56 protein-coding genes, 1 tRNA gene and 1 riboswitch (2 of these 58 only partly in view) are annotated in these 56,518 nt (G+C 74.1%); of the genes, 40 read left to right on the forward strand and 17 right to left on the reverse strand.

Features of this window, described 5'->3' with window-relative positions; genetic code table 11:
* From dacB to O2W20_RS13100, 10 genes are all read left to right on the forward strand, one after another.
* Positions 1-208: the 3' portion of a D-alanyl-D-alanine carboxypeptidase/D-alanyl-D-alanine endopeptidase gene (dacB, locus tag O2W20_RS13055; protein WP_269172196.1), read on the forward strand. Its footprint begins 2,195 nt before the window's first position; only the last 208 of its 2,403 coding nucleotides appear in the window; its start codon lies beyond the left edge, outside the window; the stop codon is at positions 206-208.
* Between the two features lie 40 nt (positions 209-248).
* On the forward strand, positions 249-1,343 hold the full coding sequence (locus O2W20_RS13060) for a zinc-dependent metalloprotease (protein WP_269172195.1): 1,095 nt from the start codon (positions 249-251) through the stop codon (positions 1,341-1,343).
* A 20-nt stretch (positions 1,344-1,363) separates the two neighbouring features.
* Positions 1,364-2,389 (forward strand): tRNA lysidine(34) synthetase TilS, encoded by a 1,026-nt coding sequence (gene tilS, locus O2W20_RS13065; RefSeq protein ID WP_269172194.1) that lies wholly within the window; start codon positions 1,364-1,366, stop codon positions 2,387-2,389.
* Positions 2,390-2,394: 5 nt separating this feature from the next.
* Positions 2,395-2,985, forward strand: a complete 591-nt coding sequence (hpt, locus tag O2W20_RS13070) for a hypoxanthine phosphoribosyltransferase (RefSeq protein ID WP_331253759.1) — start codon at positions 2,395-2,397, stop codon at positions 2,983-2,985.
* A gap of 220 nt (positions 2,986-3,205) precedes the next feature.
* Positions 3,206-5,206: an ATP-dependent zinc metalloprotease FtsH gene (gene ftsH / locus O2W20_RS13075; protein WP_269172193.1), complete on the forward strand. Its 2,001-nt coding sequence runs from the start codon at positions 3,206-3,208 to the stop codon at positions 5,204-5,206.
* Positions 5,207-5,271: 65 nt separating this feature from the next.
* Complete coding sequence (folE, locus tag O2W20_RS13080) at positions 5,272-5,943, forward strand: GTP cyclohydrolase I FolE (RefSeq protein ID WP_269172192.1); 672 nt, start codon at positions 5,272-5,274, stop codon at positions 5,941-5,943.
* A gap of 16 nt (positions 5,944-5,959) precedes the next feature.
* On the forward strand, positions 5,960-6,811 hold the full coding sequence (folP, locus tag O2W20_RS13085; RefSeq protein ID WP_269172191.1) for a dihydropteroate synthase: 852 nt from the start codon (positions 5,960-5,962) through the stop codon (positions 6,809-6,811).
* Positions 6,804-7,175, forward strand: coding sequence for a dihydroneopterin aldolase (gene folB, locus O2W20_RS13090; protein WP_269172190.1), 372 nt, complete (start codon positions 6,804-6,806; stop codon positions 7,173-7,175). Before folP ends, folB begins: the two co-directional genes overlap by 8 nt.
* Positions 7,175-7,678: a 2-amino-4-hydroxy-6-hydroxymethyldihydropteridine diphosphokinase gene (folK, locus tag O2W20_RS13095; RefSeq protein WP_269172189.1), complete on the forward strand. Its 504-nt coding sequence runs from the start codon at positions 7,175-7,177 to the stop codon at positions 7,676-7,678. Before folB ends, folK begins: the two co-directional genes overlap by 1 nt.
* Positions 7,675-8,178, forward strand: coding sequence for a DUF3180 domain-containing protein (locus tag O2W20_RS13100; RefSeq protein WP_269172188.1), 504 nt, complete (start codon positions 7,675-7,677; stop codon positions 8,176-8,178). Before folK ends, O2W20_RS13100 begins: the two co-directional genes overlap by 4 nt.
* A gap of 46 nt (positions 8,179-8,224) precedes the next feature.
* On the opposite strand, the gene O2W20_RS13105 is transcribed toward O2W20_RS13100, so the two are convergent.
* The 4 genes from O2W20_RS13105 to O2W20_RS13120 form a co-directional block, all read right to left on the reverse strand.
* Positions 8,225-9,184: a glycine betaine ABC transporter substrate-binding protein gene (locus tag O2W20_RS13105; protein ID WP_269172187.1), complete on the reverse strand. Its 960-nt coding sequence runs from the start codon at positions 9,182-9,184 to the stop codon at positions 8,225-8,227.
* A gap of 85 nt (positions 9,185-9,269) precedes the next feature.
* Positions 9,270-10,112 (reverse strand): ABC transporter permease, encoded by an 843-nt coding sequence (locus O2W20_RS13110; RefSeq protein WP_269172186.1) that lies wholly within the window; start codon positions 10,110-10,112, stop codon positions 9,270-9,272.
* Entirely contained in the window at positions 10,109-10,801 is a 693-nt protein-coding gene (locus tag O2W20_RS13115; protein WP_269172185.1) for an ABC transporter permease, read from the reverse strand. Before O2W20_RS13115 ends, O2W20_RS13110 begins: the two co-directional genes overlap by 4 nt.
* Positions 10,798-11,934 (reverse strand): ABC transporter ATP-binding protein, encoded by a 1,137-nt coding sequence (locus O2W20_RS13120; protein WP_269172184.1) that lies wholly within the window; start codon positions 11,932-11,934, stop codon positions 10,798-10,800. Before O2W20_RS13120 ends, O2W20_RS13115 begins: the two co-directional genes overlap by 4 nt.
* Positions 11,935-12,344: 410 nt before the next feature.
* On the opposite strand from O2W20_RS13120, the gene O2W20_RS13125 reads away from it, so the two are divergent.
* A complete protein-coding gene (locus tag O2W20_RS13125) occupies positions 12,345-13,955 on the forward strand; it encodes a DUF6779 domain-containing protein (protein ID WP_269172183.1) in 1,611 nt (536 codons plus the stop codon).
* Positions 13,956-14,040: 85 nt separating this feature from the next.
* On the opposite strand, the gene O2W20_RS13130 is transcribed toward O2W20_RS13125, so the two are convergent.
* Complete coding sequence (locus tag O2W20_RS13130) at positions 14,041-14,793, reverse strand: SDR family oxidoreductase (RefSeq protein ID WP_269172182.1); 753 nt, start codon at positions 14,791-14,793, stop codon at positions 14,041-14,043.
* Positions 14,794-15,090: 297 nt separating this feature from the next.
* Between O2W20_RS13130 and O2W20_RS13135 the strand changes: the two genes are divergently transcribed.
* From O2W20_RS13135 to O2W20_RS13175, 9 genes are all read left to right on the forward strand, one after another.
* Complete coding sequence (locus O2W20_RS13135; protein ID WP_269172181.1) at positions 15,091-16,047, forward strand: Rossmann-like and DUF2520 domain-containing protein; 957 nt, start codon at positions 15,091-15,093, stop codon at positions 16,045-16,047.
* Positions 16,044-16,898, forward strand: coding sequence for a pantoate--beta-alanine ligase (gene panC / locus O2W20_RS13140; protein WP_269172180.1), 855 nt, complete (start codon positions 16,044-16,046; stop codon positions 16,896-16,898). The genes O2W20_RS13135 and panC overlap by 4 nt, the downstream gene beginning before the upstream one ends.
* An 11-nt stretch (positions 16,899-16,909) precedes the next feature.
* Complete coding sequence (gene panD, locus O2W20_RS13145; RefSeq protein WP_269161446.1) at positions 16,910-17,323, forward strand: aspartate 1-decarboxylase; 414 nt, start codon at positions 16,910-16,912, stop codon at positions 17,321-17,323.
* Between the two features lie 14 nt (positions 17,324-17,337).
* Positions 17,338-19,005 carry an L-aspartate oxidase gene (locus tag O2W20_RS13150; RefSeq protein ID WP_269172179.1) on the forward strand — a complete coding sequence of 556 codons (1,668 nt, stop codon included), beginning with the start codon at positions 17,338-17,340 and terminating at the stop codon, positions 19,003-19,005.
* A 168-nt stretch (positions 19,006-19,173) separates the two neighbouring features.
* A complete protein-coding gene (gene nadC, locus O2W20_RS13155) occupies positions 19,174-20,109 on the forward strand; it encodes a carboxylating nicotinate-nucleotide diphosphorylase (protein WP_269172178.1) in 936 nt (311 codons plus the stop codon).
* 1 nt (position 20,110) lies between these two features.
* Entirely contained in the window at positions 20,111-20,935 is an 825-nt protein-coding gene (locus O2W20_RS13160) for a type III pantothenate kinase (protein WP_269172177.1), read from the forward strand.
* 9 nt (positions 20,936-20,944) lie between these two features.
* Positions 20,945-22,450, forward strand: coding sequence for a lysine--tRNA ligase (gene lysS / locus O2W20_RS13165; RefSeq protein WP_269172176.1), 1,506 nt, complete (start codon positions 20,945-20,947; stop codon positions 22,448-22,450).
* Positions 22,451-22,589: 139 nt separating this feature from the next.
* Positions 22,590-22,943: a histone-like nucleoid-structuring protein Lsr2 gene (locus O2W20_RS13170; RefSeq protein WP_269172175.1), complete on the forward strand. Its 354-nt coding sequence runs from the start codon at positions 22,590-22,592 to the stop codon at positions 22,941-22,943.
* Positions 22,944-23,248: 305 nt separating this feature from the next.
* A complete protein-coding gene (locus O2W20_RS13175; protein ID WP_269185505.1) occupies positions 23,249-25,792 on the forward strand; it encodes an ATP-dependent Clp protease ATP-binding subunit in 2,544 nt (847 codons plus the stop codon).
* Positions 25,793-25,913: 121 nt separating this feature from the next.
* Here O2W20_RS13175 and O2W20_RS13180 read toward each other — a convergent pair whose 3' ends face one another.
* Complete coding sequence (locus tag O2W20_RS13180) at positions 25,914-26,828, reverse strand: A/G-specific adenine glycosylase (protein WP_269172173.1); 915 nt, start codon at positions 26,826-26,828, stop codon at positions 25,914-25,916.
* Between the two features lie 184 nt (positions 26,829-27,012).
* On the opposite strand from O2W20_RS13180, the gene O2W20_RS13185 reads away from it, so the two are divergent.
* Positions 27,013-27,720, forward strand: a complete 708-nt coding sequence (locus O2W20_RS13185) for a MucR family transcriptional regulator (RefSeq protein WP_269172172.1) — start codon at positions 27,013-27,015, stop codon at positions 27,718-27,720.
* A 107-nt stretch (positions 27,721-27,827) separates the two neighbouring features.
* Here O2W20_RS13185 and disA read toward each other — a convergent pair whose 3' ends face one another.
* The 3 genes from disA to O2W20_RS13200 all read right to left on the reverse strand — a co-directional run bounded on the left by disA (position 27,828) and on the right by O2W20_RS13200 (position 31,095).
* Positions 27,828-28,910: a DNA integrity scanning diadenylate cyclase DisA gene (disA, locus tag O2W20_RS13190; RefSeq protein WP_269172171.1), complete on the reverse strand. Its 1,083-nt coding sequence runs from the start codon at positions 28,908-28,910 to the stop codon at positions 27,828-27,830.
* A gap of 127 nt (positions 28,911-29,037) precedes the next feature.
* Positions 29,038-30,405: a DNA repair protein RadA gene (radA, locus tag O2W20_RS13195; RefSeq protein ID WP_269172170.1), complete on the reverse strand. Its 1,368-nt coding sequence runs from the start codon at positions 30,403-30,405 to the stop codon at positions 29,038-29,040.
* 45 nt (positions 30,406-30,450) lie between these two features.
* Entirely contained in the window at positions 30,451-31,095 is a 645-nt protein-coding gene (locus O2W20_RS13200; RefSeq protein WP_269172169.1) for a copper chaperone PCu(A)C, read from the reverse strand.
* Between the two features lie 102 nt (positions 31,096-31,197).
* Here O2W20_RS13200 and O2W20_RS13205 point away from each other — a divergent pair, with 102 nt between their 5' ends.
* Positions 31,198-32,763: a cryptochrome/photolyase family protein gene (locus O2W20_RS13205; protein WP_269172168.1), complete on the forward strand. Its 1,566-nt coding sequence runs from the start codon at positions 31,198-31,200 to the stop codon at positions 32,761-32,763.
* Positions 32,764-32,799: 36 nt separating this feature from the next.
* Here the strand turns inward: O2W20_RS13205 and O2W20_RS13210 are convergent, their stop codons facing one another.
* Positions 32,800-33,660, reverse strand: a complete 861-nt coding sequence (locus O2W20_RS13210) for a UbiA family prenyltransferase (RefSeq protein ID WP_269172167.1) — start codon at positions 33,658-33,660, stop codon at positions 32,800-32,802.
* Positions 33,661-33,790: 130 nt separating this feature from the next.
* On the opposite strand from O2W20_RS13210, the gene O2W20_RS13215 reads away from it, so the two are divergent.
* From O2W20_RS13215 to O2W20_RS13240, 6 genes are read left to right on the forward strand one after another with little or no spacing between them, the layout of a single operon-like run.
* Complete coding sequence (locus O2W20_RS13215) at positions 33,791-34,273, forward strand: CarD family transcriptional regulator (protein WP_036334607.1); 483 nt, start codon at positions 33,791-33,793, stop codon at positions 34,271-34,273.
* Between the two features lie 38 nt (positions 34,274-34,311).
* Positions 34,312-34,983, forward strand: coding sequence for a 2-C-methyl-D-erythritol 4-phosphate cytidylyltransferase (ispD, locus tag O2W20_RS13220; RefSeq protein WP_269172166.1), 672 nt, complete (start codon positions 34,312-34,314; stop codon positions 34,981-34,983).
* Positions 34,980-35,489: a 2-C-methyl-D-erythritol 2,4-cyclodiphosphate synthase gene (gene ispF / locus O2W20_RS13225; RefSeq protein ID WP_269172165.1), complete on the forward strand. Its 510-nt coding sequence runs from the start codon at positions 34,980-34,982 to the stop codon at positions 35,487-35,489. The genes ispD and ispF overlap by 4 nt, the downstream gene beginning before the upstream one ends.
* A complete protein-coding gene (gene cysS / locus O2W20_RS13230; RefSeq protein WP_269172164.1) occupies positions 35,486-36,886 on the forward strand; it encodes a cysteine--tRNA ligase in 1,401 nt (466 codons plus the stop codon). Before ispF ends, cysS begins: the two co-directional genes overlap by 4 nt.
* Complete coding sequence (gene rlmB, locus O2W20_RS13235; RefSeq protein WP_269172163.1) at positions 36,871-37,848, forward strand: 23S rRNA (guanosine(2251)-2'-O)-methyltransferase RlmB; 978 nt, start codon at positions 36,871-36,873, stop codon at positions 37,846-37,848. Before cysS ends, rlmB begins: the two co-directional genes overlap by 16 nt.
* The gene (locus O2W20_RS13240; protein ID WP_269172162.1) at positions 37,845-38,261 is read left to right on the forward strand and encodes a cupin domain-containing protein; all 417 of its coding nucleotides are present in this window, start codon (positions 37,845-37,847) and stop codon (positions 38,259-38,261) included. The genes rlmB and O2W20_RS13240 overlap by 4 nt, the downstream gene beginning before the upstream one ends.
* Before the next feature lie 9 nt (positions 38,262-38,270).
* Here the strand turns inward: O2W20_RS13240 and O2W20_RS13245 are convergent, their stop codons facing one another.
* Both O2W20_RS13245 and O2W20_RS13250 read right to left on the reverse strand, forming a co-directional pair.
* Positions 38,271-39,551 carry a DUF445 domain-containing protein gene (locus tag O2W20_RS13245; RefSeq protein WP_269172161.1) on the reverse strand — a complete coding sequence of 427 codons (1,281 nt, stop codon included), beginning with the start codon at positions 39,549-39,551 and terminating at the stop codon, positions 38,271-38,273.
* Between the two features lie 106 nt (positions 39,552-39,657).
* Positions 39,658-41,151 (reverse strand): S1C family serine protease, encoded by a 1,494-nt coding sequence (locus O2W20_RS13250; RefSeq protein WP_269172160.1) that lies wholly within the window; start codon positions 41,149-41,151, stop codon positions 39,658-39,660.
* 240 nt (positions 41,152-41,391) lie between these two features.
* On the opposite strand from O2W20_RS13250, the gene O2W20_RS13255 reads away from it, so the two are divergent.
* From O2W20_RS13255 to O2W20_RS13265, 3 genes are all read left to right on the forward strand, one after another.
* Positions 41,392-42,039 (forward strand): hypothetical protein, encoded by a 648-nt coding sequence (locus O2W20_RS13255; RefSeq protein WP_269172159.1) that lies wholly within the window; start codon positions 41,392-41,394, stop codon positions 42,037-42,039.
* A 59-nt stretch (positions 42,040-42,098) separates the two neighbouring features.
* A tRNA-Thr gene (locus O2W20_RS13260) sits at positions 42,099-42,173 on the forward strand.
* An 82-nt stretch (positions 42,174-42,255) separates the two neighbouring features.
* On the forward strand, positions 42,256-42,465 hold the full coding sequence (locus O2W20_RS13265; protein WP_269172158.1) for a dodecin: 210 nt from the start codon (positions 42,256-42,258) through the stop codon (positions 42,463-42,465).
* A gap of 3 nt (positions 42,466-42,468) precedes the next feature.
* On the opposite strand, the gene O2W20_RS13270 is transcribed toward O2W20_RS13265, so the two are convergent.
* Entirely contained in the window at positions 42,469-42,921 is a 453-nt protein-coding gene (locus O2W20_RS13270) for a Rieske (2Fe-2S) protein (protein ID WP_269172157.1), read from the reverse strand.
* Entirely contained in the window at positions 42,921-43,319 is a 399-nt protein-coding gene (locus O2W20_RS13275; RefSeq protein ID WP_269172156.1) for a DUF5313 family protein, read from the reverse strand. Before O2W20_RS13275 ends, O2W20_RS13270 begins: the two co-directional genes overlap by 1 nt.
* Positions 43,320-43,382: 63 nt before the next feature.
* On the opposite strand from O2W20_RS13275, the gene rarD reads away from it, so the two are divergent.
* The 5 genes from rarD to O2W20_RS13300 all read left to right on the forward strand — a co-directional run bounded on the left by rarD (position 43,383) and on the right by O2W20_RS13300 (position 50,181).
* Complete coding sequence (rarD, locus tag O2W20_RS13280) at positions 43,383-44,294, forward strand: EamA family transporter RarD (protein WP_269172155.1); 912 nt, start codon at positions 43,383-43,385, stop codon at positions 44,292-44,294.
* A gap of 148 nt (positions 44,295-44,442) precedes the next feature.
* A complete protein-coding gene (locus tag O2W20_RS13285) occupies positions 44,443-44,844 on the forward strand; it encodes a DUF3263 domain-containing protein (protein ID WP_269172154.1) in 402 nt (133 codons plus the stop codon).
* A 206-nt stretch (positions 44,845-45,050) separates the two neighbouring features.
* Complete coding sequence (locus O2W20_RS13290) at positions 45,051-46,397, forward strand: LytR C-terminal domain-containing protein (protein WP_269172153.1); 1,347 nt, start codon at positions 45,051-45,053, stop codon at positions 46,395-46,397.
* A gap of 59 nt (positions 46,398-46,456) precedes the next feature.
* Positions 46,457-49,297 (forward strand): alpha/beta fold hydrolase, encoded by a 2,841-nt coding sequence (locus O2W20_RS13295; RefSeq protein WP_269172152.1) that lies wholly within the window; start codon positions 46,457-46,459, stop codon positions 49,295-49,297.
* Complete coding sequence (locus tag O2W20_RS13300; protein ID WP_269172151.1) at positions 49,294-50,181, forward strand: ABC transporter permease; 888 nt, start codon at positions 49,294-49,296, stop codon at positions 50,179-50,181. The genes O2W20_RS13295 and O2W20_RS13300 overlap by 4 nt, the downstream gene beginning before the upstream one ends.
* Positions 50,182-50,284: 103 nt before the next feature.
* On the opposite strand, the gene O2W20_RS13305 is transcribed toward O2W20_RS13300, so the two are convergent.
* Positions 50,285-51,106: an HAD family hydrolase gene (locus O2W20_RS13305; RefSeq protein WP_269172150.1), complete on the reverse strand. Its 822-nt coding sequence runs from the start codon at positions 51,104-51,106 to the stop codon at positions 50,285-50,287.
* Between the two features lie 59 nt (positions 51,107-51,165).
* Positions 51,166-51,294: riboswitch (SAM riboswitch) on the forward strand.
* 12 nt (positions 51,295-51,306) lie between these two features.
* Between O2W20_RS13305 and thrC the strand changes: the two genes are divergently transcribed.
* The 3 genes from thrC to groL all read left to right on the forward strand — a co-directional run bounded on the left by thrC (position 51,307) and on the right by groL (position 54,910).
* Positions 51,307-52,608 (forward strand): threonine synthase, encoded by a 1,302-nt coding sequence (gene thrC, locus O2W20_RS13310; protein WP_269172149.1) that lies wholly within the window; start codon positions 51,307-51,309, stop codon positions 52,606-52,608.
* Between the two features lie 205 nt (positions 52,609-52,813).
* Positions 52,814-53,014 carry a cold-shock protein gene (locus O2W20_RS13315; protein WP_269172148.1) on the forward strand — a complete coding sequence of 67 codons (201 nt, stop codon included), beginning with the start codon at positions 52,814-52,816 and terminating at the stop codon, positions 53,012-53,014.
* A 264-nt stretch (positions 53,015-53,278) separates the two neighbouring features.
* Positions 53,279-54,910: a chaperonin GroEL gene (gene groL / locus O2W20_RS13320; RefSeq protein ID WP_269172147.1), complete on the forward strand. Its 1,632-nt coding sequence runs from the start codon at positions 53,279-53,281 to the stop codon at positions 54,908-54,910.
* A 206-nt stretch (positions 54,911-55,116) separates the two neighbouring features.
* Here groL and O2W20_RS13325 read toward each other — a convergent pair whose 3' ends face one another.
* Both O2W20_RS13325 and O2W20_RS13330 read right to left on the reverse strand, forming a co-directional pair.
* The gene (locus tag O2W20_RS13325; protein WP_269172146.1) at positions 55,117-55,752 is read right to left on the reverse strand and encodes a hypothetical protein; all 636 of its coding nucleotides are present in this window, start codon (positions 55,750-55,752) and stop codon (positions 55,117-55,119) included.
* A complete protein-coding gene (locus O2W20_RS13330) occupies positions 55,749-56,156 on the reverse strand; it encodes a VOC family protein (protein ID WP_269172145.1) in 408 nt (135 codons plus the stop codon). The genes O2W20_RS13325 and O2W20_RS13330 overlap by 4 nt, the downstream gene beginning before the upstream one ends.
* A 24-nt stretch (positions 56,157-56,180) precedes the next feature.
* Between O2W20_RS13330 and O2W20_RS13335 the strand changes: the two genes are divergently transcribed.
* Positions 56,181-56,518 carry the 5' end (the start) of a DUF72 domain-containing protein gene (locus O2W20_RS13335; protein ID WP_269172144.1) on the forward strand. Its footprint extends 508 nt past the window's final position, so only the first 338 of its 846 coding nucleotides appear in the window; its start codon is at positions 56,181-56,183; its stop codon lies off the right edge, out of view.

The raw sequence follows: 56,518 nt of genomic DNA on the forward strand, positions 1-56,518 counted from the left end.
CGTCGCCGGCCAGGGCATCCCCGGGTCGGTGCGGGCCAAGACCGGCACGCTGCTGGGCGTCAACGACCTGGCGGGCACGGTGCAGACCGCCGACGGCCGGCTGCTGGCCTTCGCCGTCCTGGCCGACGGGACCACCGGGAGCCTGGAGGACACCGAGACCGCACTGGACGTCGTGGCGGCCGCACTGGCCGGCTGCGGCTGCCGCTGACGGCGGCCGGCCGGCGGGTGCTGCCGGGTACGGTGAGGCGATGAGCCGCTCCTCGTCCCTGGTCGACTGGGACCTCGCCGGCCGCACCGCCCGTCGCTTGACCGGCGCCGGCCCGGAGACCACCCGCGAGGAGGCGGCGGCCGTCGTCGCGGAGCTGCACAGCGCGGCCGCGACCGCCGTCGCGCACGTCGAGGCGCTCACCGGTCTGCGCCCCGTCCCCGGCGGCCCGGTGCCCACGGTGGCGGTCGTCGACCGGCCCGGCTGGATCGACTCGAACACCACGGGCATGGCGGCCCTGCTCGACCCGCTGGCCGACGGGCTGCAGGCGGCGCAGGGCACCACGCCGGGGCCGCTGGCCACCGCGATCGGCTCACGGGCGACCGGGGTGCAGGCCGGCGGGGTGCTGGCCTTCCTGTGCACCCGCGTGCTGGGCCAGTACGAGGTCTTCGGCAGCGGCGGCCGCCTGCTGCTGGTGGCGCCCAACATCGTGGAGACCGAGCGCCGGCTCGGCGTCGACCCCACGGACTTCCGGCTGTGGGTCTGCCTGCACGAGGTCACCCACCAGCTGCAGTTCACCGCCGTGCCGTGGCTGCGTGGCCACCTCGAGGCGCAGATCGCCGCCTTCGCCGAGGCGACCGACCTGACCCCGGACGTGCTGCGCGAGCGGCTCACCGACGTGCTGCGCAGCCTCACCGACGTCGTCCGCGGCACCGGTGCCGACGACGACTCCCCGCAGGGCCTGATGGCGCTGATCCGGGACCCCGAGCAGCGGGCCGTGCTCGACCGGGTCACCGCGGTGATGAGCCTGCTCGAGGGGCACGCCGAGTACGTGATGGACGGCGTCGGCCCCGACGTCGTCCCGTCCGTGCGCACGCTGCGCAAGCGCTTCGCCCAGCGCCGCAAGGGCCGCGGCCCCATCGACCGGGTGCTCCGCCGCCTGCTCGGCCTGGAGCAGAAGATGCAGCAGTACGCCGATGGCCGGGTCTTCGTGGCCGGGGTCGTCGAGCTGGTCGGCATGGACGGGTTCAACCAGGTCTGGGCCGGGCCGGAGAACCTGCCGTACAAGGACGAGCTGACCGAGCCCGCCCGCTGGGTGGAGCGCGTGCTGGAGACCCGGCCCGCCTTCCCCGCCTGAGCCGGCGCGCCCCGTCCCCGGTGGTCGGACCCGACCCCGCCGTCGCGGCGCTGCGCAGCGCCGTGCGCCCGGGGTTGCGGACGGGCACGGGCCCGGTGCTCGCCGCCTGCAGCGGGGGAGCGGACTCGGTGGCGCTGGCCGCCGCGCTGGCCTTCGAGGCTCCCCGCGCCGGCCGCCCGGTCGGCGGGGTCACCGTGGACCACGGGCTGCAGCCCGGGTCGGCCGAGCAGGCCGAGCGCACCGCCGGCCTGCTCCGGGCCCTCGGGCTCTCCCCGGTGCTGGTGCTCCGGGTCGACGTCGGCGCCGAGGGCGGGCCGGAGGGCGCGGCCCGGGCGGCCCGCACGGCCGCGCTGGCCGGGGCGGCGGGCGACCACGGGGCGGCGGTCGCGCTGGGCCACACCCTCGACGACCAGGCCGAGACCGTCCTGCTCGGGCTGGCCCGCGGCTCCGGACCACGCTCGGTCGCCGGCATGGTCGAGCACCGCCCGCCGTTCTGGCGCCCGCTGCTCGACGTCCGGCGGTCGACCACCCGGGCCGCCTGCGCGGCGCAGCAGCTGCCGATCTGGGACGACCCGTGGAACAGCGACCCGGCCTACACCCGCGTCCGCCTGCGCACCGAGGTGCTGCCGCTGCTGGAGGAGGTCCTCGGCGGGGGCGTCGCGGCGGCCCTCGGCCGGACCGCGGCGATGGTGCGGGAGGACCTGGACACCCTGGACGCGCTGGCCGCGGACGAGCTGGCGGCGCTGGCCGGCCCGGACGGCGACCTGCCCGCCGCCCCGCTGGCCGAGCTGCCTCCGGCCCTGCGACGCCGGGTGCTGCGCGGCTGGCTACGCCACGCCCAGGTGCCCGACCTGCAGGGCGTGCACCTGTCGGCGGTCGACGCGCTCGTCACCCGGTGGAGGGGCCAGGGGCGGGTGGACCTCCCCGGTGGTGCGGGAGTGCGGCGCGCGTCTGGCAGGCTGACCGTGCAGCCCGGCGGTTCCCCCGGTCGCGGGACCGGTCCGCGCCCGGCTGCACCAGATGCCGTCCCCCCTGAGGAGCCCTGACCGTCGTGAGCGAGCCCGCCATCCCCGCAGCCGGCCCGTTGGGCCCGGACCACGGCTACGGCCCGGACATCGACCACGTGCTGCTGTCCGAGGAGCAGATCCAGGGCAAGATCGCGGAGCTGGCCGCGCAGATCGCCCACGACTACGCCGGCCGCGAGGTGCTGCTGGTCGGCGTCCTCAAGGGCGCGGTGCTGTTCATGTCCGACTTCGCCCGGGCGCTGCAGCTGCCGACCCAGATGGAGTTCATGGCGGTCTCCTCCTACGGCAGCGCCACCAGCTCCTCCGGCGTGGTGCGGATCCTGAAGGACCTGGACCGCGACATCGCCGACAAGCACGTGCTGGTGCTCGAGGACATCATCGACTCCGGGCTCACGCTGTCCTGGCTGCTGAAGAACCTGGGCAGCCGGCGGCCGGCGTCCCTGGAGGTCTGCACGCTGCTGCGCAAGCCGGACGCGGTGAAGGTCGACGTCCCGGTGCGCTACATCGGCTTCGACATCCCCAACGAGTTCGTCGTCGGCTACGGGCTGGACTACGCCGAGCGGTACCGCGACCTGCCCTACATCGCCACCCTCAAGCCCGAGGTCTACTCCAGCTGACGAAGGACCTGGCTGCACCCACGACGCGCGTCGCTCGCCGCGGGTCCCTGCAGCCAGGCCGAACAGCTCGAGAGCAGCAGGGGCACAGGTCCACCGGTGTACCTTCGACCCAACGACGTCGCCCCGCGGCGGGGCGTCCCCAGGATCGCGGGCGGCGTCCAGCGACGATCAGGAGGGTCGACGGGCAAGCCGGGTCCACCCCGGCGCCCGGCCACGGTGTATGGAACGTAAGAAGATCTTCCGGAGCGTCTGGTTCTGGATCGCCATCGTCGTCCTGCTGGCCTTCGTCGGCTCCAGCTTCTTCCGCAGCGACCCGGAGTACCAGGAGGTCTCGACCTCCACGGCGCTCGCGCAGTTCGCCGAGGGCAACGTCGACTCGGCCACCATCAACGACCGCGAGCAGACGGTCGATCTCGACCTGATCGAGCCGGTGGAGGGCAGTGACCAGGTCACTGCGTTCTACCCGGTCGGCGCCGAGGAGGACGTCTTCGACCTGGTCAGTGGCCTGGGTGAGGGCGAGGGCGTCGACTTCGACACCAACGTCTCCCAGGACAACCTGCTGGTCAGCATCCTGGTCAGCTTCCTGCCCTTCGTGCTGCTCCTGCTGCTGCTCTTCTGGTTGTTCAGCTCCATGCAGGGTGGCGGCCGGGGTGTGATGGCCTTCGGGAAGTCCAAGGCCAAGATCGTCAGCAAGGACACCCCGAAGACGACGTTCGGTGACGTGGCCGGTGCCGACGAGGCGATCCAGGAACTCCACGAGATCAAGGACTTCCTGCAGAACCCGGTCAAGTACCAGGCGATCGGCGCGAAGATCCCCAAGGGCGTGCTGCTGTTCGGTCCGCCCGGCACCGGCAAGACGCTGCTGGCCCGCGCGGTCGCCGGTGAGGCCGGCGTGCCGTTCTACTCCATCTCCGGGTCGGACTTCGTCGAGATGTTCGTCGGCGTCGGGGCCAGCCGGGTCCGCGACCTGTTCACCCAGGCGAAGGAGAACGCTCCGGCGATCATCTTCATCGACGAGATCGACGCCGTCGGCCGGCAGCGCGGCGCCGGCATGGGCGGCGGGCACGACGAGCGCGAGCAGACGCTGAACCAGATGCTCGTCGAGATGGACGGCTTCGACGTCAAGGGCGGCGTCATCATGATCGCCGCCACCAACCGGCCGGACGTCCTGGACCCCGCACTCCTGCGCCCGGGCCGGTTCGACCGGCAGATCCCGGTCGACCGACCCGACCTGCTGGGTCGGACGGCGGTGCTCAAGGTGCACGCCACCGGCAAGCCGCTCGCCGACGACGTCGACCTGGAGACGGTGGCCCGGCGCACGCCCGGCTTCACCGGCGCCGACCTGGCCAACGTGCTCAACGAGGCGGCGCTGCTCACCGCCCGCCAGGACGAGACGGTCATCACCGACGCCACCCTCGAGGAGGCGATCGACCGGGTGCTGGCCGGCCCGGAGCGGAAGACCCGGGCGATGAGCGAGAAGGAGAAGAAGGTCACCGCGTACCACGAGGGCGGTCACGCCCTGGTGGCGCACGCGCTCCCGAACACCGACCCGGTGCACAAGGTGACGATCCTGCCGCGCGGCCGCTCGCTGGGGCACACGCTCATCCTCCCCACCGAGGACCGGTACACCCAGACACGTTCGGAGATGATCGACACCCTCGCCTACGCGCTGGGCGGACGGGCGGCCGAGGAGCTGGTCTTCCACGAGCCGACCACCGGCGCCGGCAACGACATCGAGAAGGCCACCTCGCTGGCCAAGTCGATGGTCACCCAGTACGGGATGAGCGCGAAGCTCGGTGCCGTCAAGTACGGCAGCACCGACTCCGAGCCGTTCCTCGGCCGGGACATGGGCTCGCGGTCGGACTACTCCGACGCCGTCGCCGCCGACATCGACGGCGAGGTGCGCGCGCTGATCGAGGCGGCGCACGACGAGGCCTGGGAGATCCTGGTCGAGTACCGGGACGTCCTGGACCGGCTGGTGCTGGAGCTCCTGGAGAGGGAGACCCTCTCCCGGGAGGACATGGACCGGATCTGCACCGGGGTGGTCAAGCGCCCGTCGATGGCGCCGTACAACGGCTTCGGCAAGCGCACCCCCTCGGAGCGTCCGCCGGTGCTGACCCCGGCGGAGGTGGCCGCCGCGAACGGTGGGTCGCACGCGTCGACCAACGGCGAGCCGAAGCTGCCGGTCGGCGACGTCGGCGCCCCGGTCCAGGGCCGGTGAGCGACGCGGTCGGGGGTGTGGCCCCCGGCGGCGTGGCACCTCGCAGAGCCGGACTCGACGGAGCCGTGCCCGCGGCGGCGGACGGCCACGGCACCGTCCGGCGCGCGCCGGTGGACGGCGTCGGCCAGGACCCCCGGACCGGTGACCCGGTGGCCGACCTGCCCGAGGGGCAGGTCGACACGGCCCGGATCGAGGCCGCCGTCCGGGAGATCCTGATCGCGATCGGGGAGGACCCGGACCGGTCGGGCCTGGTGGACACCCCGGGGCGGGTCGCGCGGGCCTACGGGGAGACGTTCGCCGGCCTGGCCCAGGACCCCTACGACGTCCTGGCGACGACGTTCGACGAGGAGCACGACGAGCTCGTGCTGGTCAAGGACATCCCGATGTACTCGACCTGCGAGCACCACCTGGTGCCCTTCCACGGCCGGGCACACGTCGGCTACATCCCCGGCACCGACGGGCGGGTCACCGGGCTGTCGAAGCTCGCCCGGCTGGTCGAGGTGTACGCCCGGCGGCCGCAGGTGCAGGAACGGATGACCCGGCAGATCGCCGACTCGCTGTTCGAGGTGCTCACGCCCCAGGGCGTGATCGTGGTCGTGGAGGCAGAGCACCTCTGCATGGCGATGCGCGGCATCCGCAAGCCCGGCTCGTCCACGATCACCTCCGCGGTGCGCGGCATCTTCCGGGAGAACCCGGCGACCCGCAGCGAGGCGATGAGCCTCATCCTGCAGCGGTGACGGCGGAGTGAGCGCCGTGGCCCTGCCGCGCCCGGGCCGGTGTCTGGTGATGGGCGTCCTGAACGTCACGCCGGACTCCTTCTCCGACGGCGGGTGCTACGCCGACGCCGGCGCCGCGATCGCGCACGGCCTGGAGATGCACGCCGCCGGCGCGGACTACGTCGACGTCGGCGGCGAGTCGACCCGGCCGGGCGCCGACCGGGTCGACGCGGCCGAGGAGTGCCGGCGGGTCGTGCCGGTGGTCCGGGAGCTGTCCGCCGCAGGCGTGCGGGTCAGCGTGGACACCACCCGCGCCGAGGTCGCCGCCGCCGCCCTGGAGGCCGGCGCGGTGCTGGTCAACGACGTCAGCGGCGGCCTGGCCGACGAGGGCATGGCCCGGCTGGTGGCCGAGACCGGGGTGCCGTGGGTGTTGATGCACTGGCGAGGGCACAGCCGGGAGATGTACGCGGCGGCGCGCTACGGAGACGTGGTCACCGAGGTCGGCGCAGAGCTGACCGCCCGGGTCGAGGACGTCGTGGCCGCCGGCGTCGACCCCGCCCAGCTGGTGCTCGACCCGGGGCTGGGGTTCGCCAAGAACGCCGAGCACAACTGGGCGTTGCTGGCCGGGCTGGACCGGCTGGTCGCCCTCGGGCTGCCGGTGCTGGTCGGGGCCTCGCGCAAGACGTTCCTGGGCCGGCTGCTGGCCGGGCCGGGGGGCGAGCTCCGTCCGGTCGAGGGCCGGGAAGCGGCGACCGTGGCGATCTCGGTGCTGGCCGCGCAGGCCGGTGCCTGGGGCGTCCGGGTGCACGACCCGGTGCAGTCGCTGGACGCGATCGCCACCCTGGCCGCCGTGCGGGCGGCCCCCAGCGCAGGAGGACACCGTGGCTGACCCGAAGCCGGACCGGATCACGGTGCACGGCCTGACCGGGCACGGCTTCCACGGTGTGTACCCGGCCGAACGCGAGAACGGCCAAACCTTCCGGGTCGACGCGGTGCTCGAGCTGGACACCGCCCCGGCGGCCGCGGACGACGACCTGACCAAGACCGTGCACTACGGCGAGCTGGCCCAGCAGCTGCACGCCGTGCTGGTCGGCGAACCGGTCGACCTGCTGGAGACGCTGGCCCAGCGGCTGGCCGACCTGTGCCTGGCGTACCCGGTGGTGGACGCCGTGGAGATCACCGTGCACAAGCCGGAGGTCGACCTGGGCGTGCCGGCCCACGACGTCACGGTCGCGATCCGGCGCGAGCGCTGATGAGCCGGGCCGTCCTCTCCCTCGGCGGGAACCTCGGCGACCGGGCCGGCACCCTGCGGCGGGCCCTGGTGGCGCTGAAGGAGCACGGCCTGGTCGCTCGGTCGACGCTGTACGAGACGCCGCCGTGGGGGCCGGTCGAGCAGCCGCCCTACCTCAACGCGGTCGCCGTCGTCCGGGGTGAGCGGGACGCCGCCGGCTGGCTCACCCTGGCGCAGGAGCTCGAACAGGCGGCCGGTCGCACCCGGGACGTCCGCTGGGGAGCCCGCACGCTGGACGTCGACGTCGTCACCGTCACCGCGGACGACGGGACGCCGGTGGTCTCGGCCGACCCGACGCTGACCCTCCCGCACCCCCGGGCCGCGGAGCGGGCCTTCGTGCTCGTCCCGTGGCTGACGCTGGACCCCGCGGCGACCCTGCCGGGGCACGGCAGGGTGGCCGACCTGGTCACGGCGCTCCCGGCCGACGAGGTGGCCGCGGTCGTCCGCTGGGAGCAGCTCGCGTGACCTCCGTCCGCCGCCGGGACCTGGTGGCCCTCGCGGTCGGGCTGGCGCTGGCCAGTTGGCTGCTGGTCCGGGCCGGCTACGGCTCGCTGCCGCAGCTGCAGTGGTGGCTGCCGGTGCCGCTGGGCGTGCTGGCGGTCGCCGAGCTGCTCGGCGCCCGGGCGCTGGCGGCCCGACTGTCCGCGCAGCGCGACCGCCGGCCGCCGCCGGGCCGGAGCCCGGCCGCCGCCCGCCCGGTCGAGCCGATGCTGGTGGCCCGGGTGGCGGTGCTCGCCCAGGCCAGCGCCTACGTCGGCGCGGTGCTCACCGGCTGCTGGGCGGGGCTGCTGCTGCACACGGTGCCTCAGCTGGGCCGGCTGTCCGCGGCCACCGCCGACACCGTCACCGGCGTCCTCGGTGTCGTCTTCGCCGCCGGGCTCACCGGTGCGGCGTTGTGGCTGGAACAGGTCTGCAAGATCCCGCCCGACGAGGACGACGCCGCCACACCTCCCGCGCGCGCCTGAGGCGGTCCGGCCGGTTGGGAGGCCCCCCGGCCGGACCACCGGCGGGTCAGGGCTGCTCGGCCAGGTCGGCGATCGAGGTGAGGCCGTACTCCTCCGCGGTCTCCCTGGTCACGACGATGGCGTCCTTGTCCTGGGCCTCCGACTGCTCGAGCACGGTCAGGTTCTCCGGCAGGGCCTCGGGGAGCGCGGCGTAGACCTCCTCGGAGCTGACCGCGGTCGCCTCCTCGTCGAAGTACTCCAGCAGCACACCGGTGTACTCCGGGATCAGGTCGATCGACCCGTCCTGCAGGCCGGGCATGTAGACCTCCCGGCTGCCGATGTTGAGCTGGGTCTCGACCGTCGCGCCCTGGGCCTGCAGCGCCTGCGCGTAGATGTTGGCCAGGGTGATGTTCTCCGGGAAGTTCGCCGACCCGATGGTGAGGTCCGTCCCGGCCGCCTGCGTGCCCGTCGCGTCCAGACCCTTCTCGGCCAGCCACTGCCCGGCGACCGCGGCCGGGTCCTGCCGGTCGATGATCACCTGCTCGTTGAGCGCGATGAGGTCCTCGGTGGTGAGCTCCGCGGACACCGCGTTCAGCACGGCGGCGACGCCGTCGGTGGCCTCCTCGGTGCTGATCAGCGGGACCACGTTCTGCGCGGCGAACAGGTTCTCCGGGTCCTCCAGGACCACCCAGTCGTTGGCCGCGATGTTCGGGTCGGTGGTGAAGACGTCGGCTGCGTCGATCTGGCCGTTGGCCAGCGCGTTGATGGTGAGCGGGCCGCCGGCGTCCAGGCTGCGGAACTCACCGAAGGTGACGCCGTAGACCTCCTCCAGGCCGGGGACGCCGTCGGGTCGGGTCTGGAACTCCGGCGGCCCGCCGAGGACCAGCTCGGCGGCGATGGTGTCGCCGCCCCCGGCGGGGGTGCTCTCGCCCCCTCCCGCACTGCTGCTGCCGGACTCTCCGCACGCGGTCAGCGCGGTGAGCAGGGCGGTCCCGCCGGTCAGCGCCGTGGCGATCCTGCGGTTCATGTGGTCTCTCCTGGGGTCAGCCGCGGCGCGGCGCGCCGGGTCACTGGGTGCCGGGTGGCGGGTGCCACCCGCGGAACGGGACCGGTCACCCCGAGGGGTGGTCGCCGGAGGGGGTCAGGGCGGCGGCCGGGGTGGTCGCCTGCCGTGGGGACCGGCCACCGTCGGGCCCGCCCCTCGGTGGCTCGGGACGCACCACGGTCACCGCCGCGCTGCGGCTGTCGCGGGTCGAGCGGCGGGAGAACCGGCCGGAGACGCCGCGTGAGACGGTCGCGCGCTGCAGCAGCGAGAGCGCCAGGTCGACCAGCAGGGCCAGCGCGGCGACCAGGACGGCGCCGCCGGCCATCTGGCCGAAGTCCCGGCTGGCCAGCCCGTCGTACACGTAGCGGCCCAGGCCACCGAGCCCGACGTAGGCCGCGATCGTCGCGGTGGCGATGACCTGCAGTGCGGCGCTCCGCAGGCCGGAGAACACCAGCGGGAGCGCGTTGGGAAGCTCCACGCGGAACAGCACCTGCCGGCCGGTCATGCCCATGCCGCGGGCCGCATCGCGGGCGTCCGGGGACACGTTGCGCACCCCGGCGTAGGTGTTGGCCAGGATCGCCGGCAGGGCCAGCAGGACCAGGGCGATCTCCGTGGGCACCAGGTAGACGGCGTCCCCGCGGCCGCTGATCAGCGGCGACACCATGACGTACAGGAGGATCAGCAGGCCGACCGTGGGCAGCGCCCGCAGCCCGTTGGCCACCGAGACCAGCCACGACGCCCGGCCGGTGTGGCCGAGGACGAGCCCCAGCGGGAAGGCGATCACCCCGGCGATCGACAGGGCGACCGCGGTGTACGCCAGGTGCGCGGTGGCCTGCGCGACGATGCCGGGCGTGACCCGGGTACCGGTCCAGTTCTGCGGGTCGTTGAGCCACAGGAGCACGTCGTTCATCGGGCCGCCGTCGCCCGCTGCCACGGGGTGATGAGCCGGGCGCCGAGGACGATCGACCGGTCGAGCAGCAGCGCCAGTGCGACGGACAGGACGATGCCCAGCACGATCGGCGGGTAGTAGGGGCCGGTCACCGACAGCTGGAACCCGGTGATGAACAGCTGGCCGAGCTGGGGGATCCCGATGGTCGCCGCGATGGCGACCAGGCTGACGTTGGCCACCATGGCCACCCGCAGGCCCGCGGCGATGACCGGCACGGCGAGCGGGAGCTCCACCGTCCGCAGCCGCTGCAGGCGGGTGAACCCCATCGCGGTGGCCGCCTGCACGGCGTCCTCGGGGACGGCGGCCAGGCCGTCGGCGACCACCCGCACCAGCAGCGCGATGGTGTAGATCGTCAATGCGGCGACCACGTTGACCGGGTCGAGGATCTGGGTGCCCAGCAGGGTGGGCATGACGACGAACAACGCCAGCGAGGGGATGGTGTACAGCAGGCCGGACACCGAGACGACCGGCGCGTACGCCCACCGGTACCGGCGGGCCAGCCAGCCGATCGGGAAGGCCACCAGCAGGCCGATGACCACGGGCAGGACCGAGAGCCAGGTGTGCGCCCACAGCAGGTCCAGCACCTCGGCGCGGTGGTCGGCGAAGTAGCCGAACACGTCCCAGGGCGCCGAGCCGTTCTCCGAGTTCACGGCCTGACCTGGGCCGAGGGGTCCGCGGTCGCGGCGTGCAGGTGCTCCAGCACGGTGCCGGCCCGGACCGAGCCGACGAGCCGCCCGCCCTCGTCGACCACCACACCCCGGCCGCTGGGTGAGGAGAGCGCGGCGTCCAGGGCCTCGCGCAGGGTGCCGCCGATCGGGGACAGGGTGCCGCCCAGGTTGAGCAGGCCGGGGGTGACGACGTCGCCCGGCGCGGGTCCTGGGCCTCCGTCGGGATGGGCCCGGAGGTGCAGCCAGCCCTGCGGGAGGCCCCCGTCGTCCACCACGAGCACCCAGTCGTCGACGGCGACGTCGTGCGCCCGGGCCACCGGCGAGCCGAGGGTCACGGTCGGCTCGGCCGCCACGGCCACCTCGGCGGAGATGAAGCCCAGCGCTCGGTAACCGCGGTCACGACCCACGAACTCGGCCACGAAGGGGTCGGCGGGAGTGGCCAGCAGGTCGGCGGGGGCGGCCACCTGGGCCAGTCTCCCGCCGACGGCGAGGACGGCGACCCGGTCGCCGAGCCTGATCGCCTCGTCGATGTCGTGGGTGACGAACAGGATCGTCTTGCCCAGCTCGCCCTGCAGCCTCAGGAACTCCTGCTGCAGCTGGTCGCGGACCACCGGGTCGACGGCGCTGAACGGCTCGTCCATCAGCATGACCGGCGGGTCGGACGCCAGCGCCCGGGCAACGCCCACCCGCTGCTGCTGGCCGCCGGAGAGCTGGGCGGGATAGCGGTCGGCGAAGGAGGCCGGCAGTCCGACCAGCTCCATCAGCTCGATCGCCCGCCGGCGCGCCTGCCGACGGCCCGTCCCGGTGAGCATCGGGACGGTGGCCACGTTGTCCACGACGGTGCGGTGCGGGAACAGCCCGGCGTGCTGGATCACGTACCCGATGCTCCGACGCAGCTCGGTGGCGGGCACCGAGGTGACGTCGCGGTCGTCGATCGTGATCGTGCCGGAGGTCGGCTCGACCATCCGGTTGACCATCCGCAGGCTGGTGGTCTTGCCGCAGCCGGACGGTCCGACGAGCACGGTGATCTGGCCCGAGGGTGCCGTCAGGCTCAGTTCGTCGACCGCGACGGTCCCGTCGGGGTATGCCTTCGACACCGCGTCGAAACGGATCATCGGGGTCCTCCCTGCGGCTGGGGTGCACTGGGCCGGGGTCGACGGTGGGGGGTGGGCGGTGCGCTGCTGTGGGTGCCCGTCGTCCGCGCGGAGATGGGTGTGGCCACCGGCACTCCTCGATCGACTGGCGGTTGCGGCACGTGCGACCGGTGCTGCCCCGAGGGGGTCCGCAGCGCGGGCACCATCGAAACACATCGCGTCGTGCACGATCGATCCTTCGCCGTCGACGTGCTCGTCCTGGGCCGGTGGCCTCGCCCCGCGGCCGATGGTCCTCGCCCCGCCGACCTCGCGGAGGGACACCCGGCGCGTACGGAGCGGAGTTGACCGTTGTCGGCGGCAGCCGCCCGTAGGCTGCTGGCATGGGAGGTCGCCGCGACGACGGAGTCCCCGCCCGCAGTCCTCTCCCGCCCGTGCCGTCCCACCCGGCCGCCGTCCAGGTGACGCCGCCGGTCGTCGAGCCGGTACCGGGGTCCGCGGCCCAGCGGGTGTGGTCGGGCGTCGCTCTGCTGCTCGCCGTGCCGGCCACGGCCGCGGCCTTCCTCACCGAGGACCCGCTGTACCTGCGGGTCGCGCTGCTCGCCGTCTGCTGGGCCTTCGTGATCGCCGCGTTCCTGGCCGGCAGCCGGCGAGCCGACCGGATGGCCGCGACCGCCCGGGAGGCCGAGCTCCGGCACGCCTACGACCTGGAGCTGGCGCACGAGGTCGCCGCCCGGCACGAGCACGCGGCCGAGTTGGAGAACCGGCTGCGGCGCGAGGCAGAGCAGGCGATGAGCGGCGAGCTCGGTCGACTGCGCACCGAGCTCGCCGCCCTGACCCAGCTGCGCAGCGAGCCGAGCGGGCTGGAGCAGCTGCGCACCGAGCTGGCCGGGCTGGGCGAGTTGCGCGGTGACCTCGGCCGGATGCGCAGCGAGCTGACCGAGCAGCTGTCCGGTGAGCTGCTGATCGAGCGCATGGTGATGCGAGCGCAGTCCGTCCGTGGACCGGCACGGACCGCCGACGTCGGTCGCACGGTGGAGGGTGCCCCGCCCGGGTGGGAGGCCTCCGTGTGGACGTCCTCGCCGGCCGGGCCGGATGCACCCGCTGAGCCCGGCCGGGTCCTCCCGGTGTCGGTCGCCGAGGCCCTCGACCTCCCCGCGCCGCCGATCAGCAGGGCGTCTGCGCCGCCCGAGGAGTCGGCGGACCGGCACCGGCCGCCCTCGCCGCTGGAGTGGCTGGTCGAGGAGGCGGTCCTCGAGCCGTGGGTCGAGCCGAGCCCGAAGTCGCCGCTGGCCTGGCTGGGGGAGAAGGCCCTCCTCGACGCGGCCGGCCGTCCGGCCGCTGAGGTGCCGGTCGTGCCGATGCCGTCCCGGCCGCCACTGCCCGAGCCTGTCCTGCGCGTGCCCGAGCCGGTCCTGCACGAGCCCGAGCCTGTCCTGCGCGTCCCCGAGCCGGTCCTGCACGAGCCCGAGCCCGCCCTGCCTGTGCCCGAACCCGACCCCGAGCCTGCTCCGCGCGTGCCCGAGCCGGCGCTCCGCGTGTCCGACCTCGTGGCCGCGATGTCGGACCCCCTCGAGCCGCCGCGGCGTCGGCACCGCCGGGCTGCGGAGCCCGACGAGGCGGGCGGCGTCACCCCCTCGAACGGTCGCCGGCGCAGCCATGCCGCACCGGAAGAGGAGTCCGCGGCGAGCCCCAGCTGGTCGGACTGGGCGGCTGCGTCCGCCGGCTCCGGGTCCGGCGCATCGGGAGGGGAGACCCCGTCGTGGGCGTCGCCCGCCGAGCCGATCCCGACGGGTGCAGCGCCCTCGGTGGAGTCGCCGCCCTGGGAGCCGACCCCGTGGTCGGCCGCCCCCGTCACCCCGGTGGCCGCGGAGCCGGCGCCGCGGGCGACGGCGCCGGCGCAGGGGCACGCCCGGCTGGAGCAGATCCTGGCCGAGAGCGGGGTCTCCGCGCCCAGCGGCGGCCGGTCCCGGCGTCGCCGCTACCGCGAGGAGGGCGAGGAGGCCGGCGACGACGTCCTCGCCCGGGTGCTCGGCCGCAACTAGGAGCCCAGGGCTCCCGGCCTCGTTCCTGGCCCCCTCGCAGGGACCCACCGCGAGCGTGCGAGGGGCGGGGGGGCCTTCGACTTCCTCAGATGGGGCCGCGGGACAGGGCGCCGCCGTCGAGGACCAGCGTCTGACCGGTGACCCAGCCGGCCTGGTCGCTCAGCAGGTAGGCGGCCGCCTCGCCGATGTCCTCGGGCACGCCGAGCCGGCCCACCGGGTACTGGCCGCCCAGCTCGTCCTCGCGGCCGGTGAACAGTGCCTCGGCGAACCGGGTCTTCACCACGGCCGGGGCGACGGCGTTGACCCGCACCTTGGGCCCCATCTCCACGGCCAGCTGCGTGGTCAGGTTGATCAGGGCGGCCTTGCTGACGCCGTAGGCGGCGATCCCCTCGCTGGACTTCAGCCCGGCGACCGACGCCACGATCAGCACCGAGCCGCCGTGCTCGGACATCCACGCCTTCCAGGCCTCCTGGACCAGGCCGAGGCTGGCGACGACGTTGGTGTCCAGGATCTTGCGGAAGGCGTCCAGCGGGGCGTCCATCAGCGGGCCGAACACCGGGTTGATGCCGACGTTGCCGACCAGCACGTCCAGGCTGCCGAACGTCTCGATCGCGGTGCGGACCGCCTCGGCGCGGTGCTCGGGGTCGCCGACGTTCCCCGCCACGGCGACCGCCTTCTCCGGGCCACCGAGCGCCTCGACCGCCTCGGCGAGCGCGTCGGGCTTGCGCGCGGTGACCACCACCCGGGCGCCTCGCTCCACCAGGCTCTGCGCGATCGCCAGGCCGATGCCCCGGCTCGCGCCCGTGACCAGTGCCGTGCGTCCCTCGAAGCTGCTCACCGTGCTCCTCCTGCTCACCAGAGCCGGCTCCGCTGCCGGCCGGCCCCACCCAATCACGGGCAGATCCGGCTCCGGCGACGACCCGGGTGAGTCAGGACACACCCCGGCGGCGTTGCCCGGGGCGGCCACGGGTAACAGACTCGCCATCGGCGGTACACCCGCGTGACACGTCCCCCGGGGCGGTTGCAGCAGGTGGCTCGCCGGGATCGACCGCTCCACCACACGGCCCACGACGACGTGGGACGACGCGACCTGAGTCCGGTACCCGCGAGGGACTGGAACGAGAGGTGCACCGGGATGCCCGATCGTCCCCGCGCGCTGCCTGCGCGCCCTGCCCCCTTGCCCGCGGGCCTGCCCGCAGCGACCGAGGCCCCCGCCCGTCTGCGGGTCGGGATCGTCGGTGCCGGCCGGGTCGGCGCCGTGCTCGGCGCCGCGCTCGCCGCCGCCGGCCACGAGGTGGTCGCCGCCTCCGGGGTGTCCGCCGCCTCCGCCGAACGCGCGGCCCGCCTGCTGCCCGGTGTCCCGCTGCTGCCCGCCGACGAGGTCGTCGCCGCCAGTGACCTGGTGGTCCTGGCCGTGCCCGACGACACCCTCGCGGGCCTGGTCGCCGGCCTCGCCGAGACCGGCGCCTGGCGGCGCGGCCAGCTGCTCTTCCACACCTCCGGTGCGCACGGCCTGGCCGTGCTGCTGCCGGCCGAGCGCCGTGGCGTCCTGGCCCTGGCGCTGCACCCGGCGATGACCTTCTCCGGCGCCCCCGAGGACGCCGCCCGGCTGGTGGCCGCCCCGTTCGGGGTCACCAGCCGCCCCGAGCACCGTCCGGTCGCGGAGACCCTGGTGCTGGAGATGGGCGGCGAGCCGTTCTGGATCGACGAGGCCGATCGCGGGCTCTACCACGCGGCGCTGGTCACCGGCGCGAACCACCTGGTCACGCTGGTCGCCGAGGCCGCCGACCTGCTCCGGGCCGCCGGGGTCGACGAGCCGGGCCGGGTGCTCACGCCGCTGCTGACCGCCGCCCTGGACAACGGGCTGCGCCGCGGCGACCGCGGGCTCACCGGCCCGGTCAGCCGCGGCGACGTCGGCACCGTGGCCGCGCACCTGGACACGCTGAGCGAGCGCGCGCCCGCCGCGGTCGACGCCTACGTGGCCCTGGCCCGGCGCACCACCGAGCGGGCGCTGGCCGCCGGCCGGCTCAAGCGGCACGAGGGCGCTCCGCTGCTGGAGCTGCTCGACTCGGCCGAGGAGGCGGCGCGATGAGCCTGTCCCTCCGGTCGCCGGTGGTCGCGGAGACGACCGCGGAGCTGCGCCGGCTGCGGGCCGAGCTGCCCGGGCCGGTCGTGCTGGTGCCCACCATGGGCGCGCTGCACGAGGGGCACCGCACGCTGGTCCGTGCAGCCCGCGAGCACGGCGGCAGCGTCGTCGTCTCGGTGTTCGTCAACCCGACCCAGTTCGGCCCCGGCGAGGACTTCGACCGCTACCCCCGCACCTGGGACGCCGACCTGGCCGCGCTCGCCGAGGAGGGCACCGACCTGGTGTTCCACCCGCCGGTGGACGAGGTGTACCCACCCGGCGCGCTGGGGGTCACCGTGCAGGCCGGGCCGCTGGGCGAGGTGCTGGAGGGCGCCGTCCGCCCCGGGCACTTCGCCGGCGTGCTGACCGTGGTCGCGAAGCTCTTCGGCCTGGTCCGCCCGGACGTCGCCGTCTTCGGCGAGAAGGACTACCAGCAGCTGACGCTGATCCGGGCGATGGCCCGTGAGCTGGCGCTGGGGGTGCAGGTGGTCGGCGTGCCGACGGTCCGCGAGGACGACGGCATGGCGCTGTCCTCCCGCAACCGGTTCCTCTCGGCGGAACAGCGCAGGGCCGCTGCCGCGTTGTCCGCAGCACTGCGTGCCGGTGTCCAGGCAGGGCCGCAGGGCGCCGGCGCGGTCCTGGCCGCGGCCGGCGCGGTCCTGGCCGAGGCCCCCGACCTGCTCCAGGACTACCTGGAACTGACCGATCCAGATCTGGGACCGGCACCCGCCGCCGGCCCCGCCCGGCTGCTGGTCGCCGCTCGCGCCGGCAGCACCCGACTCATCGACAACACCGCTGTGGAACTGGGGAACTGCTGATGATGCGCACCATGCTCAAGAGCAAGATCCACCGGGCCACGGTGACCCAGGCCGACCTGCACTACGTCGGGTCGGTCACCGTCGACGAGGACCTGATGGACGCCGCCGACCTGCTGGCCGGTGAGCAGGTGGCGATCGTCGACGTCACCAACGGCGCCCGGCTGGAGACCTACGTCATCCCCGGCGAGCGCGGCACGGGCGTGCTGGGCATCAACGGTGCCGCCGCGCACCTGGTGCACCCGGGCGACCTGGTGATCCTGATCAGCTACGGCCTGATGGACGAGTCGGAGGCCAAGTCCTACCTGCCGGCGGTCGTGCACGTCGACGCGGACAACCGCGTCGTCGAGCTGGGCGCCGACCCCTCCGCCCCGGTGCCGGGGGCGACGGACCAGCAGCGCAGCGACCTCGGCGTCCCGGTCCGGTGAGCCTCTCCGCAGAAATGGCCATTTCTGCGGACCTGGGCCCGGGGCTGCCGCTGCGGCTGCGTGCCCCCGCCCCGGGCTGGGAGCTGACCGCCGACGTCTGCGTGGTGGGCTCCGGGGTCGCCGGGCTCTGCGTGGCCCTGCACGCCCGCGCGGCGGGGCTCTCGGTCGCCGTCGTGACCAAGGTCGAGGTGGACGACGGCTCGACGCGCTGGGCGCAGGGCGGGATCGCCGCGGTCCTGGACCCGGCGGACACCCCGGCCGCCCATGCCCGGGACACCGAGGTGGCCGGGGTGGGGCTCTGCGACGCCGACGCCGTCCAGGCGCTGGTCACCGAGGGGCCCGAGCGGCTGCACCAGCTGATCAGCTGGGGGGCCGCGTTCGACCGGGGCCCGACCGGGCGGCTGCTGCTGACCCGGGAGGGCGGCCACTCCACCGACCGCATCGTGCACGCCGGCGGGGACGCCACCGGGGCGGAGGTCCAGCGGGCGCTGCGCGACGCCGTGGCCGCCGACCCCGGGGTGACGCTGGTCGAGCACGCGATGGTCCTGGACCTGCTGCGCGACGCCGACGGCCGCACCGCCGGGGTGACCCTGCACGTGCTCGGCGAGGGCAGCGCCGACGGGGTGGGCGCCGTGCGGTCACGCGCCGTGGTGCTCGCCACCGGCGGGATGGGCCAGGTGTACGCCGCCACCACCAACCCGGCCGTCTCCACCGGCGACGGCGTCGCCCTGGGCCTGCGGGCCGGGGCGGTCGCGAGTGACCTGGAGTTCGTCCAGTTCCACCCCACCGCCCTCTACCTGGGCCCGGGCGCCCGCGGCCAGCAGCCGCTGGTCTCCGAGGCGCTGCGGGGGGAGGGCGCGGTGCTGCGTGACGACGCCGGAGAGCGGTTCATGCCCGCCGTCCACCCGCTCGCCGAGCTGGCCCCGCGGGACGTGGTGGCCAAGGCGGTCACCCGGGTGCAGCTGCGGGACGGCGTCGACCACGTCTGGCTCGACGCCCGCGGGCTCCCCGGGCTCGCCGAGCGGTTCCCGACCATCGTGGCCCGCTGCCGGGAGGCCGGCATCGACCCGGTGACCGAGCTGGTGCCGGTCACGCCGGCCGCGCACTACGCCTCCGGCGGGCTGGCGACCGACCTGACCGGGCGGACCACGGTGCCCGGCCTCTACGCCTGCGGCGAGGTCGCGTGCACGGGCGTGCACGGGGCCAACCGGCTGGCGTCGAACTCGCTCCTGGAGGGGTTGGTCTTCGCCGGGCGGATCGGTGCGGCACTGGCCCGGGACCTGCCGGTGCCCGCCGCGGCGGCGCCGGAGGACCCGCGGCCGGCCGGGCTGGTCGACGTGGCCGCCCGCGCGCCGCTGACCACGACGATGTCGGCCCGGGTCGGTGCGCTGCGGAGCGGTCCGGGGCTGGCCGAGGCCGCCGAGCAGCTCACGACGCTGGGGGAGTGGACCACCGCCGTCCCCGGGGTGCCCGGCTGGGAGACCACCGACCTGCTGACCGTGGCCACCGCGATCACCGCCGCGGCCGCCGCGCGCCAGGAGACCCGCGGCTGCCACTGGCGGGAGGATCACCCCGAGGCCGTCGAGGACTGGGAGGTGCACCTGGACGTGCAGCTCGCCGACGACGGGCGGGTCCGCCTCGCGCGCCGCTCCGTGGGCACGCCCGTGTCGGTGGACTGGTGAGCGAGCATCGCAGCGAGCATCGCAGCGAGCGAGGAGCGGAACGAACCATCCGAGCGGAGCGAGGCGATGACGTGGTGAGCGAGCATCGCAGCGAGCGCCAGCGAGCGAGGAGCGGAACGAACCATCCGAGCGGAGCGAGGCGATGACGTGGTGAGCGAGCATGTGCCGGTGACCACCCCGGCGAGCCGAGCGCTGCCCACCGACCCGACCGACCTCAGCGGCACCGGTCTGAGCGCCGCCTGGGTCGCCGAGCTCGTCGAGCGCACGCTGACCGAGGACCTGACCGGCGGCGCCCCGCTGCCCAGCGCCCCCGACGTCGCCGTCGGCTACGACGTGACCAGCGCCGCGACCGTCCCCGGCGCCCAGTTCGGGACGGCGGACCTCGTGGCCCGGGCCGACGGCGTGGTCGCCGGCCTGCCGCTGGCCGCCCGGGTGTTCACCCGGCTGGCCCCGGGCGCCACGCTGACCGCGGGTGCGGCCGACGGCGACCGGGTGCGCCGCGGCGACGTCCTGCTCACCGTCCGCGGCCCGGTGCGGGCGCTGCTGGCCGCCGAGCGCAGCGCGCTGAACATCGCCAGCCGCGCCAGCGGCATCGCCACCGCCACCCGGGCCTGGGTCGACGCCGTCGCCGGCACCGGCGCGGTCGTGCTGGACACCCGCAAGACCACCCCCGGGCTGCGCCCGCTGGAGAAGTACGCCGTGCGCTGCGGCGGCGGGGCGAACAAGCGGATGGGCCTCTACGACGTGGCGATGATCAAGGACAACCACGTCGCCGCGGCCGGGTCGGTGGCCGCCGCGGTGGCGCTGGTCCGGGAGCGCGCCCCTCGGGTCACCGTGCAGGTCGAGTGCGACACCCTCGACCAGGTCGGCGAGGCGCTGGACGCAGGTGCGGACTTCCTGCTGCTGGACAACATGACCCCCGACCAGCTCCGGCAGGCCGTGGCACTGGTCGGTGACCTGGACGTCGACCTGGAGGCCACCGGCGGGCTCACCCTCGACGTCGCCCGGGAGGTGGCCGACACGGGCATCGACTTCCTCTCCGTCGGTGCGCTCACCCACTCCTCGCCGATCCTCGACCTCGCGCTCGACCTGCGGGCAGGCTGAGGTGCTGCTGACCGTCGACGTCGGCAACAGCCAGACGGTGCTGGCGACCTTCGACGGCGCCCGGCGGCTCGACTGCTGGCGGGTGACGACCCAGCCCCGGGCCACCGCCGACGAGCTGCACATGCTGTGGCGCGGACTGCTCCGGGACACCGCGGTCACCGGGGTCGCCGTCTGCTCCACCGTGCCGGGGCTGCTCCCGGCGCTGCGGCAGCTGCTCGACCGGCTCGCCGTCCCGGTCACCCTGATCGGGCCCGGGGTGCGCACCGGGGTGCCGCTGCACGTGGACAACCCGCGTGAGGTGGGCGCCGACCGGGTGGTCACCGCGCTGGCCGCGCACGAGCTGTACGGCCGTCGCCCCGACGGCACCGGACGGCCGGTGGTGGTGGTGGACTTCGGCACCTCCACCACCGTCGACGCGGTGGGCCCGGACGGGCAGTTCCTCGGCGGCGCGCTCGCGCCCGGCGTCGAGGTGAGCCTGGACGCGCTGGCTGCCCGCGCCGCGCAGCTGCGCTCGGTGGAGCTCACCGTCCCCACCCAGGCGATCGGCAAGAACACCGTCGCCGCCCTGCAGTCCGGGATGGTCCTCGGCTTCGCCGGGCTGGTCGACGGCCTGGTCGCCCGGATCGCCGCCGAACTGGTCGCGCAGTTCGGGGCGGCACCGGTGGTGGTGGCCACCGGCGGACTGCACCCGCTGCTCGTCGACAGCTGCCGGTCGATCGGGGAGCGTGAGCCCGATCTCACCGTGCACGGCCTGCGACTGGCGTTCGAGCGGCACCAGTCCTCCGGCGGGTCCGGCGGTGGCGGGACGTCGTCCGGCCGCCCGTAGGCTCTGCCCGTGAGTGAGGAACCCCCCGGCCCGCCCGAGGACGAACTGCCCGAGCAGCTGCGGGTGCGGCGGGCCAAGCTGGACCGGCTGCGCGAAGCCGGCGTCGACCCCTACCCGGTCACCGTCGCCCGCACGACCACGCTGGCCGAGGTGCGCGCGACGCACCCCGACCTGGAGCCGGACACGATGACCGGCGAGCAGGTCGGTGTCACGGGGCGGGTCATCTTCTCCCGCAACACCGGCAAGCTGTGCTTCGCGACGCTCCGCGAGGGCGACACCGAGCTGCAGGTCATGCTCTCCCGCGACCGGGTCGGCGAGGAGCCGCTCGCCGCGTGGAAGTCCGACGTCGACCTCGGTGACCACGTCCTGGTCACCGGCGAGGTGGGGACGTCGCGGCGCGGGGAGCTGTCGGTCTTCGCCGACTCCTGGCAGCTGGCCGCCAAGGCGCTGCGACCCCTGCCGGTGGCGCACAAGCCGATGAGCGAGGAGCTGCGGGTCCGCCGCCGCTACGTCGACCTGATCGTCCGCGACGAGGCGCGTCGCACGGTGCACCAGAGGTCCACCGTGATGAGCACCCTGCGTTCCGGTCTGACGGCCCGTCGTTTCCTCGAGGTCGAGACGCCGATGCTGCAGACCGTGCACGGCGGCGCCACTGCCCGACCGTTCCGCACGCACATGAACGCCTTCGACCTGGACCTCTACCTGCGCATCGCGCCCGAGTTGTTCCTGAAGCGCTGCATCGTCGGCGGACTGGACCGGGTCTTCGAGATCAACAGGAACTTCCGCAACGAGGGTGCCGACTCCTCGCACTCCCCGGAGTTCGCGATGCTCGAGGCCTACGCCGCGTACTGGGATTACCAGGAAATGGCCCGGATGACGCAGGAACTGGTCCAGGAGTGCAGCACGGCGCTGTTCGGTGACCACATCGCCCGGCACCACGACGGCACCGAACTCGACCTCTCCGGCGACTGGCCGCAACTGTCGCTCTACACCGCGGTCTCCGACGCCGTCGGTGAGGAGATCACCCCGCAGACGACGGTGCAGCAGTTGCGCACGATCGCCGAACGGCACGATGTCGGTGTCGACCCGGCCTGGCTGCCCGGAAAGGTGGTCGAGGAGCTCTTCGAGGCGCTGGTGCAGGACGGGCTGCAGTCGCCGACGTTCGTCATCGACTACCCGGTGGACACCTCACCGCTCACCCGCGCCCACCGTTCGGAGCCGGGCAAGGCCGAGAAGTGGGACCTCTACATCGGTGGGATCGAGCAGGGCACCGCCTACTCGGAGCTGGTGGACCCGGTCGTCCAGCGGGAACGGTTCACCGCACAGGCGCTGCTGGCCGCCGCCGGGGACCCGGAGGCAATGGCGTTGGACGAGGACTTCCTCGAGGCGCTGGAGTACGGGATGCCACCGACGGGCGGTCTCGGGCTCGGCATGGACAGGCTCATGATGACGCTCACCGGATTGGGGATCAGGGAGACGATCCTGTTCCCTTTGGTGCGCCCACTCCATCAATGAGTCACCTGTCCGGGGGCATTCGTCGTGAAATTGCCCCGGAATTGGCCTGAATGCCGTGGTTCGTGGTGCAATGGGCTCGTCGATCACGGGGGAGCACTGACGACAGTCCACGGCCCCGCAGCAACAGGAGTGAACAGAAATGGCACGTAAGGTCCAGGTGATCCTGAGCGACGACCTCGACGACAGCATCTCCGCTGATGAGACGGTCACGTTCTCCCTCGACGGGACGACGTACGAGATCGACCTGTCGGACAAGAACGCTGCAGAGATGCGCGACGTGTTCGGCAAGTACGTGGCGGCGGCCCGCAAGGTGAGCAGCCGCGGCACCCGGGCATCGGGCGCCGGTCGGTCACGGGCCACCGGTGGCGGCGGCCGGATGGACCGCGAGCAGGCCGGCGCGATCCGCGACTGGGCCCGCAGCAACGGCCACCAGGTCAGCGACCGCGGCCGCATCCCGGCCAGCGTGGTCGAGGCCTTCGAGGCAGCGCACTGACGTAGGCCCGTCTCCTGCTGCACTGCAGGAGGGCCATCACGACGGCCCGGCACCTCCCCTGGGGGTGCCGGGCCGTCGTGCGTCCGCTCATGGCGTAACCGTGGGGGAACACCGTTCCCGGGAGGACAGTTGTCTCCATCGAGCCCCCCGGACGGTTCGACGGCCTGTTCTCGACGCCGACCGGGTGGTGCGAACTACAGTGGAGCGACCGGTGCCCCAGCGCGCCGACGTACGTCGGGTGTCCACCGTCCCCTGCCAGGGACACGAGCACAGCAGGTCCAGCCGGTCAGAGGGAGATACAGCAGATGTTCGAACGGTTCACCGACCGAGCCCGTCGGGTGGTCGTCCTGGCCCAAGAAGAGGCCCGGATGCTCAACCACAACTACATCGGCACCGAGCACATCCTCCTGGGCCTGATCCACGAGGGTGAAGGCGTCGCTGCCAAGGCGCTGGAGTCCCTCGGCATCTCGCTGGAGGGCGTCCGCCAGCAGGTCGAGGAGATCATCGGGCAGGGCCAGCAGGCGCCGTCCGATCACATCCCCTTCACCCCGCGGGCCAAGAAGGTGCTGGAGCTGTCGCTGCGCGAGGCGCTGCAGCTCGGCCACAACTACATCGGCACCGAGCACATCTTGCTGGGTCTGATCCGCGAGGGCGAGGGCGTCGCCGCCCAGGTCCTGGTGAAGCTCGGCGCCGACCTCAACCGCGTGCGCCAGCAGGTCATCCAGCTGCTCAGCGGCTACCAGGGCAAGGAGCCGGCTGCCGCCGGCGGGCCCGCCGAGGGGACCCCGTCGACCTCGCTGGTCCTCGACCAGTTCGGCCGCAACCTGACCCAGGCCGCCCGCGACGGCAAGCTCGACCCGGTCATCGGCCGGGCCAAGGAGATCGAGCGGGTCATGCAGGTGCTGTCCCGCCGCACCAAGAACAACCCGGTCCTGATCGGTGAGCCCGGCGTCGGCAAGACGGCGGCCGTCGAGGGCCTGGCCCAGGCGATCGTCAAGGGCGAGGTGCCCGAGACGCTGAAGGACAAGCAGCTCTACACCCTCGACCTCGGTGCCCTCGTCGCCGGTTCCCGCTACCGCGGTGACTTCGAGGAGCGGCTGAAGAAGGTCCTCAAGGAGATCCGCACCCGCGGCGACATCATCCTGTTCATCGACGAGATCCACACCCTCGTCGGGGCCGGTGCCGCCGAGGGCGCGATCGACGCCGCGAGCATCCTCAAGCCGATGCTGGCCCGTGGTGAGCTGCAGACCATCGGTGCCACCACGCTGGACGAGTACCGCAAGCACCTGGAGAAGGACGCCGCTCTCGAGCGCCGCTTCCAGCCCATCCAGGTCAGCGAGCCGACCCTCGCCCACACCATCGAGATCCTCAAGGGCCTGCGGGACCGCTACGAGGCCCACCACCGGATCAGCATCACCGACGGCGCCCTGGTCGCCGCCGCGACGCTGGCCGACCGGTACATCTCCGACCGCTTCCTCCCCGACAAGGCGATCGACCTGATCGACGAGGCCGGCGCCCGGATGCGGATCAAGCGGATGACCGCCCCGCCGGACCTGCGCGAGTTCGACGACCGGATCGCGGCCATCCGCCGCGAGAAGGAGTCGGCCATCGACGGGCAGGACTTCGAGAAGGCCGCGTCTCTCCGCGACAAGGAGAAGCAGCTGCTGGGCGAGAAGTCCGAGCGCGAGAAGCAGTGGAAGGCCGGTGACATGGACGTCGTCGCCGAGGTCGACGACGAGCAGATCGCCGAGGTCCTCGCCAACTGGACGGGCATCCCGGTCTTCAAGCTGACCGAGGAGGAGACCACCCGGCTGCTCCGCATGGAGGACGAGCTCCACAAGCGGATCATCGGCCAGGAAGAGGCCATCAAGAGCGTCAGCCAGGCGATCCGGCGCACGCGGGCGGGCCTCAAGGACCCCCGTCGTCCGGGTGGCTCGTTCATCTTCGCCGGCCCCTCCGGTGTCGGTAAGACCGAGCTGGCCAAGGCGCTCGCGCAGTTCCTCTTCGGCGAGGACGACGCCCTCATCCAGATCGACATGAGCGAGTTCCACGACAAGTTCACCGTGTCGCGGCTCGTCGGTGCCCCTCCCGGCTACGTCGGCTACGACGAGGGTGGTCAGCTGACCGAGAAGGTGCGGCGCAAGCCGTTCTCGGTGGTCCTCTTCGACGAGATCGAGAAGGCGCACGCCGATGTCTTCAACACGCTGTTGCAGGTGCTGGAGGACGGCCGGCTGACCGACGGTCAGGGTCGGATCGTGGACTTCAAGAACACGATCCTGATCCTCACCACGAACCTCGGGACGCGGGACATCTCCAAGGCCGTCGGCCTCGGCTTCCAGGCCGGGAACGACAGCACCAGCAACTACGAGCGGATGAAGCTCAAGGTCAACGAGGAGCTCAAGCAGCACTTCCGGCCGGAGTTCCTCAACCGCATCGACGACATCGTCGTGTTCCACCAGCTCACCGAGGACGAGATCGTCCACATCGTCGACCTCATGCTCGCCCGGCTGGAGACGCAGCTGTCGAACAAGGACATGTCGCTGGAGGTCACCCCGGCAGCGAAGAAGCTGCTCGCCGCCCGTGGCTTCGACCCGGTGCTGGGTGCCCGGCCGCTGCGCCGCACCATCCAGCGCGAGATCGAGGACACGCTCTCGGAGAAGATCCTCTACGGCGAGATCGCCTCCGGGCAGATCATCGTGGTGGACGTCGAGGAGGACGCCGACCCGACGGCCTCGCGGTTCACCTTCCGCGGCGAGGCCAAGCCGATCGACCTGCCCGACACCCCGCCGGTGGCGCTCTCGGGCGCCGACGGCGAGCCCGAGGGTCCGGCGGCCACGCAGGCCGAGTGATCGACGACCTCGTCCGCTGACGAGACAGGGGCCGCCCTCCGCATCCGCGGAGGGCGGCCCTTCGTCGTCTCGGCGGCCCCGGCCGCCGGGGTCGGTCCGCGCGCGGCGGAGCGGGGACGCCTCAGCCGGGGAGGGAGAAGCGACCGTCCGGGGTCTGCTCGACCAGCCCGTCCACGAGGAGCGAGTCCAGGCAGCGCGAGCGCTGGACGGCGTCGTCCCACACCGGCGTCAGCGCCTCGGCCGCCACCGGCTCCGGGGCGGCCCGCAGCACGTCGAGCAGCCGGCCACGCACCTGACGGTCGGTGCCGGCGAACTTCTGCACCCGGCGGGCCGGGCCGTCGTGCGCCGGTGACCCGGCCAGCCGCCAGGCACACCGGTCCCGCACCGGGCAGGTGATGCAGCGGGGGGTGCCGGCAACGCAGACGAGTGCCCCCAGCTCCATGATCGCCACCGAGAACCGCACGGCACGGGCGTCGTCGACCGGCGCCAGTGCGGCGATGTCGGTCAGGTCCGACGCCCGGGCCGGCGCCGCCTCGGCGCGGCCGTGCACCAGCCGTGCGACGACCCGCCGCACATTGGTGTCGACGACGGGCTGGCGGCTGCCGTGGCCGAAGCAGGCGACCGCCCGGGCGGTGTAGGTGCCGATGCCCGGCAGGGCCTCCAGCTCGGCGACGCCGGCGGGTACCGCACCGCCGTGGCGTTCGGTGATCGCGACAGCGGCCTCCCGCAGCCGGAGCGCTCGGCGCGGGTAGCCCAGCTTGCCCCAGGCCCGGATCACCTCGGCCGGGCTGGCAGCCGCCAGGTCCGCCGCGGTAGGCCAGCGGGCCAGCCACTCCCGCCAGACCGGCTCCACCCGGCGCACCGGCGTCTGCTGGAGCATGACCTCGCTGACCAGCACCGCCCACGGGTCGGTGCCGGGGGTGCGCCACGGCAGGTCCCGGGCGGCGCCGGCGTACCAGTCGACGAGGACGTCCCCGACGGCGTCTCCGGCGGATGCGGGGTCCTGGTGCGCGGCGTCGGTCGAGGTGGTGCTCACGGGGATCCAGTCTGCCTCGGCGCACGAGCGCCCCGCCGCGGCAGTGCGAGAGGAACCGGCTCGGCACTCTCCGTCACCACCCGCCGGGTCGGTGGCGGTCCGGGACCACTCCGGGGCGGCGGGCCTCCTTGGGTCAGGGCGTGGCGCGCGGTCGGCGTCCAGCCGGCCGGTTAGCGTCGCCGACGTGCTGCACCCGGTCGGCCCGTTGCCCGCTGTCGTCTACTGGCGACGGCGCCTGCTGGTCCTCGGCTGCGCGGTGGGCGTCCTCGGTGGCGGCGGGTGGCTCGGGGTCGCGGTGGCCACCGGGTCGCCGGACGAGGACGTCGTCCTCACCACCGCCGGGCAGGAACCTGCGCCCGCGCCGGCGCTGGACCAGATCGTGCCGTCGCTGGCTGCGGTCCAGCTCCCGACGGCCCCGCCCACGGCCGACCCCGCCGAGGAGCCGGTGGCCGAGGAGCCGGAGGCCGACGACCCGTCGACCGAGCCGGCCGCCGTGGACGGCGGGCCCTGCAGCAACGACATGATCGGCGTGGAGGTGCGGCCCACCCCGGCCAGCAGCCCGGTCGGCAGCAAGCCGACGTTCGACCTGGTGGTCACGAACGTCTCGCCGGTCTCCTGTGTGCGGTCGCTGGACAAGGGGCTGCAGGAGATCGTGATGGTCGATGAGGCCGGAGCCCGGGTCTGGGGGAGCAACGACTGTTTCCCGGAGGAGACGACGGACCCGCGGACGCTGCAGGCGGGGGAGTCCGTGGTGTTCCCGGTCGTGTGGGGTGGGCTGAGCAGCACCCCGGGGTGCGCCGCGGAGCGTGTGCCGCCGCCACCGGGGGACTACGCGCTGCGCGGCAGGTTGGACACGGCGACCAGCCCCGACGCCGCCTTCACCCTGACCTGAGGAGCCCGTCCTCCTCGTCCCCCGCGAGCTCGGGACGAGCCGAGTGACTCCGCTGCAGGGGTTCAGCGGGAGCTTGCGCGAGCGATGAGGGGCAGCGGGGTCCTTCGTCAGCTGTAGCGGTCGAGGATGGAGGTCTCGGCGAGCCGGGACAGCCCCTCGCGGATGCCGCGGGCCCGGGCCTCGCCGACCCCCTCGACGGCCAGGAGGTCCTCGATGGTCGCCGCGAGCAGCTTCTGCAGCCCACCGAAGTGCGCGACCAGCCGGTCGATGATGCCGGCCGGCAGTCGGGGGACCCGGGCCAGCAGTCGGTAGCCGCGCGGGCTGACCGGGGAGTCCAGGGCATCCGGGGAGGTAGGCAGGCCGTAGCAGCGGGAGACGGCCGAGAGGTCGAGCAGCTCGGTGGCCGACAGGGCGCGCAGGTCGGCGAGCACCTCCTCGCCGGAGCGGTTCCGGCGACTGCTGGGGAGGTAGTCGCGGACCAGCAGGCCGCGGTCCTCCTCGACCCCGGCGAGCATCTCGTCCAGCTGCAGGGCGAGCAGCCGGCCGTCGGTGCCCAGCTCGACGACGAAGCCCTCGATCTCGTCGGCGATCCGGCGGACCATCTCCAACCGCTGGCTGACGCTCATCGCGTCACGGACCGTGACGAGGTCCTCGATCTCCAGCGCGGACAGCGTGCTGGCGACCTCGTCGAGCCGGAGCTTGTAGCGCTCCAGGGCGGCCAGGGCCTGGTTGGCCCGCGCGAGGATGGTCGTGGGGTGTTCGAGGGTGTACCGGCGGCCGGCCACGTACACCGAGATGATGTGCATCGACTGGCTCACCGAGATGACCGGGAACCCGGTCTGCAGTGCGACGCGCTCGGCGGTGCGGTGCCGGGTGCCGGACTCCTCGGTGGGGATCGTCGGGTCGGGCATCAGGTGCACCCCGGCCCGGACGATCCGGGTGCCGTCGTAGGAGACGATCACCGCGCCGTCCATCTTGGCCAACTCCCGCAGCCGGGTGGCCGACAGTGCGACGTCCAGGGCGAACCCGCCGGTGCAGAGGGACTCGACGACGCGGTCGTAGCCCAGGACGATCAGTGCTCCGGTGCGGCCGGCCAGGATCCGCTCCAGACCGTCCCGGAGGGCGGTACCGGGGGCGATCCGACCGAGCAGTTCCCGCAACGCGGCCTCGGGGTCCACAGCGGGGGACACGGGAGCTCCTGACGGTCGGGCGGTACGGCGGCCGATTCTACGGGTCGGAGGGAGGGGGCCGGTCACCACGGGTCCCCCGTCAGGGCGTTCGCCCTGGTGGCGGTCGCACTGTGTCACCACAGCCGGGTCACCACAGCCGGGCGAAGGCAGCTCCCAGGTCGGGCACCTCGATCAGCCGGATGCCCTTCGGCGCGGGGCCGGAGTCCTCGGGCACGAGCGCGGCCGTGTACCCCTGGCGGGCCGCCTCGGCCAGCCGCCGCCCGGTGCCCCCCACCCGTCGGATCTCCCCGGACAGCCCCACCTCACCGATCGCGACCAGGCCGGCGGGGAGCGGCTGGTCCTTCGAGGCCGAGGCGATCGCCAGGGCCAGCGCCAGGTCGGCGGCGGGCTCGGCGATCCGGACCCCGCCGACGGAGGCGGCGAAGACGTCGGCATCGGCCAGCCGGACCCCACCGCGGCGTTCGACCACGGCGTTAATCATGGCGACCCGCTGGGAGTCCAACCCGCTGACCGCACGGCGGGGCGAGCCGCCCCCGCCGGCGGTCGCCACGAGGGCCTGTACCTCGGCGAGCAGCGGCCGGCTGCCCTCCATCGTCACCGTCACGCAGCTGCCCGGTACCGGCGCGGACCGGCGGGAGACGAACAGGTGCGAGGGGTCGGGGACGCCGACGACGCCGCCGTCGCCGATCTCGAAGCAGCCGATCTCGTCGGCCGGGCCGAAGCGGTTCTTGGTGGCCCGCACCAGGCGCAGCGTCGAGTGGCGTTCGCCGTCGAAGGAGATCACCACGTCGACCAGGTGCTCCAGCGCCCGCGGACCGGCGATCGCGCCGTCCTTGGTGACGTGGCCGACCAGGATGGTGGTCATGTTCCGGCTCCTGGCCACGGCGCTGAGCGCGCTGGCCACGGCGCGCACCTGGGTCGCCCCGCCGTCGGTGCCGTCGACGGCGGGTGACCGGACGGTCTGCACGCTGTCGAGCACGAGCAGGGTGGGGGCCACGTCCTCCACGTGGGTGAGCACCGCGGAGAGCTCGGTCTCGGCGGCCAGGTAGAGCTGGTCGTGCAGGGCGCCGATCCGCTCGGCCCGCAGCCGGACCTGCGCGGCGGACTCCTCGCCGGAGACGACTAGCGTCGGGCCGTTGGCCGCGGCCACCCGGTGGGCGACCTCCAGGAGCAGCGTGGACTTGCCGACGCCGGGCTCGCCGGCCACGAGCAGCACGGCGCCCGGCACCAGGCCGCCGCCGAGGACGCGGTCGAACTCGGTGATCCCGGTGGGCACAGCCCGGGCCCCGGCGAGCTGCACCTGACCGATCGGGAGCGCCTTGGCGCTGACCGGGCCGGCGGAGACGGCGCGCAGCGGCGAGCCGACGGCGCCGACCTCCTGCACGCTGCCCCAGGCCTGGCACTCCGGGCAGCGCCCGACCCACTTCGCGGAGGTGTAGCCGCACTCGGTGCAACGGTGGGCGGGGCGGGTGGACTTCACACCGGATGCTGGCACGCCGTCATGGTGACGGCGGGGTACGACAGTCCCAGGAGGGGCGGGTCAGCCCTCCTCGTCGGCCGATTCCCGTTCGCGGGCCTCTTGGCCGGGGTTCTCCTCGACGGAGCCTTCCTCGCCGGCGAGCTCTTCCTCCCCGTGGAAGTCGAACTCCTCACCGCGGGGCAGGTCACGGGTGGGCACGCCGACGGGCACCGGGATGGTGACCTCCCCGGCCTCCTCGAACGTGAAGGTGACGTCGATGGCCTCGCCGGCGCCGATCGTCTCGGCGAGTTCCACCAGCGCGACCGTGGGGCCGTCGCCGCTGCTCAGATACAGGATGCCGTTGGGCGGGATCGTGAGACCCAGGTCCTCCGACGTGCTGCCGTCGGCCACCAGCTCCGCGGCGTCGGGGTCGATGACCTCCACGCTGTCGAACGCCTCGCCCTCGATCGACACGAGGGTGTCCCCCTCCAGACCCGTGCTGGCGATGGCGCCGACCAGTCGGGCGTCGCTCCCGCTGGCGTACTGCCCGCCGGTCGGGTACGGCAGGGTCAGGGCCCGCAGCTGCAGGTCCTCCAGGTCGGCCTGGTTGCCCACGTTCGGCTCCTGGGTCGAGGTCTGCGTGACCTGCCCGGCGCTGCAGGCGGTGAGCGCGATCGGGGTGAGCAGCAGGACACCCATCACAGCAGCGCGCGGTGCGCGGTTCACAGCGTCGACCTCCAGAGACGTGCCGGCCACCGAGGACGCCGGTGGCACGAGTCGCGCTGAGCCTAACCGCCACCCCAGGATGTCCGCTGGGAGGTGAGGGTCGTGGCGGCACGTGCTGACGGTGACCTGCCGGGGTCCGGCGACCCCGCGCTCGCCGACTTCCCAGCTCAGGACCCCGACAGCCGCCGCTGGTGCTTCGCCGACCAGCTCGGGCCGCACTTCCTCGACGCGCCGGACCAGCCCGTGCTGCTGATCGAGGCGCGCAGCGTCTTCCGTCGCCGCCGGTTCCACCGGCAGAAGGCGCACCTGCTGCTGTCGGCCCTCCGGCACCGTGCGGCCGAGCTCGGCGAGCAGGCCACCTTCCTGCAGACCGAGACCTACACCGAGGCGCTGGACCAGGTCCACGGGCGCCTGTCGGTGTGCGCGCCGACCACCTGGCCGGCGCGCGACCTCGTGCTGCGCCGTCCCGACGTGACCGTGCTGGAGGCCCGCGGCTTCGTGACCCGGCAGGCGGACTTCCGGCGCTGGGCGGCGGGCCGTTCGCGGCAGCGCCTGCTGATGGACGACTTCTACCGGGTGGCCCGGCGGGTGCACGACGTCCTGATGGACGGCGCCCAGCCGGTCGGTGACACCTGGAACCTCGACCACGACAACCGTGAACCCGCACCGGCCGACGGGCGGGTCGACGTCCCACCTCCGTGGCTGCCCGTCGAGGACGAGATCGACGAGCAGGTGCGCGCCGACCTGGACCGCTGGGTGGCCGACGGCGACGTGGCGTTCGTCGGGGACGACGGCCCGCGGCTCTTCCCGGTCACGCACGCCGAGACCGAGGCGCGGCTCGAGGACTTCCTCACCCACCGGCTGCGCGCCTTCGGTCCGCACGAGGACGCGATGCTGGCCGGGGACCCGTGGCTGGCGCACTCGATGCTGTCGGCGTCGCTGAACCTCGGGCTGGTCGACCCGTCGGACGTCGTCACCCGGGCCGACCAGGCGTACCGCGACTCGGTGGCGGCCGGTGACCCGCTGCCGCTGAACTCGGTCGAGGGCTTCGTCCGGCAGGTGATGGGCTGGCGGGACTGGATCTGGCATCTGTACTGGCAGCTGGGCCGGGACTACCGGCACGGCAACGCGCTGGCCGCGCACGAGGAGGTGCCGTCCTGGCTGGCCGAGCTGGAGGCCGAGGCCGTGGGCGCGAACTGCCTGTCCTCCGTGCTCGCCGACGTGCGGGCGCGCGGCTGGGTGCACCACATCCCGCGGCTCATGGTGCTGGGCAACTACGCACTCCAGCGCGGGATCGAGCCGCTGGCGATGACCGACTGGTTCCACCGGGTCTTCGTCGACGGCTACGACTGGGTGATGGTGGCCAACGTCGTCGGGATGAGCCAGCACGCCGACGGCGGGGTGCTGGCGACCAAGCCCTACGCCGCCGGCGGTGCCTACATCGACCGGATGAGCGACTACTGTGGCGGGTGCCGGTACGACCCGAGGAAGCGGCTCGGCGAGGACGCCTGCCCGTACACCGCCGGCTACTGGGCCTTCCTGGAGCGCAACCGGGAGCGGCTGGCCGACAACCGGCGGATGCGCCAGCCACTGGCCGGGCTGGGGCGGCTGAAGGACCTCGAGGCCGTCGTCGAGCAGGAACGCGACCGGGGCACCGACCCCCGCTGACCGCGGCCCCGCGGTGCGGGGCAGCAGGGTCCTCCATCAGGTGATCGCGGCACCGCCGGCCAGCAGCAGGGCGACGTCCAGCACGGTCAGCAGCAGCACCGCCGGGAAGGCGAGCCGGCGGCCGCGCCGACTGCCGGCGAGTGCGGCGACGACCACCGCCGGGGCGGCGAACGCGCAGGCCAGCAGACCGAGTGGGCCCGGTGGGCCGGGTGGTCCCAGGACCAGCAGCAGGGTGGCGGCGCCGAGCAGGACCGCGCCGGTGACCGCAGAGGGCACGGCGCCGACCCGGTGGGGGAGCCCGCGGACCCCGGTGGCCAGGTCGTCGTCGACGTCGGGGGCGACGTTCGCGACGTGCGCCGCCCCGCCGAGCGCGGCCCCGGCCGCGATCAGCCACCACGGTGCACCGGGGCTGCCCGGCGCTGCGGCGACCACGCCGGCGGGGAGCGCGCCGAAGCCGGTCAGGTAGGGCAGCGGGGACAGCGCGGTGCGCTTGAGGCCGGCGTCGTAGGCGAGCCCGCTGGCGACCAGCACGAGCAGCAGCAGACCCGGCACGAGGCCGAGCGCCAGGGACGTGCCGACCGCGACGACGACGGCGACGGCCGTCGCCCGGCGCAGCAGCGTCGGGGTGACCACCCCCTGGACGACGGGCTTGTCGGTCCGGCCGACCGCCCGGTCGCGGTCGGCGTCCAACCAGTCGTTGCACCACCCGATCGAGGCCTGCCCGGCCAGCACCGCGACCCCGACCAGCACGGTCCGCCCGGCCGGGACGCCGGCGGTGACGGCGAGCAGGACGGCGACGGTGGTGACCGCCAGGGTCGGCTCCAGGTGGGTCGCGCGGGCCATCGCCGCGGCGGTCGCGAAGGGCCCGGAGCGGTGCCCGAGACCGTCCGACTGCACACCGACCACCTCCCTGTCAACCCCACGCGGACCTCGATCACGCCGCTGACCTGCACTTTTGTCGGACTCTGCCGAGCCGGGGGGCATTCTTCCGTGCTAACCTGGGGTGAGCGAAAGGGGTCACATACACATGGGCTTCACTGTTGGCGAGACCGTTGTCTACCCGCACCACGGCGCAGCGCTCATCGAGGCGATCGAGCAGCGCACCATCAAGGGCGTCGAGAAGTCGTACCTCGTGCTCAAGGTCGCCCAGGGCGACCTGACCGTCCGCGTGCCGGCCGACAACGCCGAAATCGTGGGCGTCCGCGATGTCGTCGGCCAGGAGGGCCTGAACAAGGTCTTCGAGGTGCTGCGCGCGCCGCACACCGAGGAGCCGACCAACTGGTCGCGGCGCTACAAGGCCAACCTCGAGAAGCTGGCCTCCGGTGACGTGAACAAGGTCGCCGAGGTCGTGCGCGACCTCTGGCGTCGCGACAAGGACCGTGGCCTGTCCGCCGGCGAGAAGCGCATGCTCTCGAAGGCACGGCAGATCCTGGTCAGCGAGCTCGCGCTCGCCGAGGGCACCAACGAGGACAAGGCCGAGGTCCTCCTCGACGAGGTCCTGGCTTCCTGATCGCCCAGCTCCACCCCAGAGACACCCAGACCACTCCCGTGCACGCTGTCGGCATCGTCGCAGCGGCCGGGAGTGGTCTGCGTCTGGGGGCAGAACTGCCCAAGGCCCTGGTGCCCCTCGGTGGCCGGCCGCTGGTCTGCTGGGCGGTCGAGTCGCTGCGTGCCGGCGGGGTCGAGCAGGTGGTGGTCGCCGTCCCGGCGTCGCAGCTGGCGGCCTTCACCGCGGTGCTCCCCGACGACGTGCACGTCGTGGTCGGCGGGGACACCCGCACGGCGTCGGTCCGCGCGGCCCTCGCCGCCGCCCGGGAGCACGCCGACGCGGTGCTGGTCCACGACGCGGCGCGGCCGCTGACCCCGTCCGACGTCGTCGCCCGGGTGCTGGCCGCCCTCGCCGGCGGGGCGCGCGCCGTCGTCCCGGTGCTGCCCGTCGTCGACACCACCGTGGTCGTCGACGCCGACGGAGTGGTGACCGCCGACGTCCCCCGCGCTCCGCTGCGCCGGGTGCAGACCCCGCAGGGCTTCGACCGGGCCACCCTGGTGGCCGCCTACGCCCACGCGCAGGGCGCCGCGGCCGAGTTCACCGACGACGCGTCCGTGGTCCGGGCCGCCGGGATCACGGTGGAGACCGTGCCCGGCGACGAGCGCGCGGCCAAGATCACCGTCGCGCACGACCTGCGGATGGCCGAGCTGCAGACCGAGCGGCCCCGATGAACCCGCAGTTGCCCCGCGTCGGCATCGGCACCGACGTGCACCCGATCGAAGCCGGTCGCCCGTGCTGGCTCGCCGGGCTGGAGTGGCCGGGCGTCGACGGCTGCGCCGGGCACTCCGACGGCGACGTCGTCGCCCACGCCCTGACCGACGCCGTGCTGTCGGCCGCGGGCCTCGGCGACATCGGTGGCCTGCTGGGCATCGACGACCCCCGCTGGGCCGGCGCCCGGGGTGCCGCCGTGCTGGAACACGTCCGCGAGGTGCTCACCGCGGCCGGCTGGCAGGTCGGCAACGTCTCGGTGCAGCTGATCGGCACCACGCCCAAGGTCGGTCCCCGCCGGGCGGAGGCGGAGGCTGTGCTCTCCGCTGCCCTGGGTGCGCCGGTCAGCGTCACCGCCACCACGACCGACGGGCTGGGCCTCACCGGCCGTGGAGAGGGGCGGGCAGCGGTGGCCACCGCCCTCGTGGTCCGGAGCACGCCCGACGCGCCCGTAGAATCCACCCGGTGAGCCTCCGCCTGTACGACACGGCCGCCCGCGCCGTGCGCGACTTCACGCCCCTGCGTGCAGGACGGGTCTCCATGTACGTCTGCGGGCTCACCGTGCAGGGCCCGCCGCACATCGGCCACGTCCGGTTCGCGATCGCCTTCGACGTGCTGCGCCGCTGGCTGCTGCACCAGGGCAACGAGGTCACCTACGTCCGCAACGTGACCGACGTCGACGACAAGATCCTCACCAAGGCCGCGGCGGCCGGCGTCCCGTGGTGGGCCTGGGCGTACGAGAACGAGCGCGCCGCCACCCGCGCCTACGACCTGCTGGGCACGCTGCCGCCCAGCTACGAGCCGCGGGCCACCGGGCACGTGCCGGAGATGGTCGAGCTGATCGAGCGGCTCATCGCCGGCGGGCACGCCTACGACGTCGACGGCGACGTCTACTTCGACGTCCGCTCCTTCCCCGGCTACGGCGAGCTGACCGGCCAGAAGCTGGGCGACCTGCAGCCGGCCGCGGACACCGAGACCGACGAGCGCAAGCGGGACCCCCGGGACTTCGCGCTGTGGAAGTCGGCCAAGGACGGCGACCCGGCCACGGCCTCCTGGTCGACCCCCTGGGGTCGCGGGCGCCCGGGCTGGCACCTGGAGTGCTCGGCGATGGCCGAGAAGTACCTCGGTCCGGAGTTCGACGTCCACGGTGGCGGGCTCGACCTCCGGTTCCCGCACCACGAGAACGAGCGGGCCCAGTCGCAGGCTGCCGGGGACGGGTTCGCCCGGTACTGGCTGCACAACGGCTGGGTCACCATGGGCGGCGAGAAGATGAGCAAGTCGCTGGGCAACACGGCGCTGGTCGACGAGGTCGTCCAGCGCGTGCGCCCGGTGGAGCTGCGCTACTACCTGGTCGCCCCGCACTACCGCAGCACGATCGAGTTCACCGAGCCGGCGCTGGAGGAGGCGGGGGTCGCCTACCGGCGGCTGGAGTCCTTCGTCCGGCGCGCGGCCGAGGTGGTGGGGGAGGGCGCCGGCAAGCCGGTGCTGCCTGCCGAGTTCACCGCCGCACTGGACGACGACCTGAGCACGCCCGCCGCGGTCGCGGTGGTCCACGAGGTCGTCACCCAGGGCAACAGCGCGCTGGCCGCCGACGAAGCCGAGGCGCTCGCCGCCGCGCTCGGCGCGGTCCGGGCGATGCTGGGTGTGCTCGGGCTCGACCCGCTCGACCCGCAGTGGGCCGACGCCGGCGGCGACCGCCGCCTGGCCGAGGCCACCGACGGCCTGGTCGCGCTCGCGCTGGAGCAGCGCACCGCGGCCCGGGCCCGCAAGGACTACGCGTCAGCTGACGCGATCCGGAACCAGCTCGGCGCCCTGGGCGTGCAGGTCGAGGACACCCCCCAGGGCACACGATGGGAGCTGACCTGATGGCCGGCAACAGTCAACGCCGCGGCCGCTCGGCCGGCGCAGGCAAGAAGACCGCGACCTCCGGCACCGGCGGCAAGAACCGCCGGTCGCTGGCCGGGCGGGGCGCCACCCCGAAGGCCACGGACCGGCCGCACCACCCGGCGTACAAGGCGGCGAAGGCTGCCGCGGCCCGCCAGGACAACCGGCAGCGGGTGCAGCGGCGCAACGCCGAGGCCCCCGAGCTGCTGCTGGGCCGCAACCCCGTGCTGGAGGCGCTGCGGGCCAGCATCCCGGCGACGGCGCTCTACGTCGTCACCGGTGACACGAGCCGCGGCGGGACCGACGAGCGGATCGCCGAGTCGGTGCAGCTGGCCGCCGACCGCGGGCTGCCGCTGCTCGAGGTGGGCAAGGCCGAGTTCGACCGGATGAGCGACCACGCGCTGCACCAGGGCATCGGCCTGATGGTGCCGCCCTACGACTACGCGCACCCGGACGATCTGCTCGACATCGCCCGCGACTCCGGCCGCCCGCCGCTGGTCGTGGCGCTGGACGGCGTCACCGACCCGCGCAACCTGGGCGCGGTCATCCGCTCGGCCGCGGCCTTCGGCGCCCACGGTCTCGTCGTGCCCGAGCGCCGCGCGGTGGGCATGACCGGCTCGGCCTGGCGCACCAGCGCCGGCGCGGCGGCCCGGCTGCGCGTGGCCAGAGCCGTCAACCTGGGCCGCAGCCTGGCCTCCTACCAGGACGCCGGCCTGCAGACGGTGGGCCTGGCGGCGGACGGGGACATGGGCATCCACGAGTACGACGGGTTCGCCGACCCGGTCGCGCTGGTGGTCGGTGCCGAGGGCGCCGGGCTGTCCCGCCTGGTCCGCGAGCGCTGCGACGTCGTCCTGTCCATCCCGATCACCAAGGACACCGAGTCGCTGAACGTCAGCGTCGCGGCCGGGATCGCGCTCTACGCCGCGGCTTCCGCCCGCCGGTGACCGGACCGGCCGGGCCTGCTGCGCAGGATCGGCCGGCGACGGCGGTGCGGCTCGGGCTCGAGCCGCACCCGGAGGGCGGCTGGTACCGGCGCACCTGGACGTCCCCCGCGGTCGCCGGTGACCGGCCGGCGGCGACGGCCATCGTCTTCCTGCTGGCCGGGGGAGAGCACTCCGCCTGGCACCGGGTCGACGCCGACGAGCTCTGGCTGTGGCACGGACCCGGGGAGCTCACCCTGCAGCTCGCCGACACGCCGGATGCCGGCGTCGCGACGGCGGTGACCCTGGGGCCGGAGCTGGTCCAGGTCTTGGTGCCGGCCGGGCGGTGGCAGCGCACCCGGCCGGTGAGCACCGAGGTGCTGGTCAGCTGCGTGGTCTCGCCGGGGTTCCGCTGGAGCGGCTTCCAGCTGGGCTGAGCGGTCGGCTCAGCCCAGCAGCTGGGCGACGGTGTAGATGACCAGGCCGGCCAGGCCGCCCACCACCGTGCCGTTCACCCGGATCCACTGCAGGTCACGACCGACCTGGAGCTCGATCCGCCGGCTGGTCTCCTCGGTGTCCCAGCGGGCCACGGTGGCGCCCACCAGGTCGGCCACGTCGCCGGAGAACCGCTCGACGGCGTACCCGGCGGCCCGCTGGGTCTGCCGCTGCACCAGTTCGCGGATGGTCGGGTCGGTCTGCAGCAGCTGCGCGCCGGACCGGATCAGCCCGACCACCCGCGCCCGCAGCTCGGAGTCCGGGTCGGCTGCGGCGGTGACGACGGCGTTCTTCGCGGTGCTCCACAGCGAGCCCGACCAGGTGCGGACGGCCGGGTGGTCCAGCAGCTCCTCCTTGAACCGCTCGACCCGGGCCGCGGCCTCGGGATCGGTGCGCAGCGTGTGCACGTAGGCCCGCAGCCGCTTGTCGTAGCTGCGGCGCAGCTCGTGCCGAGGGTCCTCGCCCACCTCGGCGAGGAAGCCCTGGAGCAGGTCGAACACCCGGTCGAACACCCGGTCGTCGACCCAGTCGGGCACCCAGACGGGCGAGGCGTCGCCGAGCCGGGTGCGGAACACCAGCCGGTTGTCGGCCAGGAAGTTCGCCAGCCCGGTGAGCGCGGCCGAGAGCACCTCCTGGTGCCGGTCGCCGTCGACGACGAGCTCGATGCCCCGGGCCACGGCGGGCGCGGCGGGGGTCTCGCGGAGCTTCCGGTCGACCAGGGCGGCGACGGCGGGCTGCAGCTCGTCGTCCTTCAGCAGGTCGGTGAGTCCGCCGAGGGCGGCGCCGGCGTCGCCGGCGAGCCGCTCGGCGCGACCGGGCGAGGCCAGGAAGGCGCCCAGCCGGCCGGGGACGTCGACGGTGGCCAGCCGCTCGTCGACGACCGCCCGGGTCAGGAAGTTCTCCCGCACGAACGTGCCCAGGCTCGTGCCGATCTGGTCCTTCTTGCGCGGGATGATCGCGGTGTGCGGGATCGGCAGCCGCAGCGGGTGCCGGAACAGCGCGGTGACGGCGAACCAGTCGGCCAGCGCCCCGACCATGGACGCCTCTGCGGTGGCCCGCACGTACCCGACCCAGGTGCCGGTCTCCTCGCCCAGCAGCACGCAGACCAGGAAGACCACGGCCGCGAGCACGAACAGCCCGGTGGCCAGCCGCTTCATCTTCGCCAGGTCGCGGGCGCGCTGGGGGTCGTCGAGCGACTCCACCAGCGGGGTGGTCAGCTGGGGTCCCGGCACCCGTCCGAGCCTAGGCGTCGGTTCGGGGCAGCCCTCCTGCGGACGTGCGACGACCCCGGGGCCGAGGGGGCTCGGCACCGGGGTCGTCGGTCAGAGGGGTCCTTCCTCAGTTCGAGGTCTCGTCCAGGGTGACGTCGACCTCGGAGCTGTCCCCGTCGCGGCGGACGGTCAGCGTGATCTCGTCGCCGGGCTGGGCGCTGCGGATCGCGGCGGTCAGCTCGGTGGAGGTCGTGATCGGCCGGTCGCCCACCGCGGTGATCACGTCGCCGGCCTGCAGGCCGGCGTCGTCGGCGGCGGAGCCGTCGGAGACCGTGGCCACCAGGGCGCCCTCGCCCACGGCCGAACCGGAGTCGGCCGCGGTGCGGGCGCTCACCCCGAGCAGGGCGTGCGTGGCCGAGCCGGTGTCGATGATCTGTTCGGCGATCCGCTGCGCCGTGTTCGACGGGATGGCGAAGCCGACGCCGATGTTCCCGCTGGTCGTCTCCTGACCGGGCAGGCCGGTGCTGGCGACCGAGGCGATCGCGGTGTTGATGCCGATGACCTCGCCGTCGGCGTTGACCAGCGCACCGCCGGAGTTGCCCGGGTTGATGGCCGCGTCGGTCTGCAGGGCGTCGATCACCGTGTTCTCGTCCTGCGTCGACCCGGCCTGCACGGCCCGGTTGGTGGCGCTGATGATCCCGTCGGTGACCGTGTTGGTCAGGCCCAGCGGCGCACCGATGGCGACCGCGAGGTCACCGACCTGCACCGCCTCGGAGTCGGCGAAGACCGCGGCGGTCAGCCCGCCGGCGTCGGCCAGCTTGACCACGGCGAGGTCGTTGCTGGGGTCGGTGCCGACGACGGTGGCGTCGTAGACGGTCCCGTCGGAGGTGCGCACCTGCACGGTCACGTCGGCGGTGCCGTTGTTCAGGCTCACCACGTGGTTGTTGGTGAGCACGTAGCCGTCCTCGGACAGGACGACGCCGGAGCCCGACCCCGAGCCCGCGGCGGCGCTCACGTACAGGGTGACGACGCTGGGGGCTGCCGCGGCGGCGGCGGCCGTCGTGCTGGTCGCCCGCTCGGCGTCCTCGATGACGACGGGCTGCGTGGTCGTCCCGCTCGCGCTGACCACGGCGTCCACGTCGCTCAGCGCGACCACGCCGGCGCCGGCGCCGCCGCCGATCAGCGCACCGGCGACCAGCCCGGCCACGCCCAGCCGCCAGCGCCCGGTCCGCCGCGCCGGCTGGAACGGCGCCGTCCCGGCCGGGAAGGGCTGCGGGCCGTAGGCCGGCTGCGGGAAGGCCTGGGTCTGGGGAGCGGCGGTCTGGAAGGCGGGGGGCACCGCACCGGCCGGGGCGCCCGCCCCGGTGGCGCGCTGGTACCCGGGGGTGCCGTAGCCGGCCGGCGGCCACGGCTGGTGGGCCGTGGTCGGGCCGGGCGCCGGCTGGGTGACCGACGGCTGCGCCGCGGTCGGGAACTGCTCGGTCGGTGCGTTCATCGGCTGCTCGGAGCCGGGGATCTGGTGGGCGGACGCCGGGCGGCTCTGCTGTGGCGCCCAGCCGGAACCGGCACTGCGGTCGGTGCCGTGGCCCGTCTCGTCGGCCGGACGGTTCTGCTCACTCACGGGAAGTCCCTCCTCACGGCAGGACCTCCCCGCCGCGCAGACACCACTGTGCTACCCCGGACTGGCTCGAGACTGGTGGTGAGCTGTGAGTTCCCTGGGTGCCGCGGATCGCTCGGCTGGCGGGTGCCCGTCATCCGGCCCGTGCTGTCGCTCCCTCGCCACCTCGGCAGGGGTGATCAAGCACGATGCGGGGAAAGGAAGGGCCAGCTCTGCCCACCGCCTGCTCCCTGGAGGCCACCGGTGCCCCTCCGTGCCCTGCTCACCCGCTCCGCCCTGGGACTGCTCGTGCTGTTCGGCGGTGCGCTGGCGGCGATCGGCGGGGTGTCGCTCGGGCTGCCCGGCATGATCGCCGTGGCGCTGGCCGCGAGCGTCGCGGCCTGCCTCGCTGCGGGCATCGCCCGCGACGCGGCAGTCCGGGACCCGGGGCAGGCGGCCGTCGACGCCGCCTGGCGCAGCGCGGTGGCCACTGTGGCCGTGCTGCTGGTGCTCAGCGGCTGTGCCGTGGTGGCCGGCGGTGCGATCACGGTGCTGCTCGTGGCGGCCGGGCTGCTGGCCGTGCTGGTCCGGTGGGCGGTGCGGTCGGTCCGGGCCGACCGGCGGGGCACCCCGGCGGTCGTGCTGCCACTGACCACGGACGACGGCTGGGTGCGGGCGCTGTCGGTGCCGGCGCTGGGCCGGGAGTGGGTGCGCACGTCGGCGGCGCTGGCCCAGACCCGCGAGCCGGTGGCCCGGCAGCAGCTGGTGCACCGCCGGCAGGAGGCGCTGGACGAGCTGGAGCGCCGCGACCCCGAGGGGTTCGCCCGCTGGCTCGCCGCCGGGGCGACCGTCGACAGCGACCCGGCGCAGTACGTCTCCGGTGACCCCGCCGCCGGCTACGACGCCGCCTGAGCCGACCGGCCGCCGGGTCTCCGGCGAGCCCGCCCTGCCCCGGTAACCTCCTCCGGGTCGCCCCATTAGCTCAGTGGTAGAGCACCCGCCTTGTAAGCGGAAGGTCGTCCGTTCAATCCGGACATGGGGCTCCACCCCGCTCGCGGGTCGCGTCCGACCGTGCCAGGGTCGAGCCGAGCGCTGCCGCCCGGGCAGCCGGCGTCGAGGAGTCCCGTCGTGAGCGACCACGTGTACCGGCTGAGCGAGATCGTCGGCAGCTCCACCACCAGCGTGGACGACGCCATCCGCACGGCCGTGCGCAAGGCCTCGGAGACGGTGCGCCACATCGAGTGGTTCCAGACCCAGGAGATCCGCGGCCACGTCGTCGACGGCGAGGTCGCCCACTTCCAGGTGACGATGAAGATCGGCTTCCGCATCGAGGAGTAGGGCTCAGGTCAGGACGACGTCGGCGCCCTGCACCGCCACCCCGATCGCGGTCAGCGGCTCGGTGGCCGGCCCCTGCAGCACCTCGCCGGTGGCCGGGTCGAAGGCCGAGCCGTGGCAGGGGCAGGCCAGTCCGTCGTCGGTGGCGCGGACGGTGCAGCCGGCGTGCGGGCACTCGGCGTCGAACGCGGCCACCGTGCCCGCCGACGGCTGGGTGACCAGCACGGCCCGCCCGTCGAGCGACACCTCGTAGCCGCCGCCGACCGGCACGTCGGCCAGCGCCACCACCGCGTCGCCCTGCCCGGCGCCGGTCACCTCGGGGAACTGCGGCCCGCGGGCACAGGCGGCGACGCCGAGTGCGGCGCCACCTGCGACGAGCAGCGACCGGCGGGTCGTGTGGCCCCCGTGCAGGGGCCCGCCGCGAGCGTGCGAGTGGTGGGGGGCACGGGGGGCCTTCATCAGTCGAAGCTGCCTGCGCCGCCCGAGCGGTACCGGGCCTGGCGCTCGATCCGCTCCCGCTCGGCCCGATCGGCGCGCAGCGCGGCCGTCGTCCCGGGTGGCCAGCCGGCCTTCACCGCGCGGTGCTCGGTCGTCTCGGTCATGTAGGCCACCGAGAACAGCAACCCGATGACCACCCCGCCGAGGGTGGCGGTGAGCCGGATGTCGAAGGGGACGGGGGGGACCAGCAGGCACAGCAGCAGCACCGGGGCCAGTTGGACCAGGGCGCGGGCCAGGTGCCGCCAGACCCAGGTGCGGCGGGTCGTGTCCTCGAGCACCCAGTCCGACAGCGACGGCGGCAGGCCACCGCCGTAGGCGTACCAGAGCCACTGAGCCGGGTTGGGGCGTCCCGCGTGCACGTCGACCACGGTAGGCCCGTGGGGGACGCAGGAGGGCGGTGGCCGCGGGCGTACGGTTCGCCGGTGGACGAACGGCGCGTGGGGGTGCTCGCCGGGCTCGGCGCCTACTCCCTGTGGGGTGTGTTCCCGCTCTACTTCCCCCTGCTGGAGCCGGCCGGGGGGCTGGAGATCGTCGCGCACCGGGTGGTCTGGTCGTTGCTGTTCGTCGGCCTCCTGCTGACCGTCCGGCGGAACTGGACCCAGGTGCGCGCCGTGGTCACCGACCGGCGGGCGCTGCTCGTGCTCTCGGTCGCCGCCGTGCTCATCGCGGCGAACTGGCTCATCTACGTCTACGCGGTCAACTCCGGGCACGTCGTCGAGGCCTCGCTCGGCTACTTCATCAACCCGCTGGTCAGCGTCCTGTTCGGCGTGCTCGTCTTTCGGGAGCGGCTGCGCCGGCTGCAGTGGGTCGCCGTCGCGATCGCCGTGGTCGCGGTCCTGGTCCTGACCGTCGACTACGGCCACCCGCCGTGGATCTCCCTCGCCCTGGCCGTCAGCTTCGGCCTCTACGGCCTGATGAAGAAGCTGGTCCGGGTCGATGCCGCACCGGGTCTGTTCGTGGAGACGGCGGTGGTGTTCCTGCCGGCGCTGGCCGTCATCACGGTGATGGGCGCGCAGGGCGACGCCGCCTTCGGGACGGCGGGCGTGGGGCAGGCGCTGCTGCTGGTCAGCTCGGGGCTCGCCACCGCCGTCCCGCTGCTGCTGTTCGCCGCCGCCACCAGCCGGGTCCCGCTGTCGACGATCGGGCTGCTCCAGTACGTCACGCCGCTGATGCAGCTGTCCATCGGCGTCTTCGTCTACGGCGAGCCGATGCCGCCGGCCCGGCTCGTCGGGTTCGCCGTCGTCTGGCTCGCGCTGGCCGTGTTCACCGTCGACACCCTGCGGAACGCGCACAGCAACCGGCGGGCCGCCGCCCCGCTACCGGCCGGCATCTGACCGGTCTCCACGGGTCTCCGCGGGCCGGCGGCGCGCCCGGGTGTCCCGGTCCGCAGCGGCGGTGACGCGACTACCGTCGAGGGGTCCGGATCACCCCTCCCGGTGCCAGGCGCAGGCCCGGCCGACGACCTTCCCCGGAGGCAGGACCATGAGCGAGGACCCCGCGCAGCCCGTCGGGCCGGCGGCGGAGGAGCGCCCGGCAGCGGTCGGGACCGACCCCGGGACGGCGCAGGGCACCGCAGCGGACGGTGCTGCTGTGACGGGCGGGACGCACGAGGACGACACGACTGTGGGTCTTCCCGCGCGGGAACGGGAGATCCTGGCCTTCGAGCGTCAGTGGTGGCGCTTCCCTGGCGCCAAGGAAGCAGCCATCCGGGAGCGCTTCGGGATGACGTCCACCCGCTACTACCAGGTGCTCAACGCCCTGATCGACCGTCCGGAGGCCCTCGTCGCCGACCCGCTGCTGGTGCGTCGGCTGCGTCGGATGCGGGCCGGGCGGCAGCGTCAGCGCTCCGGCAGGGTCCTGGGCACGGACCTCCGTCACGACTAGCCTGTCTCACTGTGGGGAGGCATGCGGCGCCGTTCGGTGAGGGAAGTCCGTCCGAGGCGACCCCGAGCCCGGGTCGTCGGCGTACCGACCCCGCTGTCCAGCCGCCCGACGAACCCGGTCGCCAGCACGAACAGCCGAGCCTCTCGGCGCCCCGCGCGGTGACCCCACGCCCACCCCAGGGCCCCGGGCCCGACAGCGACACGGCGATGACGCTGCCGCGGCAGAGCCGGGCCGAGCGCCGGCGGGAGGGCCTGCTGCCTGCGGGGGAGGACCCGCTGCTCCGCCGCCCGGCCGGCCGGCCCAGCGCACCGCCCCCGGTCGGCGGACGACGGCGGACGGACCCGGCGACCGCCGGGGGTCGTCCGGCGGTCGCCGGTCCCCAGACGCCCGCGCCGCGGCCGGTGCCGCCGGTCTCGGGCCCGTTGACCGCCGCCACGCCGGCCGCACCCACTCCGTTCAGCTCCTCGCCGGCCATCCCCGCCGTGGAGCCCCGCCGCACGCCGCCGGCGCCTGCCCGCCCGGCGTCCGGGCCCACGGATCGGCGCGCCGAGCCGACGGGGTGGCGCGTCGAGCCCACCGGCTCGACGGCGGCCCCGATGACGACGGGCATGCCGACCTGGGCGGCCGAGCCCAGCGCACCACCGGCGGACGTCACCCAGCGGGTCTCCGGGGCGGTGCCGGAGGAGTCGGCGTGGACCGCCGTACCCGCCACTCCGGCAGCGCCCGTGGCGCCCCTGCGTGCACCACAGCTGCCCGGGCGGGGGAGCAGCGCCGCCGGGCGCGCGCCCACGCCCACCCCGGCCGTGCCCCGGCGTGCCGACGTGCGCACCCCCCCGGCCGAGCCGGCACCGGAGCAGGGGCCGCCGTCCGGTCCGGCGCGGCGGGCCGTCGACGTCCCCGTGGGTGGCCGGGCCGCCGCCCGGCAGGAGCGGCAGGCGGCCGAGGCCGCCCGGAAGAAGGACGGACGGCGCACTGCGCCGCCGGCCCGACCCGAGGCCGCGCCGGCGCGCTCCGGCCCCGGCCGTGGGGACCTGCACACCGACGAGGTGCCCCGGGGCCCGCGCCGCGGGGTGCAGGGCCTGCTCGCCGTCGTCGTCCTCACGCTCGTGGTGCTGGGCGTCTGGACGTTCACCGGGCCCGGTACCGAGGAGACCTCGGCGCAGACCCCGGTGCCGACCGCCAGCGAGGCTGCGGTCACGCCGGTGCCGGAGAGCGTGCCGGCGCCGGAGGCGGTCAGCGCAGAGCCGGTGGGGGCGGTGTTCGCGCCGGTCACGGTGCTGAACAGCACCAGCATCACCGGGCTGGCCGGCAGCATCGGCGACCAGTTCGCCGCAGCCGGCTGGGAGGTGATCGGCACCGCGGGCTCGCCGGTCAGCGACGTGGCGACCACCACCGTCTACTACAGCGAGGGCGACACGGTGCAGCAGCAGGCCGCTGCTCAGCTGGTCGAGCAGTTCCCGGACGTGACCGGCCCGGTCGCGCGCTACTTCGAGGTGCCCGGCGTCGCCGACCCCGGCCTCGTCGTGGTCGCCACCGGCAACTGGCGGCCCTGACCGACTGCGAGTCGGCCGGCTCGCGGAACACCGAGGCCTCGCCGTCCGTTGCCGCCCACGTGCGCACCGCTCCCGGGCCGGCGCGGATCGGCTCGCGCCTCGGCGCCCAGCCGGTGCTCGCCGCCCTGATCGTCCTCCTCCTCGCCCTCCCCGTCCTCGCCGTCGTCCTCGCCGGCACCGACCGGCCTGCCCGGGCCGCCGAGGACGTCACCACCGAGGAGGCCCGGGTCCCCTCCGGCGAGGGTGCCGACGCCGTGGAGCTGGACACCACGCTGTACCTGCCCGCCGCCGCCGGCCCCGCGCCGGCCGTCCTCCTCGCCCACGGCTTCGGCGGCAGCAAGCAGTCGGTCGCTGCCGACGCGCGCCGGCTGGCCAGCCGCGGGTTCGTGGTGCTCGCCTGGTCCGCGCGGGGCTTCGGCACGAGCAGCGGACAGATCGGGCTGAACGACCCGCGCTACGAGGTGGCCGACGTCAGCACCCTGATCGACCTGCTCGCGACGCGGGACGACGTCGTCCTCGACGCCGCCGGTGACCCGCGGGTGGGCGTCGCCGGCGCCTCCTACGGCGGTGCGGTCTCCCTGCTGGCGGCCGCCTACGACCCGCGCATCGACGCGATCGCCCCGCAGATCACCTGGAACTCGCTGACCACGGCGTTCTTCCCCGACCAGGCCGCGGTCGTGACGGCCGGGACCCCCGCCGCCGTGCCGCGCACCGACGACGCCGGGGTGTTCAAGCGGACCTGGGCCGGGTTGTTCTTCGGCAGCGGGGCGCTGCCCACCGGCGACGGGCTCCCCGGCGTGGGCGGCAACGGTGCCGCGTCCCCGGCCGAAGGCCTCGACCCGGCCCTCGTGCAGGCGCTGACCTGCGGGCGCTTCCGGGCCGACATCTGCGCGGCCTACGAGACCGCGGCCTCGACCGGCGAGCTCAGTCCCGAGGTCGCCGCCGTCCTGGAGCGGAGCAGCCCGGCGGGTGTCCTCGACCGGATCACCGCGCCCACGCTGCTGCTGCAGGGCACCCAGGACTCGCTGTTCGGGCTCGGCGAGGCCGACGCCAACGCCCGGGGCATCGCCGCCAACGGCACCGACGTGCGGATGGTCTGGTTCGCCGGCGGCCACGACGCCTCGCCCTCCAGCCGGGTCACCGCGGAGCTGCGGGACGAGGTCGCCGACTGGTTCGACGTCCACCTCAACGGCGCCGACGGCGAGCGCGGCGGCTTCCGCTACCCGGCCCCGACCGGCCTGGGCGCCGGGGTGGGGCGGGTGCAGGGCGGTTCGCAGGTCGTCACCGTCGACGAGTACCCGGGGCTGGCCGGCACCGAGCCCGTCGCGGACCGGCTGGTCGAGCTGGCCGGGCCCACCCGACCGGTGGTCACCCCCGCCGGCGGCAGCCCGGCCGCCCTCACGACCGTCCCCGGCCTCGGCTCCGTCGGAGCTGCCCTGGCCGGGACGACGCTGGAGATCCCGGGGCAGTACGCCGAGTTCGACAGCCCGGAGCTCACCGAGGCCCTCGAGGTGGTCGGGGCGCCGACCACCACCCTCGCCGTGTCCGCGCCGGACGGGACGGCGACGCTCTTCGCCAAGCTCTACGACGTCGGCCCGGACGGCACGACGACCCTGCCCAGCGGGCTGGTCGCGCCGCTGGAGCTGACCGGTCTCTCCACCGACCCGGCCGCCCCGACCGAGGTGCCGGTGACCCTGCCCGCCATCGTCCACCGGTTCGAGGCCGGCCACACCCTGCGGGTGGTCGTCTCCTCGACCGACCAGGCCTACGCCCTGCCCGCGTCGTCGGAGGTCTCGACGGTCGGCCTGGCCGACGGTGCGGCGGTCGCAGCGCCGGTGGTGCCGGGCGAGGTGCAGGCCACCGCCGGCTCGGCCCGTTGGTGGGTGCTGCTCGCCGTCCTGGCCGCCCTCGGCGCGCTGGGCTGGCTGGCCGCCGTCCTGATCGGCCGGCGCCGGCGCCGGCGGGTGTCGGTGTCCGCGCCGGACGGGGAGGACGTGCCGCTGCGCTTCGAGGGGGTCACCAAGGCCTACGGGGACGGGTTCGTCGCCGTCCGGGACCTCTCCTTCGAGGTCCGCCGCGGCCAGGTGCTCGGCCTGCTCGGCCCGAACGGGGCGGGGAAGACGACGTCGCTGCGGATGCTGATGGGGCTGATCCGCCCGACCGAGGGCCGGATCGAGGTGTTCGGCCACGCCGCCAGGCCGGGTGCGCCCGTGCTGTCCCGGCTGGGGTCCTTCGTGGAGGGCACCGGCCTGCAGCCGCACCTGTCCGGGCGGGACAACCTGACCCTCTACTGGGCCGCCACCGGCCGTCCGCTGGCCGACGCCCACCTGGAGGAGGCGATCGAGATCGCCGGGCTGGGCGTCGCCCTGGACAAGCGGGTGCGCAGCTACAGCCAGGGGATGCGGCAGCGGGTCGCGATCGCCCAGGCGATGCTCGGCCTGCCCGACCTGCTCGTGCTCGACGAGCCGACCAACGGGCTGGACCCGCCGCAGATCCACGCGATGCGCGACGTGCTCCGGTCCTATGCGGAGACCGGTCGCACCGTGATCATCTCCAGCCACCTGCTGTCGGAGATCGAGCAGACCTGCAGCCACGTCGTGGTCATGGCCAAGGGGCAGAAGATCGTCCAGGGCACGGTGGAGGAGATCGTCGGCACCGGTGGAGCGGTGCTGGTCGGGCTGGCCGATCCGGCCGACACCGACCGGGCGGTCGCCGTCCTGGCCGGGTTGCCCGGGGTCGGTGAGGTGGAGCGGAGCACGGAGGGCCTGGTCGTGGACCTGGGTCCGACCACCCGTGCGGTCGCGCTGACCGCGCTGGTCGAGGCCGGCATCGGGGTCGACCAGCTCACCCCGCGCCGCCGCCTGGAGGACGCGTTCCTGTCACTGGTGGGGGAGTCATGAGCCGAGCTGGGTCCGAGGTCGCGGCGGCGCCGCAGGCGACGGGAGCGGCGGCCGGGTACCGGCCGGAGCGGACGCTGCGGCTGGGCGTCGAGCTGCGCCGTCAGTTCAAGCGCCGCCGCACCCTCGGTGTGTTCGCACTGATGGCGGCGCTGCCGCTGATCCTCATCGGCGCCCTGCAGCTGGGCGGCACCGAGGAGGCGGAGGAGAACAGCCGGATCAACCTGGTGGACGTCGCCTCGGCGAGCGGGCTGAACCTCACGCTGTTCACCCTCTTCGCCACCACCGGCTTCTTCCTGGTCGTCGTCTTCGCGCTGTTCTTCGGCGACACCGTGGCCAGCGAGGCGTCCTGGGGGTCACTGCGCTACGCGCTGGCCACACCGGTGCCGCGGGCCCGGTTGCTGCGGCAGAAGTGGTTGGCCGCCCTCGTCCTGTCGGTCGGCGCGATGGTGCTGCTGGTCGTCGTCGCGGTGGTCGCCGGTGGGATCGCCTTCGGCTTCGGCGACGTGCAGACCCCGGTCGGGGTCGCGCTGGACCAGGGGACGGCGCTGCTCCGGCTGGCCGGGATGGTCGGCTACCTCGCCGTCCACCTGCTCGTGGTGGGCACCCTCGCGTTCTGGCTCTCCACGGTCACCGACGCGCCGCTGGCCGCGGTCGGCGGGGCGGTGTTCAGCACGGTGGTGTTCGCCGTCCTGGAGCAGGTCGAGCAGCTGGGCGGCATCCGCGACTGGTTCCCGACCGCGTTCAACTACGCCTGGACCGACCTGCTGCAGACCCCGGTCGACTCCGGGGACCTGTTCCGCGGCGTGGTCCAGGGGCTGGTCTACTCCGCCGTCTTCACCGCGCTGGCCTTCCGCCACTTCGCCCGCAAGGACGTCACCAGCTGACCCCAGCGGTGATCAGGTGACCTGATCACCGGCTGTCCCCCTGCACCAGCGTTGGTGCAGGGGGACAGTTCCTGATCAGGGGACCTGATCACTGCTGAGTGGGTCAGAGGCTGGCGAGCACGGCCTGGGCCCAGCCCTCGCCCATCGGGGCGTCGGTGACGACGGCGTTGGGGACGGCGTCGAGCCGGGCCGCCATGCCGTCGACCGCAGCCCCGTTCGCGGTGACCCACAGCCGGCCGACCGCCGGGGCCATCTCCAGGTCGCTCACGCTGTCGCCGACGGCCACGGCGTCGGCGGCGGTGAGCCCGCGGCGGGCGAGGTCCCAGGTGATCGCGGCCCCCTTGGAGATCCCCCGCGGCATCAGGTGGTAGACGTGGGGTGGCAGGGCCTCGGCGTCCAGCGTCATCCGGGCGGTGGCCGGGACCGCGCCGTTGTCGTTCAGCGTCAGCCAGCCCCAGCCCCGCTCGGCCAGCCAGGAGTCGACCGCCGCGGCGTCGACCCGGCCACGCAGCAGGGCGTCGGCGGAGTGGGTCGCGTGCCAGGGGTCGTGCCACTCCAGCCGGCCGCGGTGCGCGGCGGTCAGCGCGTCGACGATCCCGAGCTCGGCCAGCACGTCCATCGGCGTCCGGCCGGCGAACTGTGCGGGCAGGTCGCCGGTGAGCAGGTGGGTCTCCCGGCCGCCGTGCCAGCTGACCAGCGAGCCCAGCTCGGCGATCGCGCCGTCGACGGCGAAGATCCGCCCGGCCTCCAGCAGCTGCGCGTGGGTGCGGCCGCTCACCAGCACCAGAGCCACGCCGGCCCGGTGCAGTTCGAGCAGCGCGGCGGCGGGGGAGGCGGTCAGCTCCCGGTCGGCGGTGTGCCAGAAGGAGCCGCGCGGACCCACCATCGTGCCGTCCAGGTCGGTGTAGACGATGCGAGTGGCCACCGCTCCATCCTGGCGGTGCCGCACCGGCGGAAGGACCCCGGGTAGAGTTCCCCCCGTTCCACTCATCCAGAGGGGCAGAGGGACACGGCCCGCTGAAGCCCCGGCAACCGCGACCTGCGCGTATGCGCAGCGTGAGGTGCCAATTCCGTCCCGCGCGGCTCGACGGCCCGGCGCGGGGAAGATGAGGAGGTAGTCGTCGAATGACCCTGACCGCTCCCGGTTCCGCCCAGGCAGACTCCACCGCCGGTGGACAGATCGCCCCCAACCCGGCCCGTGGCCTGGTCTGTCGCAACTGCGGCGCCACCTTCGGGCTCATCGCCGAGCACGCCTGTGCGGAGTGCTTCGGCCCGCTGGAGGTCGACTACGACCCCGAGCTCATGCGCGCGGTGACGCGCGAACAGATCGAGGCCGGGCCGCAGAACATCTGGCGCTACGTGGCCCTGCTCCCGGTCGGGCACGACCCGGCCTCCCGGGTCAGCCTCGACCCGGGCATGACGCCGCTCGTGCGCGCCGACCGGCTGGCCGCCGAGCTCGGCCTCACCGGTGGGCTCTGGGTGAAGGACGACTCGGCCAACCCGACCCACTCGTTCAAGGACCGGGTGGTGAGCCTGGCCGCCACCGCCGCGAAGAGCTTCGGCTACACCAAGATCGCCTGTGCCTCCACCGGCAACCTGGCCAACTCCGTCGCCGCGCACGCCGCCCGGATGGGGCTGCCCTCCTTCGTCTTCGTGCCCAGCGACCTCGAGCCGGGCAAGATCACCCAGTCGGCGGTCTACGGCCAGGCGCTGGTGGCCGTCGAGGGGTCCTACGACGACGTCAACCGGCTGACCAGCGAGCTCGCCGAGACGGACGAGTTCGAGGACACCGCCTTCGTCAACCAGAACGTCCGGCCCTACTACGCCGAGGGCTCCAAGACGATGGGCTACGAGATCGCCGAGCAGCTGGGCTGGCGGATCCCGGCGCAGGTGGTCATCCCGATGGCGTCCGGCTCGCTGCTCACCAAGGTCGACAAGGCCTGGCGGGAGCTGGTCGCGGCCGGCATCGTCGCCGACACCGAGTGGAAGGTCTTCGGCGCCCAGTCGGCCGGCTGCGACCCGATCGCCACCGCCTTCGACAACGGCTGGGACGTCGTCAAGCCGGTCAAGCCCACCGGGATCGCCAAGTCGCTGAACATCGGCAACCCCGCCGACGGCCCGTACGCGCTGGACGCCATCCGGCGCACCGGCGGCTCGGTCGGCCGGGTCGGGGACGACGAGATCGTGCAGGGCATCCGGGACCTGGCCCGCACCACGGGCGTGTTCGCCGAGACCGCCGGTGGCGTGACGACCGCGGTCCTGCGGCAGCTGGTGGAGAAGGGGCTGATCGACCCGACGCAGGAGGTCGTCGTCCTCAACACCGGGGAGGGGCTGAAGACCCTCGACCCGCTGCTGCCGGTGGTCGGCCCCTCGCACCACGTGCAGCCGTCGCTGAAGTCGCTGCGCGAGGCCGGCCTCATCGCCTGAGGGAAGGCCCCTGCCGGGGCCTGGGACACCGCCGCGGCAGCACTCGGACGGGTGTATCGCGTGGTCAGGACCGTGACCTGGGACACCCCTGCTGTACCGTTCCGCGCGGTTCGAGTTCCACGTTCGTGTTCGGCGGGCGGAAGAGCGAGACCCGGCCCCTCGAGTCTCAAGGGGCCGTCCGCACGCACTGAACGTGGGAGCACACGTGGCACAGGGCACCGTGAAGTGGTTCAACGCCGAGAAGGGCTTCGGCTTCATCGCCGTCGACGGCGGCCAGGACGTCTTCGTCCACTACTCGGCCATCCAGATGGACGGCTACAAGAGCCTCGAAGAGGGCCAGCGGGTCAGCTTCGAGGTCGTCCAGGGCGAGAAGGGCCCGCAGGCGGACGCCGTGCAGAACGCCTGATCCGGGCGGCACCACGAGGCCCGGTCCCCGGTCGGGGGCCGGGCCTCGCTGCGTCCCGGACCGGGGGGCGTCGCCCCCCCTTCTTGCACTCGCCTGGGTCGAGTGCCAGACTTTGGGCTGGCACTCGGGTTACCCGAGTGCCAGCCAGGTCGGAACGGTGAGGCACCGGGGCGCGGACCGCAGGAGCGTTCGCAGCACCGGTGTCGTCCGTCGCGGGCGCCGGACCTGACCAGCCAGCGATCCACGCATGGAGGACATCACCACATGGCCAAGATGATCGCGTTCGACGAAGAGGCGCGCCGCGGACTCGAGCGGGGCATGAACACCCTCGCCGACGCCGTCAAGGTGACGCTTGGCCCCAAGGGCCGCAACGTCGTCCTGGAGAAGAAGTGGGGCGCTCCCACCATCACCAACGACGGTGTGAGCATCGCCAAGGAGATCGAGCTCGAGGACCCGTACGAGAAGATCGGGGCCGAGCTGGTCAAGGAGGTCGCCAAGAAGACCGACGACGTCGCGGGTGACGGCACCACCACCGCCACCGTGCTCGCCCAGGCCCTCGTCCGCGAGGGGCTGCGCAACGTCGCCGCCGGCGCCAACCCGATGGCCCTGAAGAAGGGCATCGAGAAGGCCGTCGCCTCGGTCTCGGAGTACCTCCTCGCGACCGCCAAGGACGTCGAGACCAAGGAGCAGATCGCGGCCACCGCCTCGATCTCCGCCGCTGACCCCGCCATCGGCGAGCTCATCGCCGAGGCGATGGACAAGGTCGGCAAGGAAGGCGTCATCACCGTCGAGGAGAGCAACACCTTCGGCCTCGAGCTCGAGCTCACCGAGGGCATGCGCTTCGACAAGGGTCACCTGTCGGCCTACTTCGTGACCGACACCGACCGCATGGAGACCGTGCTCGACGACCCGTACATCCTGGTCGTCAACAGCAAGATCTCGACCGTCAAGGACCTGCTCCCGCTGCTGGAGAAGGTCATGCAGTCCGGCAAGCCGCTGGCGATCATCGCCGAGGACGTCGAGGGCGAGGCCCTCGCGACCCTGGTGGTCAACAAGATCCGCGGCACCTTCAAGTCGGTCGCCGTCAAGGCCCCCGGCTTCGGTGACCGTCGCAAGGCCATGCTGGGCGACATCGCGATCCTCACCGGTGGTCAGGTCATCAGCGAGGAGGTCGGCCTCAAGCTGGACACCGCCGACCTGTCCCTGCTGGGCCGGGCGCGCAAGTTCGTCACCACCAAGGACGAGACGACCATCATCGAGGGCGCTGGTGACGCCGACCAGATCCAGGGTCGCGTCAACCAGATCCGCGCCGAGATCGAGAAGTCGGACTCCGACTACGACCGCGAGAAGCTGCAGGAGCGCCTGGCCAAGCTGGCCGGTGGCGTCGCCGTCATCAAGGCCGGCGCCGCGACCGAGGTCGAGCTCAAGGAGCGCAAGCACCGCATCGAGGACGCGGTGCGCAACGCCAAGGCCGCCGTCGAGGAGGGCATCGTCGCCGGTGGTGGCGTCGCGCTCGCGCAGGCCACCAAGGTCGCGTTCGACAAGCTCGACCTCGAGGGTGACGAGGCGACCGGTGCCAACATCGTGCGCGTCGCGCTCGAGGCCCCGCTGAAGCAGATCGCCATCAACGCCGGCCTCGAGGGCGGCGTCGTGGCGGAGAAGGTCCGCAACTCCGAGACCGGCTGGGGCCTCAACGCCGCCACCGGCGAGTACGTGGACCTGATCGCGGCCGGCATCATCGACCCGGCCAAGGTCACCCGCTCGGCGCTGCAGAACGCCGCCTCCATCGCGGCGCTCTTCCTCACCACCGAGGCCGTCATCGCCGACAAGCCGGAGAAGAACGCCCCGGCCATGGCCGGTGGCGGCGACGGCGGCATGGGCGGCATGGACTTCTGAGTCCACACCGCTCGGCGTCCCGCTGAGCACTGCACCACCAGCACTGCCCGGCAGGGGCGGTCCGCTTCGGCGGGCCGCCCCTGTCGGCGTCCCCAGCCCGAGCGCTCCCGACGATCATGGAGCTGCGGTGGCGACCCGCTGATGCTGCCCGGCATGTCGGCCCGCTGACTCCATGATCGTCAGCGGCGTGGGTCGGGCGCCCGCCGCTACCCGGGGTCGCCGATCGCGGGGCCGTCGAGGTCGTGGCCGTTCGTGCGCATCTGGGTCCGCAGCTCGGTGAGGCGGTCGACCACGAGCTCCGCGGCCCACTGCGCCTCGCCGAGGTCGGCCAGCACCCAGGACGGCGGCGCGCCGAGCTTCCCGCTCAGTGCGCTGACCTTGCCCACCGCCAGGACGGCGAGCGTCTGCCGGCTCGCACCCGCGTCGTGCTCGCCGGTCCGGCCCCTGGCCCGGTCGGCCTCCGTGCGGGCCGGGTCGCCGTCGTCGTAGCTGCGGAACGGGCGCAGCGGCGACCACGGACGGAGCCTCCAGACGCCGGCCAGCACGAGCCGGCCGACCCACTCGTCGAAGCCGGGCTCGCCCCGGTCCAGCCAGTCCTGCAACGAGCCGTCGCCCTCGTCGGCCTGGGCGGCGACGTCGCCGAGCCCGTGTGCGGCCGCCCGGGCGTGGTCCATCTCCACGGCGTCCTCGGTGTGCACGAGCGCGCCGCAGAGCGCGAGGTCGAGGATCAGGCCGCCCCGGACGACGTGGTCGTCGAAGGTCAGGCCGCGGGGCCGGCCGCGCCGGTTCAGGCAGAGGGCGGCCAGCCGGGTGGTGACCAGGTCGCGGAGCTGGTCGCTCACGTCCGGCTCGGGGCGAAGCAGCAGAACTCGTTGCCCTCGGGGTCGGCCAGCACGTCCCAGTCGATGGTCCCGGCGTCCGGCTCGTCGTCCGGTCCGGCGTCCCGGCGGCGGACCAGGATGGCCCCGTGGGCCAGGAGCGCCTCGGTGTCGCCGACGACGTCGTGGTGCATGCGGTTCTTCACCGTCTTGCCCCCGGGCACCGGCACGACCCAGATCAACGGACCGGCGCCGGACCGGTCGACGATCGGCACCGGCCATCCCGTCGGGCGGACCCAGCCCTCCTCGTCGGGCTCGACGTCGTCACGGCGGACGTAGCCCATCGCGGTGCACCACCAGTCGGCCAGTGCCTGGTGGTCCACGGCGTCGAGGCACAGGTCCTTGAAGCGCGCGGGTGAGTCGCTCATGGCCGAGGAGGGTAGGCGGCTGAGGTGACGGTGATCATCGGGACGTCGGGCTGGCAGTACCGCGACTGGCGGGGCCGCTTCTACCCGCCGGTGCTGCCGCAGCGGCTGTGGCTGGAGCACCATGCCGAGCACTTCGCGACCGTCGAGAGCAACAACGCCTTCTACCGGCTGCCCGAGCAGACGACCTTCGAGCGCTGGCGGGAACGCACCCCGCCGGACTACCGGTGGGCGGTGAAGGCCTCCCGGTTCCTCACCCACATGAAGCGGCTGCGGGAGCCGGCCGAGCCGGTGGCCCGGCTGATGGACCGGGTGGCCGGCCTGGGCGACCGGCTGGACGTCGTCCTGCTGCAGCTCCCGCCCAC

Source organism: Modestobacter sp. VKM Ac-2982, from assembly GCF_026967935.1.
Lineage (GTDB): Bacteria > Actinomycetota > Actinomycetes > Mycobacteriales > Geodermatophilaceae > Modestobacter.

Excerpts from the sequence above, each read along its gene's own strand:
- O2W20_RS13060 (WP_269172195.1), top strand. The coding sequence starts at position 249 with ATGAGCCGCTCCTCGTCCCTGGTCGACTGGGACCTCGCCGGCCGCACC.
- ftsH (WP_269172193.1), top strand. The coding sequence starts at position 3,206 with ATGGAACGTAAGAAGATCTTCCGGAGCGTCTGGTTCTGGATCGCCATC.
- folK (WP_269172189.1), top strand. The coding sequence starts at position 7,175 with ATGAGCCGGGCCGTCCTCTCCCTCGGCGGGAACCTCGGCGACCGGGCC.
- O2W20_RS13105 (WP_269172187.1), bottom strand. The coding sequence starts at position 9,184 with ATGAACCGCAGGATCGCCACGGCGCTGACCGGCGGGACCGCCCTGCTC.
- O2W20_RS13110 (WP_269172186.1), bottom strand. The coding sequence starts at position 10,112 with ATGAACGACGTGCTCCTGTGGCTCAACGACCCGCAGAACTGGACCGGT.
- O2W20_RS13120 (WP_269172184.1), bottom strand. The coding sequence starts at position 11,934 with ATGATCCGTTTCGACGCGGTGTCGAAGGCATACCCCGACGGGACCGTC.
- O2W20_RS13135 (WP_269172181.1), top strand. The coding sequence starts at position 15,091 with ATGCCCGATCGTCCCCGCGCGCTGCCTGCGCGCCCTGCCCCCTTGCCC.
- panC (WP_269172180.1), top strand. The coding sequence starts at position 16,044 with ATGAGCCTGTCCCTCCGGTCGCCGGTGGTCGCGGAGACGACCGCGGAG.
- panD (WP_269161446.1), top strand. The coding sequence starts at position 16,910 with ATGCTCAAGAGCAAGATCCACCGGGCCACGGTGACCCAGGCCGACCTG.
- O2W20_RS13150 (WP_269172179.1), top strand. The coding sequence starts at position 17,338 with ATGGCCATTTCTGCGGACCTGGGCCCGGGGCTGCCGCTGCGGCTGCGT.
- O2W20_RS13170 (WP_269172175.1), top strand. The coding sequence starts at position 22,590 with ATGGCACGTAAGGTCCAGGTGATCCTGAGCGACGACCTCGACGACAGC.
- O2W20_RS13175 (WP_269185505.1), top strand. The coding sequence starts at position 23,249 with ATGTTCGAACGGTTCACCGACCGAGCCCGTCGGGTGGTCGTCCTGGCC.
- O2W20_RS13215 (WP_036334607.1), top strand. The coding sequence starts at position 33,791 with ATGGGCTTCACTGTTGGCGAGACCGTTGTCTACCCGCACCACGGCGCA.
- ispF (WP_269172165.1), top strand. The coding sequence starts at position 34,980 with ATGAACCCGCAGTTGCCCCGCGTCGGCATCGGCACCGACGTGCACCCG.
- rlmB (WP_269172163.1), top strand. The coding sequence starts at position 36,871 with ATGGGAGCTGACCTGATGGCCGGCAACAGTCAACGCCGCGGCCGCTCG.
- O2W20_RS13270 (WP_269172157.1), bottom strand. The coding sequence starts at position 42,921 with ATGAAGGCCCCCCGTGCCCCCCACCACTCGCACGCTCGCGGCGGGCCC.
- O2W20_RS13285 (WP_269172154.1), top strand. The coding sequence starts at position 44,443 with ATGAGCGAGGACCCCGCGCAGCCCGTCGGGCCGGCGGCGGAGGAGCGC.
- O2W20_RS13290 (WP_269172153.1), top strand. The coding sequence starts at position 45,051 with ATGACGCTGCCGCGGCAGAGCCGGGCCGAGCGCCGGCGGGAGGGCCTG.
- O2W20_RS13300 (WP_269172151.1), top strand. The coding sequence starts at position 49,294 with ATGAGCCGAGCTGGGTCCGAGGTCGCGGCGGCGCCGCAGGCGACGGGA.
- thrC (WP_269172149.1), top strand. The coding sequence starts at position 51,307 with ATGACCCTGACCGCTCCCGGTTCCGCCCAGGCAGACTCCACCGCCGGT.
- groL (WP_269172147.1), top strand. The coding sequence starts at position 53,279 with ATGGCCAAGATGATCGCGTTCGACGAAGAGGCGCGCCGCGGACTCGAG.
- O2W20_RS13330 (WP_269172145.1), bottom strand. The coding sequence starts at position 56,156 with ATGAGCGACTCACCCGCGCGCTTCAAGGACCTGTGCCTCGACGCCGTG.